General features: G+C 48.9%; 54 protein-coding genes (2 of these 54 cut by a window edge). 42 read left to right on the top strand and 12 right to left on the bottom strand.

Annotated features, from left to right (window positions below):
- The 3 genes in view from EIH22_RS06890 to EIH22_RS06880 are tightly spaced (at most 4 nt apart) and all read left to right on the top strand, a layout consistent with a single transcriptional unit that may run on beyond the window.
- Positions 1 to 163: the final stretch of a YifB family Mg chelatase-like AAA ATPase gene (locus EIH22_RS06890; RefSeq protein ID WP_124055057.1), read on the top strand. Its footprint begins 1379 nt before the window's first position; only the last 163 of its 1542 coding nucleotides appear in the window; the start codon falls outside the window, past its left edge; its stop codon occupies positions 161 to 163.
- Positions 157 to 1341: a DNA-processing protein DprA gene (dprA, locus tag EIH22_RS06885; protein WP_124055056.1), complete on the top strand. Its 1185-nt coding sequence runs from the start codon at positions 157 to 159 to the stop codon at positions 1339 to 1341. Before EIH22_RS06890 ends, dprA begins: the two co-directional genes overlap by 7 nt.
- 4 nt (positions 1342 to 1345) lie before the next feature.
- A complete protein-coding gene (locus EIH22_RS06880) occupies positions 1346 to 2311 on the top strand; it encodes a tyrosine recombinase XerC (protein ID WP_235001807.1) in 966 nt (321 codons plus the stop codon).
- 42 nt (positions 2312 to 2353) lie between these two features.
- Here the strand turns inward: EIH22_RS06880 and EIH22_RS06875 are convergent, their stop codons facing one another.
- Positions 2354 to 2935 (bottom strand): M23 family metallopeptidase, encoded by a 582-nt coding sequence (locus tag EIH22_RS06875; protein WP_124055055.1) that lies wholly within the window; start codon positions 2933 to 2935, stop codon positions 2354 to 2356.
- A 372-nt stretch (positions 2936 to 3307) separates the two neighbouring features.
- On the opposite strand from EIH22_RS06875, the gene rpsB reads away from it, so the two are divergent.
- Positions 3308 to 4138 carry a 30S ribosomal protein S2 gene (gene rpsB, locus EIH22_RS06870; RefSeq protein WP_124055054.1) on the top strand — a complete coding sequence of 277 codons (831 nt, stop codon included), beginning with the start codon at positions 3308 to 3310 and terminating at the stop codon, positions 4136 to 4138.
- Between the two features lie 26 nt (positions 4139 to 4164).
- Complete coding sequence (gene tsf / locus EIH22_RS06865; protein WP_124055053.1) at positions 4165 to 5016, top strand: translation elongation factor Ts; 852 nt, start codon at positions 4165 to 4167, stop codon at positions 5014 to 5016.
- 420 nt (positions 5017 to 5436) lie between these two features.
- On the opposite strand, the gene EIH22_RS06860 is transcribed toward tsf, so the two are convergent.
- The 5 genes from EIH22_RS06860 to EIH22_RS06840 all read right to left on the bottom strand — a co-directional run bounded on the left by EIH22_RS06860 (position 5437) and on the right by EIH22_RS06840 (position 11166).
- Positions 5437 to 7062: an ABC transporter ATP-binding protein gene (locus EIH22_RS06860; RefSeq protein WP_124055052.1), complete on the bottom strand. Its 1626-nt coding sequence runs from the start codon at positions 7060 to 7062 to the stop codon at positions 5437 to 5439.
- Positions 7063 to 7755: an energy-coupling factor transporter transmembrane component T gene (locus tag EIH22_RS06855; RefSeq protein WP_160149042.1), complete on the bottom strand. Its 693-nt coding sequence runs from the start codon at positions 7753 to 7755 to the stop codon at positions 7063 to 7065.
- 70 nt (positions 7756 to 7825) lie between these two features.
- A complete protein-coding gene (locus tag EIH22_RS06850; RefSeq protein ID WP_160149041.1) occupies positions 7826 to 8401 on the bottom strand; it encodes an MptD family putative ECF transporter S component in 576 nt (191 codons plus the stop codon).
- A gap of 153 nt (positions 8402 to 8554) precedes the next feature.
- Entirely contained in the window at positions 8555 to 10150 is a 1596-nt protein-coding gene (locus EIH22_RS06845; RefSeq protein WP_124055049.1) for an MFS transporter, read from the bottom strand.
- A 221-nt stretch (positions 10151 to 10371) separates the two neighbouring features.
- Positions 10372 to 11166 carry a YwiC-like family protein gene (locus tag EIH22_RS06840; RefSeq protein WP_160149040.1) on the bottom strand — a complete coding sequence of 265 codons (795 nt, stop codon included), beginning with the start codon at positions 11164 to 11166 and terminating at the stop codon, positions 10372 to 10374.
- 103 nt (positions 11167 to 11269) lie between these two features.
- Between EIH22_RS06840 and pyrH the strand changes: the two genes are divergently transcribed.
- The 10 genes from pyrH to EIH22_RS06790 all read left to right on the top strand — a co-directional run bounded on the left by pyrH (position 11270) and on the right by EIH22_RS06790 (position 21982).
- Entirely contained in the window at positions 11270 to 12034 is a 765-nt protein-coding gene (pyrH, locus tag EIH22_RS06835) for a UMP kinase (protein WP_235001806.1), read from the top strand.
- A 9-nt stretch (positions 12035 to 12043) separates the two neighbouring features.
- Positions 12044 to 12601: a ribosome recycling factor gene (gene frr, locus EIH22_RS06830; RefSeq protein ID WP_124055046.1), complete on the top strand. Its 558-nt coding sequence runs from the start codon at positions 12044 to 12046 to the stop codon at positions 12599 to 12601.
- A gap of 27 nt (positions 12602 to 12628) precedes the next feature.
- On the top strand, positions 12629 to 13531 hold the full coding sequence (locus EIH22_RS06825) for a phosphatidate cytidylyltransferase (RefSeq protein ID WP_235001805.1): 903 nt from the start codon (positions 12629 to 12631) through the stop codon (positions 13529 to 13531).
- A 33-nt stretch (positions 13532 to 13564) separates the two neighbouring features.
- The gene (gene rlmN / locus EIH22_RS06820; protein WP_124055045.1) at positions 13565 to 14842 is read left to right on the top strand and encodes a 23S rRNA (adenine(2503)-C(2))-methyltransferase RlmN; all 1278 of its coding nucleotides are present in this window, start codon (positions 13565 to 13567) and stop codon (positions 14840 to 14842) included.
- On the top strand, positions 14839 to 15405 hold the full coding sequence (locus EIH22_RS06815) for a DivIVA domain-containing protein (protein ID WP_124055044.1): 567 nt from the start codon (positions 14839 to 14841) through the stop codon (positions 15403 to 15405). Before rlmN ends, EIH22_RS06815 begins: the two co-directional genes overlap by 4 nt.
- A gap of 5 nt (positions 15406 to 15410) precedes the next feature.
- Positions 15411 to 16616, top strand: a complete 1206-nt coding sequence (gene dxr / locus EIH22_RS06810) for a 1-deoxy-D-xylulose-5-phosphate reductoisomerase (RefSeq protein ID WP_124055043.1) — start codon at positions 15411 to 15413, stop codon at positions 16614 to 16616.
- 8 nt (positions 16617 to 16624) lie between these two features.
- A complete protein-coding gene (locus tag EIH22_RS06805) occupies positions 16625 to 17893 on the top strand; it encodes a M50 family metallopeptidase (RefSeq protein WP_124055042.1) in 1269 nt (422 codons plus the stop codon).
- A gap of 127 nt (positions 17894 to 18020) precedes the next feature.
- Complete coding sequence (gene ispG, locus EIH22_RS06800; protein WP_124055167.1) at positions 18021 to 19157, top strand: flavodoxin-dependent (E)-4-hydroxy-3-methylbut-2-enyl-diphosphate synthase; 1137 nt, start codon at positions 18021 to 18023, stop codon at positions 19155 to 19157.
- 8 nt (positions 19158 to 19165) lie between these two features.
- Positions 19166 to 20122, top strand: a complete 957-nt coding sequence (locus tag EIH22_RS06795) for a GNAT family N-acetyltransferase (RefSeq protein WP_235001804.1) — start codon at positions 19166 to 19168, stop codon at positions 20120 to 20122.
- A 78-nt stretch (positions 20123 to 20200) separates the two neighbouring features.
- Complete coding sequence (locus EIH22_RS06790; protein WP_124055041.1) at positions 20201 to 21982, top strand: proline--tRNA ligase; 1782 nt, start codon at positions 20201 to 20203, stop codon at positions 21980 to 21982.
- A gap of 108 nt (positions 21983 to 22090) precedes the next feature.
- Here EIH22_RS06790 and EIH22_RS06785 read toward each other — a convergent pair whose 3' ends face one another.
- A complete protein-coding gene (locus tag EIH22_RS06785; RefSeq protein ID WP_124055040.1) occupies positions 22091 to 22969 on the bottom strand; it encodes a hypothetical protein in 879 nt (292 codons plus the stop codon).
- 108 nt (positions 22970 to 23077) lie between these two features.
- On the opposite strand from EIH22_RS06785, the gene EIH22_RS06780 reads away from it, so the two are divergent.
- From EIH22_RS06780 to EIH22_RS06755, 6 genes are all read left to right on the top strand, one after another.
- Entirely contained in the window at positions 23078 to 23599 is a 522-nt protein-coding gene (locus EIH22_RS06780) for a ribosome maturation factor RimP (protein ID WP_124055039.1), read from the top strand.
- Complete coding sequence (gene nusA, locus EIH22_RS06775) at positions 23599 to 24585, top strand: transcription termination factor NusA (RefSeq protein ID WP_124055038.1); 987 nt, start codon at positions 23599 to 23601, stop codon at positions 24583 to 24585. Before EIH22_RS06780 ends, nusA begins: the two co-directional genes overlap by 1 nt.
- Before the next feature lie 133 nt (positions 24586 to 24718).
- A complete protein-coding gene (locus EIH22_RS06770; RefSeq protein WP_124055037.1) occupies positions 24719 to 25060 on the top strand; it encodes a YlxR family protein in 342 nt (113 codons plus the stop codon).
- A gap of 93 nt (positions 25061 to 25153) precedes the next feature.
- Positions 25154 to 28036 carry a translation initiation factor IF-2 gene (gene infB / locus EIH22_RS06765; RefSeq protein WP_124055036.1) on the top strand — a complete coding sequence of 961 codons (2883 nt, stop codon included), beginning with the start codon at positions 25154 to 25156 and terminating at the stop codon, positions 28034 to 28036.
- A 109-nt stretch (positions 28037 to 28145) separates the two neighbouring features.
- On the top strand, positions 28146 to 28610 hold the full coding sequence (gene rbfA / locus EIH22_RS06760; RefSeq protein WP_124055035.1) for a 30S ribosome-binding factor RbfA: 465 nt from the start codon (positions 28146 to 28148) through the stop codon (positions 28608 to 28610).
- Complete coding sequence (locus EIH22_RS06755; protein ID WP_124055034.1) at positions 28585 to 29661, top strand: tRNA pseudouridine synthase B; 1077 nt, start codon at positions 28585 to 28587, stop codon at positions 29659 to 29661. The genes rbfA and EIH22_RS06755 overlap by 26 nt, the downstream gene beginning before the upstream one ends.
- A 77-nt stretch (positions 29662 to 29738) precedes the next feature.
- Here EIH22_RS06755 and EIH22_RS06750 read toward each other — a convergent pair whose 3' ends face one another.
- Entirely contained in the window at positions 29739 to 30323 is a 585-nt protein-coding gene (locus EIH22_RS06750; RefSeq protein WP_124055033.1) for a DUF421 domain-containing protein, read from the bottom strand.
- A gap of 173 nt (positions 30324 to 30496) precedes the next feature.
- On the opposite strand from EIH22_RS06750, the gene EIH22_RS08970 reads away from it, so the two are divergent.
- The 6 genes from EIH22_RS08970 to dapB all read left to right on the top strand — a co-directional run bounded on the left by EIH22_RS08970 (position 30497) and on the right by dapB (position 36982).
- Positions 30497 to 30718 (top strand): hypothetical protein, encoded by a 222-nt coding sequence (locus EIH22_RS08970; RefSeq protein ID WP_200829203.1) that lies wholly within the window; start codon positions 30497 to 30499, stop codon positions 30716 to 30718.
- Entirely contained in the window at positions 30719 to 31732 is a 1014-nt protein-coding gene (locus EIH22_RS06740; RefSeq protein ID WP_124055032.1) for a bifunctional riboflavin kinase/FAD synthetase, read from the top strand.
- Positions 31733 to 31870: 138 nt separating this feature from the next.
- Positions 31871 to 32140 (top strand): 30S ribosomal protein S15, encoded by a 270-nt coding sequence (gene rpsO / locus EIH22_RS06735; protein ID WP_124055031.1) that lies wholly within the window; start codon positions 31871 to 31873, stop codon positions 32138 to 32140.
- A 177-nt stretch (positions 32141 to 32317) separates the two neighbouring features.
- A complete protein-coding gene (locus EIH22_RS06730) occupies positions 32318 to 34702 on the top strand; it encodes a polyribonucleotide nucleotidyltransferase (RefSeq protein ID WP_124055030.1) in 2385 nt (794 codons plus the stop codon).
- Between the two features lie 206 nt (positions 34703 to 34908).
- Positions 34909 to 36225, top strand: a complete 1317-nt coding sequence (locus tag EIH22_RS06725) for a M16 family metallopeptidase (RefSeq protein WP_235001803.1) — start codon at positions 34909 to 34911, stop codon at positions 36223 to 36225.
- Positions 36226 to 36241: 16 nt separating this feature from the next.
- Positions 36242 to 36982 carry a 4-hydroxy-tetrahydrodipicolinate reductase gene (dapB, locus tag EIH22_RS06720; protein ID WP_124055029.1) on the top strand — a complete coding sequence of 247 codons (741 nt, stop codon included), beginning with the start codon at positions 36242 to 36244 and terminating at the stop codon, positions 36980 to 36982.
- 99 nt (positions 36983 to 37081) lie between these two features.
- Here dapB and EIH22_RS06715 read toward each other — a convergent pair whose 3' ends face one another.
- Positions 37082 to 37666, bottom strand: coding sequence for a GNAT family N-acetyltransferase (locus EIH22_RS06715; protein WP_124055028.1), 585 nt, complete (start codon positions 37664 to 37666; stop codon positions 37082 to 37084).
- A 77-nt stretch (positions 37667 to 37743) separates the two neighbouring features.
- Between EIH22_RS06715 and dapA the strand changes: the two genes are divergently transcribed.
- From dapA to miaA, 11 genes are all read left to right on the top strand, one after another.
- The gene (gene dapA, locus EIH22_RS06710; RefSeq protein ID WP_124055027.1) at positions 37744 to 38646 is read left to right on the top strand and encodes a 4-hydroxy-tetrahydrodipicolinate synthase; all 903 of its coding nucleotides are present in this window, start codon (positions 37744 to 37746) and stop codon (positions 38644 to 38646) included.
- Positions 38647 to 38755: 109 nt separating this feature from the next.
- Positions 38756 to 40402, top strand: a complete 1647-nt coding sequence (locus EIH22_RS06705) for a ribonuclease J (RefSeq protein ID WP_124055164.1) — start codon at positions 38756 to 38758, stop codon at positions 40400 to 40402.
- A gap of 274 nt (positions 40403 to 40676) precedes the next feature.
- Entirely contained in the window at positions 40677 to 43388 is a 2712-nt protein-coding gene (locus tag EIH22_RS06700) for an FtsK/SpoIIIE family DNA translocase (RefSeq protein WP_407640830.1), read from the top strand.
- Between the two features lie 143 nt (positions 43389 to 43531).
- Positions 43532 to 44101: a CDP-diacylglycerol--glycerol-3-phosphate 3-phosphatidyltransferase gene (pgsA, locus tag EIH22_RS06695; RefSeq protein WP_124055026.1), complete on the top strand. Its 570-nt coding sequence runs from the start codon at positions 43532 to 43534 to the stop codon at positions 44099 to 44101.
- On the top strand, positions 44091 to 44651 hold the full coding sequence (locus EIH22_RS06690) for a CinA family protein (RefSeq protein WP_200829202.1): 561 nt from the start codon (positions 44091 to 44093) through the stop codon (positions 44649 to 44651). The genes pgsA and EIH22_RS06690 overlap by 11 nt, the downstream gene beginning before the upstream one ends.
- Before the next feature lie 125 nt (positions 44652 to 44776).
- Entirely contained in the window at positions 44777 to 45145 is a 369-nt protein-coding gene (locus EIH22_RS06685) for a helix-turn-helix domain-containing protein (RefSeq protein ID WP_124055024.1), read from the top strand.
- A 35-nt stretch (positions 45146 to 45180) separates the two neighbouring features.
- On the top strand, positions 45181 to 45423 hold the full coding sequence (locus EIH22_RS06680; protein WP_124055023.1) for a DUF3046 domain-containing protein: 243 nt from the start codon (positions 45181 to 45183) through the stop codon (positions 45421 to 45423).
- 260 nt (positions 45424 to 45683) lie between these two features.
- Positions 45684 to 46718, top strand: coding sequence for a recombinase RecA (gene recA / locus EIH22_RS06675; protein ID WP_124055022.1), 1035 nt, complete (start codon positions 45684 to 45686; stop codon positions 46716 to 46718).
- A gap of 2 nt (positions 46719 to 46720) precedes the next feature.
- Positions 46721 to 47320 (top strand): regulatory protein RecX, encoded by a 600-nt coding sequence (locus tag EIH22_RS06670; RefSeq protein WP_124055021.1) that lies wholly within the window; start codon positions 46721 to 46723, stop codon positions 47318 to 47320.
- A 104-nt stretch (positions 47321 to 47424) separates the two neighbouring features.
- Positions 47425 to 48975 (top strand): tRNA (N6-isopentenyl adenosine(37)-C2)-methylthiotransferase MiaB, encoded by a 1551-nt coding sequence (gene miaB / locus EIH22_RS06665; protein ID WP_124055020.1) that lies wholly within the window; start codon positions 47425 to 47427, stop codon positions 48973 to 48975.
- Between the two features lie 11 nt (positions 48976 to 48986).
- Positions 48987 to 49958, top strand: coding sequence for a tRNA (adenosine(37)-N6)-dimethylallyltransferase MiaA (miaA, locus tag EIH22_RS06660; protein WP_124055019.1), 972 nt, complete (start codon positions 48987 to 48989; stop codon positions 49956 to 49958).
- A 53-nt stretch (positions 49959 to 50011) separates the two neighbouring features.
- Here the strand turns inward: miaA and EIH22_RS06655 are convergent, their stop codons facing one another.
- The gene (locus tag EIH22_RS06655) at positions 50012 to 50626 is read right to left on the bottom strand and encodes a class I SAM-dependent methyltransferase (protein ID WP_235001802.1); all 615 of its coding nucleotides are present in this window, start codon (positions 50624 to 50626) and stop codon (positions 50012 to 50014) included.
- Between the two features lie 116 nt (positions 50627 to 50742).
- Here EIH22_RS06655 and hflX point away from each other — a divergent pair, with 116 nt between their 5' ends.
- Entirely contained in the window at positions 50743 to 52221 is a 1479-nt protein-coding gene (hflX, locus tag EIH22_RS06650) for a GTPase HflX (protein ID WP_407640833.1), read from the top strand.
- An 11-nt stretch (positions 52222 to 52232) separates the two neighbouring features.
- Positions 52233 to 54218, top strand: a complete 1986-nt coding sequence (locus EIH22_RS06645) for an ATP-dependent DNA helicase (RefSeq protein WP_124055016.1) — start codon at positions 52233 to 52235, stop codon at positions 54216 to 54218.
- A 36-nt stretch (positions 54219 to 54254) separates the two neighbouring features.
- Here the strand turns inward: EIH22_RS06645 and lexA are convergent, their stop codons facing one another.
- A complete protein-coding gene (gene lexA, locus EIH22_RS06640; protein ID WP_124055015.1) occupies positions 54255 to 54995 on the bottom strand; it encodes a transcriptional repressor LexA in 741 nt (246 codons plus the stop codon).
- A gap of 247 nt (positions 54996 to 55242) precedes the next feature.
- Here lexA and EIH22_RS06635 point away from each other — a divergent pair, with 247 nt between their 5' ends.
- Together EIH22_RS06635 and nrdR are read left to right on the top strand one after the other, a co-directional pair.
- Complete coding sequence (locus tag EIH22_RS06635) at positions 55243 to 55953, top strand: hypothetical protein (RefSeq protein WP_124055014.1); 711 nt, start codon at positions 55243 to 55245, stop codon at positions 55951 to 55953.
- 46 nt (positions 55954 to 55999) lie between these two features.
- Positions 56000 to 56488, top strand: a complete 489-nt coding sequence (gene nrdR, locus EIH22_RS06630) for a transcriptional regulator NrdR (RefSeq protein WP_124055013.1) — start codon at positions 56000 to 56002, stop codon at positions 56486 to 56488.
- A 118-nt stretch (positions 56489 to 56606) separates the two neighbouring features.
- Here nrdR and EIH22_RS06625 read toward each other — a convergent pair whose 3' ends face one another.
- Positions 56607 to 57671, bottom strand: partial view of an AMP-binding protein gene (locus tag EIH22_RS06625; RefSeq protein ID WP_200829201.1) — the 3' portion only. It continues 1038 nt past the right edge of the window; the window shows 1065 of its 2103 coding nt (coding positions 1039–2103); its start codon lies beyond the right edge, outside the window; it ends in the stop codon at positions 56607 to 56609.

Here is a 57671-nt window from a genome sequence, read left to right as displayed (position 1 = left end):
GTTAGAAAACCAAATTTTTGACGGGAAACTTTCGATGCGGGCTTTTGACCGAATACTTCGATTGTCTTGGAGTTTGGCTGACTTACGCGGTCGAGACCATCCCAATGATGATGACTTGAGCCAGGCATATTTACTGCGTGGGGAAGGAAGTGAGGAATGGTGAATACAGGAAGTCACTTGGCTGCCACTCTTGATGAAGAACATATGGCTGCTGTCACGTGGTCGCGGATTACGGAAGCCGAAGATATTGCTGCATTTCGATGGATTAATCATTTTGGGTACAGGGGTGGGATTGACGTACTTAAAGAAGAAATAAATCAGTTTAATGCATCGACGTTTGACGATGGACTAGCTGGGTCGAATTTCTCAGAAGCATTTAATCGAAGCATCCAACGTTGGGCTAGCCGTTTGCAAAATCTCTCTGCATTCAATTATGACGTTTTACCAAAGCTCGGGATCACAATCCTCATTCCTCAAGACTGTGATTGGCCGAGGCAACTGAACGATTTAGGAGAAAGGCGTCCTCTGTGTTTGTGGGTTCGAGGAAATGTTGAGGCATTGCAGTTGCCGATGGTATCGATTGTTGGCTCGCGTGATGCTAGCTCGGTGGGCAAGCGATTTACTCTAGATATTTCGCACGACATATCTGATAAGTATGTGGTGGTTTCAGGTGGGGCTTTTGGCATCGATGCTTTTGCACATGAGGGCGCCTTGGCAGCGGCTGGAAAAACCATCATAGTTTCAGCCGGTGGTGTAGATAGGGCGTATCCGAAGGCAAATGAACAACTCTTTAATGATGCGCTCAATCAAGGTGGTGCTGTAGTTTCGGAGTCTCCGCTTGCTGCATCTCCTCAGCGTCATCGTTTTCTTGCACGTAATCGAATAATCGCTGCGTTGGGTAGTGGAACGTTGGTTGTTGAAGCATCCTTTAGATCTGGAGCTCTTAACACTGCGCGACATGCTCTTGAACTGGGAAGGGAAGTAGGTGCAGTACCTGGTTCAATCGAATCCCATTTTTCTTCTGGATGCCACGAGCTAATACGAAATGGTGGAATTTTGGTTTCAAGTTCTCAGCATCTTCGAGAAATGCTTGGTTCTATAGGGGAGGTAAACAACGGACAGGGAGTCCAAGTAGATGATGCATTCGCAGGGGCTTTCAAAAACGGTTACGATCCGATCCTTGAAAGGGTTTTTGATGCCGTTCCGCAAGTTCGTGGAGCAGCGGTACAAAACATCGCGCGGCTATCGGGTTTGAATGAGGACGATGTACAGTCAGCACTAGGTAAACTACTCATAATGAATAGAGTAATTTTTAGAAATGGCCGATGGGTGAAGGGTTAATAATGTGACTGATGATGGTGCGCAGATCTCGGGCTCGTTCGTTCACGAAATTGACGAAGTGATCAACAAATATGTTACGTACCTCGATATACGACGGGGTTTTTCTCCCCATACCGTTCGTGCATACTCAACAGAGGCGACGTCGTTTCTTACGTTCTTGGCAAGCGATGTCTGGAAGCTTGAAGCGAAAGATCATCCGAAATTCTATACGCTCCTAAAAGAACTCGATGTAACGGATATTAGAACTTGGTTGGCGTGGAAATCAGAATCTGGTCATAGTAGAGCCTCATTAGCACGCCACAGTGCCTCGATTCGAAGTTTCAGCCGGTGGTTATTTAAGGAAGGTTATGCGGAGGTTGATGCTGGCTTGCGAATTCAATCGCCGAAACCGGCAAATGAGCTTCCTACTGTTCTTTCGCAGGCACAAGCGTCAACTTTTCTTGATTTTTTAGCTGACCGCGCTTCTTCTCAAAATCCAACAGATGTTCGAGATTGGGCAGTCTTTGAATTAATCTATGCCACGGGAATCCGAATCAGTGAATGCGTTGGTCTTAATCTCAACGATATTTCGGATTCAAATACGATTTGCGTCCTCGGAAAGGGAAACAAAGAAAGAATTGTCCCTTTCGGTCAGCCTGCTGCTCAAGCACTCTCACGGTGGTTAGATGTAAGAACGTCACTTCAAAATCAGGATCGAAAAGCGTTGTTTCTTGGAGAACAAGGACGTCGAATTAATCAGCGAGTGGTGAGAGATCTTTTGCATCGTCTCACCGCACAAGCTGGAGTTCCAGATATATCCCCACATGATTTGCGGCACTCGGCTGCAACGCACCTTTTGGATGGGGGTTCCGACCTTCGGGTAGTTCAAGAAATATTAGGGCACTCATCCTTAGGCACCACGCAGCGCTACACTCACGTTAGTACTGAAAGGCTCCGTGAAGCTTTTGGTTTGGCCCACCCACGCGCCTGAATATTTCCGGCCTTCTTGGGTACGCATCCGTTATAGACGTAGTTACTCAAGCAATGCCACTACACGCGGTTCCAACAACCAGGTAGGATTCAGATAAGAATCTGCATCCGTTTTTGCTCCCCAATGTAAGCAAAGTGCGCGAGCGCAGTGTCCTAATGACACGGTTCCGATCACCTCACCACGCCGTATTTTGGCTCCTTTGGTTAGATTACTAACCAAAGGCTCATAGGTTGTTCGAATACCGTCGTCGTGAGTGATGGACAGAACTGGACGAGAATCTATCACTCCCACATATGAGACGGTTCCGTCAGCTGGTGCAATGATCTCAATTGTGCTTGAAACAGCTAGATCGATGCCACGATGCCCCGAATTCCAATTATTTTCACCTACGTTAAACGAACGGATAATGCGGCATCCAGTCGTTATCGGGCAACGATATTTTTGTTTGATAACCGATTGAAGAATTGTTACCGGACCACCCCACGGGGGTGGGGGATCTTTGATCACAGTATTGCTAACGGCGCTTTGATTGTGCGAAACAAAGTAATGGTCCGCAAACGAGTCTGCCGAAATTGCCGGTGGCATGGCTACGAAAAATAGGGACTGAATCATGATGGATAACATGACTGTTAGTATGGATGTTTTTGAGCTTGAGAATTGTGCCCCATGCGAGCATGTGGAAAAGGAGAGCGTGAGCGCTCGGTGTGGAAAGGCTGTTGAAATAAGCGATTCACAAACACGTTGATTGTGTTGGCAAAACCACCTTTCTTCGTACTTTCAAATTGGTAATTACCGGCTTGGATCTAGTAAAATAAAAAGGCTATTGAGTGTAAGTAACTCGCTTATACTCCAGACTTCGCGCATGTCTTGCCTTCGGGGTCGAACGCTCTCGGTGCGTTTACGCTTGAGTGTTCGGATACATGCCAGGGCTTAGGAATACTCCGTTTCTAAGCATCAACCGATAATCGCGGTACGCCGCTCTAAGAAAGGACGACCATGGCAGTCGTTACAATGCGCCAGCTGCTTGAAGCTGGTGTCCACTTCGGTCACCAAACCCGTCGTTGGAACCCAAAGATGAAGCGTTTCATTCTTAATGATCGCAATGGCATCTACATCATTGATCTTCAGAAGACGGTTGAAGACATCAACCGCACCTATGACTTTGTTAAGGAAACTGTTGCACACGGTGGCAACATCCTTTTCGTTGGCACCAAGCGTCAAGCTCAGCAGCCAATTCGTGAGCAGGCTGAGCGCGTTGGCATGCCATACGTAAACGAACGCTGGCTCGGTGGTATGCTCACCAACTTCCAAACCGTTCACGCACGTATTCAGCGCCTAAAGGAGCTCGAACTCATCGATTTTGATGATGTTGCAGGTTCCGGTCGCACCAAGAAGGAACTCCTCATGATGCGTCGCGAGAAGGACAAGCTTGATCGTACCCTTGGCGGTATCCGTGATATGGTCAAGACCCCTTCAGCAATCTGGATTGTTGACACTAATAAGGAGCACTTGGCTGTTGCTGAAGCTAAGAAGCTTAACATCCCAGTTGTTGCAGTTCTTGACACCAACTGTGATCCAGACGAAGTGGATTACGCAATTCCAGGAAACGACGATGCAATCCGCTCGATCGAAATCCTTACACGCGTTGTAGCTGATGCAGTTGCCGAGGGCCTTCTTGCTCGCGGTGGTGCAAAGGGTAACTCTGAGCAGGCTGAAGAAGAGCCTATGCCAGAGTGGGAACGTGAAGTTCTTGCTGGTGAAGCAGAGTCAGCTCCGGCTGAGAAAGCTTCCGCAGAGAAGACCGAAACCGAAGAACCACAGGCCTGAAAACCTAAATTTCCGGAGGGAAAATAATGGCAAATTACACCGCCGCAGACATCAAGTCGCTTCGTGATAAGACCGGCGCAGGAATGCTTGACGTTAAAAACGCTCTTCAGGAAGCTGAAGGAGACGTTGCTAAGGCTGAAGAAATTCTTCGCCTGAAGGGTCTCAAGACTGCTGCTAAGCGTGAAGGTCGTACCGCTTCTGACGGACTTGTTCTTTCCAAGATCGTTGATGGCGAAGATGGACAGATCGGCTACATCGTCGAAGTTAACTCTGAAACCGACTTCGTTGCTAAGAACGAGAAGTTTATTGCTTTCGCAGAAGAAATTCTTGAAGCCGCAGTTTCGGTTGGCGCTACTTCAGTAGAAGAAGTACTCGCTGCACCACACGCAGACGGAACTATTGCAGACCGCGTTAACAACTTCATCGGTGTTATTGGCGAGAAGCTTGCTGTTGGCCGCGTTGAAGTTATCAAGGGTGCTCACCTTGAATCCTACATGCACCGCACCGCAACTGATCTTCCGCCGCAGGTTGCTGTTATTGTTGCAACCGATGACGCCGCAGCTCCAGTTGCACACGACGTCGCCGTTCACATTGCAGCTCTCAGCCCAGAGTACCTCACCAGCGAAGACGTTCCAGCAGAAGTTGTTGAGAACGAGCGTCGTATCGCAACCGAGCTTACTCTTGCCGAAGGAAAGCCAGAAAAGGCTGTTCCAATGATCGTTGAAGGTCGTCTCAAGGGCTTCTTCAAGCAGATCGTATTGGTTGAGCAGGCTTTCGCTCGCGATCCTAAGAAGACCGTTGGACAGGTTATCGCTGAAACTGGTGGAAACGTAACCGGTTTTGTACGCGTACGCGTTGGCGAGTCCGCCGCTGAGTGATTTAGCTAGAAAGATAGGCTTTCTAACTATTAGATGTGTGGGTGAGAAGCAGGAAACTGTTTCTCACCCACACACTTTTTCATCGGCAGAATAACACGTATCGTCTACATTACAGATCGAAGATTACAGAGTATTCTTTTAATCAAATTTACCCAATCGAAATTTTTAACTGAGAGGACACTAAATCATGTGCCAAAAAGTTACTTGTGCACAATGTGGAAAATCGACCTGGTCTGGATGCGGTCAACACATTGAAATTGCTCTGGCTGGAGTTCCTGAGTCGGAGCGTTGTAGTTGTAAGTAAACTAATACCTTCATTAATTAATCCTAGTAGCTACTGGACAACCAGTAGCTACTTTTGCCTTGATCCTACTCACTCCGATCTTTGTCCTATTCAAAAATAGAGTGGAATGATCAATCTTATACGAGTTCATAGATGATGTCCGCGCAAAGGTTTGTGAGTTCGTCGTCATGGGTGACTACAATGACGATTTTTCCATTGGATGCAAGTTCCGTCAGTGCATCAGCAACGGATTGTAAATGTTTTCCATCCAAGCCCGATGTTGGCTCATCGAAAATATAGATTTCACGTTCCAACACCATAGAAGCGGCAATGACGAGGCGTTGTTTCTGTCCACCTGACAGTGCGAGTGGGTGATGATTTCGAACCGCACTTAGGTTGAATCTATCAAGTGCGTATTCGGCTTTAGAATCAACACTTTGCGATTTATTAGAGCCAAGAATCAGTTCTGAGAAAACCGAGTTCGTGAACAGTTGACGATTAACGTCCTGCATAACTAAGTGCGTAGAGCGTAGGAGCTCACGGCGTGTAATATGCTGGGAATCGAGTAAGATCTCTCCACTGAATTTCTTACGAAGCCCACACATTGTTCGAATCAACGTGGTTTTTCCGATTCCGTTTCTGCCACGAATAACCGTGACTTTTCCACGATTAAACGCTAGCCTAGGTATTTTTACCCGAGACTTTTTCGTTGGAAGAAGGAAGCTAAAATCTTTGAGGATTAGACCTCCAGGTGCGCAATCTACCAGTAGGTTTGTGCTAGGTGCTCCTTCTAGAGAAGTTAGTACGTTTGCTTCGGCTGGCATATCTTTACCAGCGGATATTAGGCTCTCTTTCGACTGTATGTCTGTGCCCGAGGTGTCAGTAACCGCCAGTACGCCCACATCCGAGGAAGATAAGAAAGTCCCTGTGGAAGTCGAAATCTGAAATGTTGGAATTTTCCTTGAAACTGTTTGCTCACAGAGCTGACGCAGTCCGAAACCTAGGCGTGCGTCGTCGTCCATCGTGAAAAAATCGCGGCTGTCCATATCTGCCGCAATCGTCTGGTCTACGATCAATACTCGATCAACCAGGTCCTTTAAAAAATAGAAACGATGTTCGGCAATAACGATGGTCGCTCCTTGCGCTTTGATTTTCTCGAGGAGTTGGCGAAAAATCTCGATCGATTGAGAGTCAAGGTTGGATGTAGGTTCGTCGAACAGGTAAACAGTAGGATTTTGAATATAGGCACCGGTTGTTGCAACCGCTTGGCGCTCACCACCAGAGAGTTTGAATAATGAGCGACCTAGCAAAGATTGTACGCCAAGTTCGTGGGTGGCTCCTACGATGCGGTTACGAATTATGGCAGGTGGTTGCGCTTGATTCTCCAATGGAAAAGCCAGCTCAGAAGTTACGTTGGTAGTAAAGAACTGAGTATTCGGGTTTTGAAAGACGTTCGAAATATACTGTCCTGTTTCCCAAAGCGGTGCAGTTGTTGGTGAAAATGTTTTGTCAGATGCGTGAATGGAGATTTCACCTTCCACAATTCCCTCGTTGTAGTGGGGGATAAGTCCGTTGATGAGCCGCAAAAGAGTTGATTTTCCACCACCCGATGGACCTGTAACAAGGACGCATTCGCCACGCATGATCCTAGTAGAGAACTCGAGCGTATTAGGTTCTTTTCTCTCATCATCGAAACCATATCGAAAACGAATCCCTTGCATTTCGATGATTGAGCTTCGGATGCACTGTGTTTTTTCGTCCATTTATACCACCCCGAGTAGCGCTGCGATGAAGACGCCGATCAGTCCAACAATCGCGCCCACCACAACACCATCGCGCCAAGAGAATCCCAGTTTGACAACCGAGGTTGGCGTTAGTGGGGATCCGAGGCCACGGGTCATAGCGGAGACAGCGATATCATCGGCTATTTGAAGCGTTGATCCAAGGAGAGGAACGATCAGGTATTCCATTAATAAAATCGGATGTTTAACGGCAGTCCACCAAGTTGGAAACAGACCGCGAATTTGCATCGCGTCCCAGATAGCACGCGCCTCTACAATGACGGCTGGGAAAAATCGGAACATGACGGTGATTGGGATGATGAATGAAGACGGTAGATGTAGTCGTCTTAGTGCTGCAAAAAGGGCAGCTGGTTGGGTACTGAGAATTAACCAAGCGCTAACGGCAACGACGATGCTTAGCCTTGTTCCGTATTCTCCTAAGACCAACAAAAACCCTGAAAGAAGCGAATTTGTATGCGAGCCAATAAGGTAGGAACTTTGGAAACTTACAGCGAGCGTCGAAAAGGTCATAAGCAATTTCCATTGTTTGGAAGCCGTGATTAAAAATATTGCGAGCACCAAGCTAAATAGTGTGACGGGCGTCTTCACTACCGTAATAATGCAGAGGTTGATGGCGGTGACCCCAAGGATTTTCGTCCGCGGATCTAGGGGCATGGATTCCGAAAATGCAGGGTCTAGATGCGCGGAATTGTTAGGGTAAGGGACGATTGTAGAGGGGATACTGTTAGGCAATTCCGGCCTTTTCAAAATGCTTGACGAGTATCCGTTGCCCAACATAAGACCCAAAGATCGAAAGCAGGAAAATACCGAGGGCAATCATGGCAATGAATACCGGATTTAACGAAAGTTCGATGACTTGTTGGGCATATTGTGCCGACTTTTCACGAGAGTGAATTAGCATGGTGCGGTATTGCTCGGCACTCAACCAAATCGGCACAATTGGACCGAGTGCCCAGAGTTGAAATACTGGATATGCCCAGAAATTTGCTCGCTTTGATTTGTATTGACCAACGGCAATGATTCCTTCGGTGAAGAGCGCAAAGATAATGACCAATATGAGTGAAGGCCAGCCATGAATCATGGAAATGAAAATCCCGAAAAGGACACCGAAGGTAAGGATCATGCCCGCATGTTTTACGCGAGTAAGGAAAAGCTGGAAAACAATTCCACCAAACGGTGCAGAAATAACCAACGCAAGGTAAATCCAGACAGGACCCGCTGCTGCCAAGGCATTTAAGGACATCGAAAAGAAATATAGAACTAAGAAAATTCCGATGTTGATAAGGTCTTTGGGCGACATTCTAGATGGTTGGGTACTCATTTTTATCTAGGTTCTTTCCTAGGTGCTCCTTATAGGCTGATTGTGGGCTAATCAATGGGTGGGGATGTTTTCTAAGACGAAATTATAGGTGAAAGCAAAGATTAATGACGAGTTTTCCTCAAACCATTTGTTCTAATTCTTGCGGCGGCGAGTGCTCTTTCGGTCTTTCAGATAATTGACTCGTGCGGTGCGAGTATTTCGATGACGTGAATGATAACCATCGCGCCAGAAAACTAGGGCAACAATAAGTCCGATTACAAAGATAATAGCGATCACGGAATAGGCCGTTGCAATGCCTAGATACCAAGTTGCGTCAGTAGGTGTTCCTCGCGTTGCGAAGAAGACTGCGGTGACGAGTGCAGTTCCGATGGCGGTTGCCATACGCTGACCAGTTTGGATTACACCGCCGGCCGTACCACCATGTTCGGTTGGAACATCGAGCATTGCTTGAGTTTGGTTAGCAGACCCCATAGCACCTCCGCCGAAGCCTGAAAGGATGAGCGGAAGAGAAAAGAGCCAATAGGAGAAGCCTGCATGGACCGCGATAGAAACGATGATCATGCTCAGGGCTCCAAGGAGTGTGAGAGAGAGCGCGATTGCTTGGATTCCACGTCCGTGATCGTAAGCGCGCTTTCCAGCCCACATAGCAGCGTAGGCAGAGACGAGTGCGTTAGGAAGGGTAACTAAGCCAGATTCTAAGGCCGAGACGCCTAAACCTTCTTGAAGAAAGATAGCCAAGATTACGAACATCGATGGTCCGCCGAGGAATTGGAGAGACGCGATCCCCATTGAATATGAAAATGTTTTGATTTTGAAAAGGCTCAAATCGACCATAGGGAAGTGCCCGTGTTTTTGATAGGAATGCTCCCAGAGTATCCATAGGGCTAAGAGAATAAAGCCCGCGAGCATAATGAACCATTTCCAAGCAGTGACGTGGAGCATGAATGGCAGCATGATTGCGACGACGGCGGAGCCCAGTAGCAACATGCCAAATGGATCGAGGTCGATTTTTTCCGAGGATTCTTTCCTAACACGCGGTTCGACCATGCCTTCGATAGCTTTATTCTGGTTGGCGAAGTGACGACGTTCTTTTCCGAACGGGAGCCAAAAAATCGCAAGGAGCACTCCAATTAATCCAATTGGAGCATTAACTGCGAAGGCAAGACGCCATCCGAGGTTATCTCCAAGCACAGAAATGAAAAGCCCTGAAAGTACCGGACCAGCCGCTACCGACATTGATACAACCAAGCCAAAATACGCAAATGCCTTAGCACGAGCTCGACCGTTGAAATATTGCATAATGAGTCCCGTGATCTGTGGTGAGAAGACACCGGAACCGAATCCTTGAATGAGGCGTAGAACGTTGAGGGTAGTAGTAGAGTTAGCGAACCCTAGCGCGAAGGAGGAAAGCGTGAAGACGATTAGCCCGATTGTGAAAATCAAGGATCTTCCGAAAATGTCACCAAGTCTACCTGCAGGTACCAAGGTAATTCCGATGGCCAGGGTATAACCGGAAAGCACCCATTGAAGTGCGGTGTCTGAGGCGTGCAACGATGTTTGCATTACCGAAAGTGCAGTGTTAACTGACGATACCTGTAGTAGTGACATCATTAAAGTTACAAGCAAAACAACTAGGATTTTATTACGATCATAGACACGGTCAGTGCCGGGAATCCGGATCCTGCGTGGATCGCTGGTTGGTACAAAATCGTGGCTGTTTTTAATCATGTAGTGGTGTCTCATTTCTTCGGGTTTCGAGGCTTCGAATCTATCGAACGTGGTAAGAAAATATTGTGGAGGATCGGTCAAATACGTTTCCGATCCATAGAAAACTTAGGAAATAATTATCCCGGGCAAAGAAAAAACGCCGCGAACGGCGTTGTACTCACCAGTCTAATTGATCCGGTGATGAGTGTTAATACCAGAAAGTGTGAGCTTCGATTAGGAAGTTAAATTAGTGCCAGAGTCATCCATATTGATAAAAAGATTTCTGGAATTCCTATAGCTTTTGCGCTCATCCATCCATTTCGCGATCCATAGATTGGTACCGCGATAGATCGAACAGTTGCCACCAGCCATGCCAAAACCAGAGATAGAGAGGATAAACCAGCATAAAAGAGTGCAAAGGAAATGATTGTAAAAAGAATATGGAAGGTTGCCGAAGCAATTAACCAGGATCTTCGATTGCGCTCGCGAATGTTTGTTTTGACGTAAAAAACTGTTCCTAAGAAATAGGCAGTTAAGATTCCTGTTGCGATCCAAACGTGCTGCCACGAGGACGTTCCGTTGGGAACGACGTCGTAAGCTACGGCGAGCATAAGGGATGCGGCGATTACTGTGACGGCATTGTTGAGGAAGCTGCGGTCCCGTCGTCGCCACGAACACCAAAGGGTGGTTACTACCAGTGGTAAGAAGACTGGAAGCCATCGCAAGAGATGAGGGATAAAGATAAGCACTAATACGCCGAGTACGCCGGCACATGAGCCATAAACTAAGGTCGGAGTTTTATAGCGCTCATTAAACTTGGAGCGTAACCACAAACCTGTGGCAAAGAATGCGAAATAACCGACCCACCAAAATGCTAGGAGTATCAGGTGTTTCGAGCCGAATCCGGCTAGGTAAATTCCCAACAGAATTGGAAAAGTAACCATTGCCCAGGCTCCGTGGTAGTTAGGGACCCACCCCTTAGCTTGGCGCCGCGCTTTCTTACGTGGGCCAATTCTCGATTCGCAGATCTTCTTCATTCCTCGAGTATATGTGATGGAATTCTTGTTAATTCTTGCCGTAAGTCTCATCGATAGCACTGATGCTAGGGTAGACTTTTGACGAGTCATTTTGCTGAAAGGAATGCGAATGCAGTCGGAGCATTTTGCTGGTGATTGGAACAAAGATAACCAGCGTCGAGTTTTATTGAAACTTTCTGGAGAGCTATTTGGCGGTGGTGCAGTTGGACTCGATACCGATGTACTCACCCGAATCAGCCAAGAAATCGCAGCTGCTGTGAATGATGGCGTTCAAGTTGGAGTAGTTGTGGGAGGCGGAAACTTTTTCCGTGGAGTAGAGCTTCAAGAAAACGGTATGGATCGTGCTCGCGCGGACTATATGGGAATGCTCGGAACCGTGATCAACGCTGTTGCCCTTCAAGATTTCCTTGAGAAAGCTGGCGTTCCAACTCGCGTTCAAACTGCAATTACCATGGCGCAAGTTGCGGAAGCCTACATTCCACTGCGTGCAATTCGCCACCTCGAAAAGGGGCGAGTAGTGATCTTCGGCGCCGGTGCGGGTATGCCATTCTTCTCTACAGACACTGTTTCGGCGCAGCGCGCACTTGAGTTGCGCTGTGATGAACTTCTAGTGGGAAAGAACGGGGTGGACGGGGTCTACACCGCAGATCCACGTACGAATCCTGACGCTGTTAAACTTGATACAGTTACCTACGATGAAGCGCTGCGCGAAGGACTGCGAGTAGTTGACGCAGCAGCATTCTCGCTCTGCCAAGATAACGGATTAACAATGAGGGTATTCGGCATGGGAACCGCTGGCAACGTTACGCGTGCGCTTCGTGGTGAAAAAATCGGTACTCTTGTAACTAACCAGGACCTTCAGAATTAAGGAATTTTCATGATTGATGACGCAATGCTTGAAGCAGAAGAGAAAATGGAAAAGGTAGTCGAAGTCGCTCAAAACGATTTTTCGAAGATCCGTTCCGGCCGTGCAAACCCAGAGCTTTTTACGTCTCTCATGGTTGATTACTATGGAGCTCCAACGCCGCTACAGCAACTTGCAACCGTTTCTATTCCAGAGGCACGTACCGTAATTATTTCCCCTTATGACCGTTCTTCGATGCGCGATATTGAGCGTGCTATTAACGAGTCAGATCTAGGTTTAAACCCAACTGATGACGGTCAGGTCCTTCGTATCAACATGCCGGTTCTTACCGAAGAACGTCGCCGTGACTATGTGAAGCTCGCTAAAACCAAGGCTGAAGAAGCTCGAGTTTCCGCTCGTGCGGTTCGTCGCAAGGCAAAGGATGCTCTAGACCGCATCAAGAAAGACGGCGAAGCCGGAGAAGACGAAGTTGAGCGGGCAGAAAAAGAGCTCGAGGTTTTGACCAAGAAATACGTCGATCGTATCGACTCAATGCTTGAAGGAAAAGAAAAAGAACTCATGGAGATGTGAGTCTTTTTCGAGTATTAAGGTATTGAGATGAGTAGTTTTCAGGATGCGGGGCAAGCTTCGACTATGTGGTCGAAGCTTGCCCCGCATCCTCCAAAACCACCAATTGAATCTAAGTCGCGTGCTGGTCGGAACTTGCCAGCAGCGGTAGCTACAGCCGTAGTGCTGTTGAGTTTGGTGGCTTTTTCCCTAGTGTTCCGCCTTGAGTTCTTCCTAGTACTCGTGATTGTGTTCTTAACGATAGGGATGTGGGAAATTACCGGAGCTTTTCTTGCGAGAAACATCAGGATTCCGCTGATTGCACTTTCAATTGGGCAGTTAGCAACTCTGCTCACCACGTGGTTCTTTGGAATCGAGATCGGTCTATTAGTTTTTTTGTTCGCTACTTCAATTGCAATGCTTTGGGGTTTGGGGCAAAGTACCGGTGAAGAAAACCACCTTAAAGATGCAATCGTAGGAAGCTTCGCTTTGGCATGGATCGGTCTGTCGGGTAGTTTCGCGATTGCACTAGCTGATTTTCCGTATGCCCAAGCAACGATAGTTTCGCTTATTTTGCTTCCAGTGGCAAATGACACAGGTGGCTGGCTAGCAGGTATTTTGCTAGGAAAACACCCAATCGCACCCAAGATCTCCCCAAAGAAATCTTGGGAGGGATTCGGTGGCTCTTTGGCTCTTGCCATGGTGATCTCTTGGTTGACCGTAGGCCTTGCGGTTGGCTTATCGTGGGGATGGGTTATCGCTTTCGGATGTCTAACTCCGGTTATCGCCACTGCAGGTGATTTTGCAGAATCAATGCTTAAGCGTGACTTAGGAATCAAAGACATGGGCTCGATTTTCCCAGGTCACGGTGGCATGCTTGACCGCCTAGACTCATTGTTGTTCTGCGCACCAACATTTTACTTTCTTTTTGCGGTTGGACTCGGAGTCCTGTAGCTTTCATGAATCGTCTAAATTTAGTGGTGTAGTGTGAAAAAACAAGTTCTTCCCAAGGTTGAAAAAGGTCCGCGTCCGTCTCTTAGTTTTTCTGAAAAACGCTTCGGTAAAGCTCCTCAGCATCTTGCCGATTTAGATCGTGAATCGCGTCGAGCGGTAGTCGAAGATTTTGGATTCCCAGCTTTCCGTGCGGATCAACTTTCGAAGCATTACTTTGAAAGGCGCACCGTTGAGCCAGATGATATGACTGATCTTCCTGCTCAACAGCGAGTTGAACTCTGTGAGAAGATGTTTCCACCGCTGATCACCAAGGTTCAGGATCAAATTGCGGACCGTGGCCGTACGATTAAATCCCTGTGGAAACTATTTGACGGCGCGGTGGTGGAGTCGGTGCTCATGAAGTACCCCGATCGTGCTACACTGTGCATATCTTCCCAAGCGGGATGCGGAATGGCGTGTCCGTTTTGTGCTACGGGACAGGCCGGTTTACAAAGAAATCTCTCTACCGCAGAAATTATTGAGCAGCTTAGAATGAATATCGTGGCTGCGGAGTCGGGTGCACTCGGTGAGCCTGTACGCATCTCGAACGTTGTATTTATGGGTATGGGCGAACCATTAGCAAATTACAAGGCAGTTGTTGGCGCCTTGCATAGAATGATTGAACCTACGCCACGTGGATTCGGAATGTCTGCGCGAAATATTACAGTGTCAACGGTGGGAATGGTTCCGGCTATTGATCGACTTGCCAGCGAAGGATTCCCAGTTACGCTTGCTGTTTCGCTCCACGCTCCCGATGATTCTTTGCGCGATGACCTTATCCCGATCAACTCACGATTTAAAGTTAAAGAGCTACTCGATTCTGCTCGTAGGTACTTCGTCAAAACGGGCAGGCGAGTGTCGATTGAGTACGCCTTGATCAAAGATATGAACGATCACCAGTGGCGTGCGGAATTACTTGCACACGAGTTGAATTCGCGCGGAAAAGGATGGGTTCATGTCAATCCAATTCCACTCAACCCGACTCCAGGAAGTATCTGGACTGCGGCAACGAAGTCCGCGGAAAAAGCTTTCGTTGATACACTTTTAGAAGCAGGAATTGTGACGACGGTTCGAGACACTCGTGGTTCAGATATCGACGGCGCATGCGGTCAGCTTGCAGCTGAAGTGGTGGACCGTGAGCATGTAGCTAAGCGCGCTGCGAAAGCTCAGGAGGCGGTCGAAGCGAGGATCGCAGAGCACCGCAAAGCGCCGAAAAACTTACAAGAAATTCTTAATGAGCAAACGTTGAGCGATGAAGGAGACGAGTCATGAGCAATACTTTTGAGCGAGTTGGACGCCTGCACTCAGGTTACGACTGTAAGCAAGTTGACGATTTTCTTCGAGCTGCAAAAGAGGCCTACGCAAATTTCTCGGCTCAAACTCAGATTAAAGATAACGAAGTAATCGACGAATCAACTGTAAGAGGAGTCTCTTTCGCATGGAATCGGAACGGATATAAGCCTTTCCAAGTTGATGCTGCACTTGACCGTCTCGAAGCTGCTTTCATTCAAAGGCGCCGAGCTAGTGTGATGTATTCCAAAGGTGAGCAAGCCTGGCTAGAACAGACGTATACTGCGGCAACCAGCCTTTATCCCCGTATGCAGCGTCGAGCTGGGCAACGGTTTGCAGATGCAGAAAAGCGTGGCTATTTGAAAGAAGACGTCGATGCATTCCTTGAGCAAGTAGCACGGTATTTTGACGGACAAGCAAATCTCAGTTCGAAAGAAGTGCGTCGGCAATACTTTAGGTCGGCTCGAGGCGAAAAAGCTTACGATGAATCTGTAGTGGATGTATATCTTGACCGCGTGGTCTCAGTTTTGATGGCAGTTGAATAATCACGATGAAGAACGTTATTATTTTGGGGTCAACAGGTTCTATTGGCACCCAAGCCCTAGAAGTCATTAGAGAGCATCCTGGCTCTTACCGAGTAACTGGTCTTGGTGCCGGTGGTCGGCAACTAGAACTGTTGGCGCAGCAAGCTTACGAATTTGATGTTCCTACCGTTGCACTCGCAAAATCTGGTATTAAACAGGCATTTCTTACTGCTTTTGAATCCTTGACACCTCGTAAAAGTCCACCGGAAGTTGTCGAGGGGACGGAGGCGATGGCTGAGCTATCTTCGCGTGGCGAACGCGGCGGCGTCGTCCTTAACGGAATTACGGGATCAGTTGGACTCAAACCTACGCTCGCTGCCCTGAGAACTGGTGCAACACTTGCATTGGCAAATAAAGAATCTTTGGTTGCTGGTGGTGGGCTGATTTCCCAAGCGATGCAGCGTCCGGGGCAGATTGTTCCAGTTGACTCTGAGCATTCAGCACTAGCTCAGGCTCTGCGATCGGGTGTGCACAATAAGGGGCTGACCTCTGAGAATATCGATGGAACGTCTAACGTTCACCGATTGATTCTTACTGCGTCAGGTGGTCCATTTCGCGGAAAGAATCGCTCTGACCTTGGAAATGTGACTCCTGAACAAGCGTTAAACCACCCCACGTGGTCGATGGGTCCTGTGGTCACAGTTAACTCATCTACCTTGATGAATAAGGCTTTGGAACTGATTGAGGCGGCTTATCTATTTGACGTTGACCCGCACGATATTATTCCCGTGGTTCATCCTCAGTCGATCGTTCACTCTATGGTGGAATTCCATGATGGATCAACAATTGCGCAGGCATCACCGCCAGATATGAAGCTTCCGATAGCGTTGGGTTTGTCTTGGCCCGAGCGTCTACCGGTAGTTTCAACTCCATGTTCATGGGATCAACCAACTGCATGGACCTTTGAGCCGCTTGATCATGAAACCTTCCCAGCAATTGGTCTTGCCCGCAATGCGGTGGCTCAGTCCGCTCTACACCCAGCTGTGTTGAACGCTGCGAATGAAGAATGCGTAGCTGCTTTTCTTGATGGCAGGTTACCGTACCTAGGCATTATCGACGTCGTAGCAAACGTTCTCGATCAGTGTGTGTCACGCGAAGACATCGATCTTAGCGTAGTGGAAGCAACTGAACTGTGGGCTCGCGAAAAAGCCCGCGAAATTATTAATCGCTGAGGTAATACGTGCTTTTAGGTATTTTAATTTTTATCTTTGGACTGCTGGTAACTGTTGGCTTGCACGAGCTTGGTCACCTTATTCCCGCTAAGAAATTCGGGGTCAAAGTTCCGCAGTACTTCATCGGTTTCGGACCAACGCTATGGTCACGCACCGTGAACGGCACCGAGTACGGCATCAAAGCAATTCTTTTGGGTGGCTACGTTGCTTTAGCTGGGATGCTCGCACCCGCAAAGCCTGGTACGAAGACGACGAAAAAAGACGGTTCGTTGACAAGCGCCGAAGAAGCAAGGCAACAGTCCGCTTTAGAGCTTGAACTTGGGGAAGAGGATCACGCATTTTGGAAGCTTCCAGCTCGAAAAAAGTTGGTGGTGATGTTCGGTGGACCGTTTGTTAACTTTGTTCTGTCCATGATCTGTTTAACGATTGTGTTTGTTGGAATTGGTACGCCAGTTTCGAGTAATACCCTCGCACATGTGGCTACCTGCATTGACGGAAGTTCAAGTTGCCCTGAATCTCAACAAAGTCCAGCGTTGCGAGCTGGTTTAAAGTCCGGAGATCGGGTGATGAAATGGAATAACAAACCAATCGAAAATTGGGATGAACTCTATAAAGTTATCGGCACCAGCGGCACCAAATCCTACCCGGTAGTGGTAGACCGCGACGGTCAAATGCTTACACTTTCAATTAAGCCAATCTTCAAATCAGCTACACATGCTCAGGCGGATAAAACAGATTCTGTCAAGACGGAGCGGCCTTTCGTTGGTATATCTCCAACAATGGTTAAAGAACGACGTTCAATTACCGAAGTCCCGTCGCAAACTCTGAACCTTGCTTGGCAGACCACAAAGATCATTGTTGCTTTACCGGTACATCTTTGGAACACTCTCCAAGGTTTATTTAATGGTGCGGAAAGAAACCCAAACGGCGTCGTCGGAATTGTAGGAATTGCTGATATTGCCGGTTCGATCACTTCGACTGAATCTTCTAACTACAGTTTCATTGACCGGGCCGGGGATATGCTATTGCTGATGGGCTCGCTGAATATGTCGCTCTTCATCTTTAACCTCATCCCACTGCTTCCACTTGATGGCGGTCATATTCTGGGTGCATTGATTGAGGGGATTCGCCGCAGTCGGGCACGACGAACTGGCAAACCTGACCCGGGTGCATTTGATACTGCTCGGCTTTTACCTTTGAGCAATGCCGTAATCGTGTTTTTTATCGGTATGACCTTGTTACTAGTCGTTGCCGATATTGTTAACCCGATTTTGTGATCGCAAAATTTTATAAACGATGATTGAAACTTCAAACCAGATGATCGACACGGCAGATCGCATTGGGCTGAGGAATATCTAAAGAGGTGGAATAATAGTGTCTGTGAATAATCCGATTTCTTTGGGGATGCCCTCTGTGGCGGAAGAACCCATGCTCATTGCTCCGCGCAAACAGACTCGCCAAATTAAAGTGGGAGATGTCTTAGTTGGTGGGGGAGCACCTGTGAGCGTCCAATCTATGACGACGACGAAGACGCACGATATCGGGGCTACATTGCAGCAGATCGCGGAGCTGACAGCAGCAGGCTGCGATATCGTTCGCGTTGCTTGCCCGACTGATAAAGATGCAGACGCGCTTCCAATCATTACCCAGCAGTCTAATATTCCTGTAATAGCCGATATTCACTTCCAGCCACGCTACGTTTTTGCAGCGATTGATGCAGGTTGTGGTGTTCGAGTCAATCCCGGAAATATCAAGAAGTTCGACGACAAGATTCCAGAGATCGCAGCTGCCGCCCGCGCAAATGGCACCGCGATGCGAATTGGTATCAATGCTGGATCACTCGATCCGCGACTCTTGAAAAAGTATGGGAAAGCTACGCCGGAAGCTCTAGTTGAATCAGCAATTTCGGAAGCTCGGCTTTTCGAAGACGCAGGTTTTTATGACTTTGCCATCTCGGTGAAGCATCACGATCCTGTTGTGATGGTCCGTGCTTACCAACTTCTTTCCGAAGCTGGAGATTGGCCACTTCACCTTGGCGTTACCGAGGCTGGACCAGAATTCCAAGGAACGATTAAGTCCTCGGTAGCATTTGGTGCGCTCTTGGCACAGGGAATCGGCGATACTATCCGAGTTTCGCTTTCTGCACCTCCTGTTGAGGAAGTAAAGGTTGGTGAACAGATTTTACGTTCGCTTAACCTTCGCCCCAAGCAACTTGAAATCGTGTCATGCCCGTCGTGTGGCCGTGCCCAAGTCAACGTTTACGAGCTGGCAAACAAGGTGACTGAAGGTCTGAAGGATGTTAAATTCCCTCTGCGTGTAGCCGTGATGGGATGCGTTGTGAATGGTCCGGGCGAAGCTCGCGAGGCAGACCTAGGCGTAGCATCCGGTAACGGTAAGGGACAGATTTTCGTTCGAGGTAAAGTTGTTGACACCGTCGCTGAAGAAGATATTGTGCCCACGCTTATTGCCCGTGCGCGTGCGGTTGCCGAAGAACTTGGGTTGGAATCCGATGCCGATTCGCACCCGGAAGTGATTGTTTAGCAGAGCTGATGCGATTTATTCGCGGTTCGAAACAAGCTCGGATTGGCCGCCTGCCGCGACACCTTGTCAGGCCGGCGGCTTATCTGCTTGAGCGTGACGTCGTCGGATCAGTTTTTCTTCGTGCGGCACTGGTAGATAAACAATCATTTCGTGGCTCACACTTCCTCGCATTGTTTGACGACGACGGTGAGATCCGTGCGCTATGTTTCCACGGGGCAAACCTAGCGCCTTGGGGTTTCGACGACGACGGGCTTGAGTTGCTCGGAGATTATCTAGGGCATGAAACTATATTTGCAAGCTCTTTGGTTGGTCCAGCAGACCAGGTGATGGGTTTGTGGAGTCGTATTAACTGGCGTTTTCCTCACCCTCGCGATATTCGCCCGCATCAGTTGTCGATGGTTTTTGAACCATATAGGAATTCTCGGTTTGCGGCGGATATTAAGCCGGGTAGATCAACACTAGTTGGCGCGCCGCACAAAACTGAGATGAACTTGCATGGTGATGGTGAAGAAAGACTAGGAGCCGTCGTCGGCGTTAGACGAGGGACCCTCAACGATTTTGATATTGTGTTTCCTGCTTCTGTGGCGATGTTTGTCGAGGAAGTAGGGTATGACCCAACAATTTACGGTGATGGCTATGCCAAACGTGTTCGACAGCTCCTTGCCGAGGGGCGAACGTTCATCCAAACGGGGAAAGACCCATACGGCGTTGAGCGCGTTGAGTTCAAAGCGGATATCGGAGTGCTGGTTAATGGGCATGCTCAAATCCAAGGGGTGTGGACGGCTCCAGATCTTCGTGGACAAGGAATTGCATCTGGTTTAATCTACGACGTTTCAAAATTCATCGTAAAAAATATTGCTCCTACAGTGTCGCTTTATGTTAATGATTTCAACCATGCTGCGGTTCGTGTCTATGACAAAGCTGGTTTTGTTCAAGTAGGAGAGTTTGCAACCGTTTTGCTTTAAACACGGTACCGAGGTGCCGGTTTGACCGTGAACTTCACTTGTTTAGGTCAAGGACTGTAAACTGTTACTGTGTTAAAAATGTCTGAACTCTTTGTCCGCACCCTGCGTGAAGATCCTGCAGATGCGGAAGTTGATTCCCATAAGTTATTAGTTCGCGCCGGCTATGTCCGCCGTGTTTCTCCAGGTATTTACACGTGGCTCCCCCTTGGGTTGAAGGTTCTTCGTAAAGTCGAAGAAGTAGTTCGTCAAGAAATGGACGCTGCTGGTGCACAAGAGGTGCTTCTACCTGCGTTGTTGCCACGTGAACCATACGAAGCAACCAATCGATGGGAAGAGTACGGACCAAACTTATTCCGTTTGCGCGACCGTCGCGACAACGACTATCTCCTTGCTCCAACCCATGAAGAGATGTTTACGCTTACGGTCAAAGACATGTACTCGTCATATAAAGACCTGCCGGTAACTCTTTACCAGATTCAAACCAAGTACCGTGATGAAGCGCGACCACGTGCGGGAATTATTCGTACGCGCGAATTTTTGATGAAGGATGCTTACTCCTTTGACCTCAATGATGAAGGTTTGAACCGTTCATATGAGTCGATGCGTGTTGCTTATCAAAAGGTTTTTAACCGACTTGGTCTTCCCTTCGTGATCTGTTCGGCGACTTCCGGTGCCATGGGTGGTTCACGTTCTGAAGAATTCCTTTTCCCATGTGGTATCGGTGAAGATACCTTCGTCTCGTCGCCGGGTGGCTACGCAGCCAACACCGAAGCGGTCACCACGCCACCACTTGAAGATGTTGACTTCTCTGCTACGCCAGAACAGGTATTGCACCCGACTCCAGTTGCGACGACGATCGAGGCACTCGTTGACGTAGCCAATAGCCTCGTTCCACGTACGGATCGTTCTTGGGATGCGTCCGATACGCTGAAGAACGTTGTCTTGGTTGCAACTCATCCAGACGGAACTCGCGAAGTTTTCGTCGTTGGTGTTCCTGGAGATCGCGAAGTTGACCTCAAACGCGTCGAAGCAAATATGGCACCGGCTGAAATTGAGATCGCTACTCCGGAGGATCTGAAGAAGCATCCTGAACTCGTTCCAGGTTATATTGGACCAGCCGTCATGGGCCCAAATTCGACTGAACGTGTTGTGCTCGACGACGGTACGCTTAGCGGTTCAGTGCGCTACCTGCTCGATCCTCACGTCGCACGTGGCTCAGCTTGGATTACAGGTGGAAACGAAGTAGAGAAGCACGTTTTCTATTCGGTCTATGGGCGCGATTTCGAAGCTGATGGATTTATTGAAGCAGTTGAAGTACGCACAGGTGACTTGGCTCCAGATGGTTCGGGTGAACTGTCGATCGAGCGTGGCATCGAAATTGGTCATATTTTCCAACTGGGACGCAAGTACGCACAAGCACTTGATCTCAAGGTGCTGGACCAAAACGGAAAGACGGAAGTAGTGACCATGGGATCCTACGGAATTGGAGTTTCACGTGTGTTAGCTTCCCTAGTAGAAATCAACCACGATGAACGCGGTATGATGTGGCCAGCAAACTTGGCTCCTGCGCAGGTGCAGGTCATCGCGACAGGTAAAGGTGATGACCTTTTTAACGCAGCGCAGACGATTGCACAAACTTTGAGTGATGACGGTCTAGAAGTTATCTACGACGATCGCCCGAAGGTGTCCGCTGGCGTCAAATTCGCTGATTATGAGCTAATCGGTATTCCTTATGCCGTTGTCATTGGGCGTGGATTCAAAGACGGACGAGTCGAAATCCGTGATCGCCGTAGTGGTGAATCAAAGGAAGTTGAATTGGCAGAGGTGTATTCCGAGCTCAAGAATGTTATGGCTAGCTAAGAATTTAGCGAATCACACGTAAAGTGTGCGGTCTTAGCCTTGTAAAACTGATCTGTGGGGATGGTTGAAAAACTCAGCCATCCCCACAGGCATATTTTCGATTGTTTATTAAGGTTGATACCCGGGGGTGGCCGGTGTATCCGGTGAGAGAGTCAGATAAACAAAAGCAACCGTCTGTGCAAGAGCAGCCCGTTGCTCCTCATCGGCTTTCCCTGAAACGCTAATGAGTTCACGGGAAATCAAATCAGCGAGTTTGACGTCTGTTGAAGGAAGTTTGGCAAGTGGAGCGCTGGTGAGTGGCGTTCCAGCATGAATTGAATCCGAAATAACGCGATCTAAAAAGGCAATTATTTCAAGATCTTTTCCGCGCTGATCACGTGGCTTTTGGCTAGTTGCCATCTCAAGCCACTGGCGGAATTCCTCAAGGCGTTTGAGCACGTCTTGGGTCATCAAGGAAGTAATCTTTGAAGACTGTGGAAGAGCAATGCTAACCGACTGTGGGGAGATTTTTGCACCAATAATGAGTGCGCTTGCGCTTATTGAAGTTGAGAGTTGCGATTGTTCAGGAGATTCGCTGATCTTTCGAATAGAGGAAGAATATTTCTCTAACTCTTTCCCCAGTGATGCAGGATCGGCAGGAAATGCAGAAACATCGATTTTAGGGTTGCTCTGGTCCGCTGGTGCCTTAGCTGGCCACGGGATCCAAATTCCACCTAGTTGTTTTTCCCATTCTTCCCCGACCTTGCCAAGAGATACAAGATTTGGATCTGCTTGGGATGTATTAATCAGACGCTGAGTGAGAATCGCTAAATCTTGGCGGTTAGATTCTGAATGCGAGGGGGAGGGGAGTGAAGGTGTGGCATTCTCCATTCGCGTCTCCATAGCAATCATTCCCAGAGCGAAAAGCGCGAGTGCAACGAGCAAACTCGCGCCAAATTTTAGTCTCGAAATAAATACTGATTTCCTAGATGTATTGCTGGAGTTCATATATTTCTTTCGTTATTGGCTTCGCTGGTTTGTGAATATATTAATCATATCCGCGATTTTCAGTCCTCCAGCTGTGACACTTGGGCAATACAACGGTAATCTAAGACTATGGCAGAAAAAAATAGCACCTTGACGGCAGCGCTCGTTCAACTACTTGAACCCGTGGTGGCTAGCTTCGATCTTTTCTTGGAAGATGTGAAGGTAGTGCATGCGGGTAAGCACACTGTGGTTCGCGTCGTCGTCGATCTAGAGTCGGGACCCGGAGGAATCGATTCTGCCCTGTTGACGGATGTATCTCGCGAAATCTCAAGCAAGCTCGATGAAACCGACCCTATTTCAACTGAATACAGCTTGGAAGTTTCCACCCCTGGTGCGGATAGGGCTTTGGTTGAGCCTCGCCACTATTCACGTGCTGTGGGGCGATTGATCCACATGGTGAAGGCTGACGGCAAAGAAATGACTGGACGTCTGGTCGAATTTAATGGTGTGGACCTGCATGTTGTTCCTCAGATAAAGAAGAACAAACAATTAGTGGATGGTGATGAATGTACACTGTCCCTCAACGACGTTGCCAAGGCTCGCGTTGTGGTAGAACTTAAGAAATTTGAAGCTGAGGAAGAGGACCGATAATGGATATTTCAATGAATGAGCTTCGGATTGTTGAATCCGAACTCGGCATCGACTTGGGTGTATTGATCGAAGCCATTGAGGATGCGCTTCTTCATGCTTACCAGCGTGTTCCGGGTGCAGTGCGTGGATCACGTGTTGAACTCAATCGCACCACCGGCAAGGTTTCTGTTTTCGCCCCTGAAGTTGACGAAAACAATCAAGTGATCGGTGAGTTTGACGATACTCCTAATGACTTTGGACGCATCGCCACCGCTACGGCTCGTTCAATCATCGCTCAGCGTCTTCGTGATGCGGAAAGCGCCCGTGTACTTGGTAGCTTCCAAGGAAAGCAAGGTCAAATCATTTCGGGTGTTGTCGAAGGAAACGCAGGCAGTGGTGAATCTCGAGACCTTTTCGTGGAGCTTGGCGAGAACCGCGGAATTCTTCGTGCTGAAGAGCAGGTACCATCAGAGCATTATCGTCACGGCGATCTAATTCGCGCCTTGATCTTGGATATTTCTGTGGGTCCGCGCGGTGCATCGATTCGCCTTTCGAGGTCCCACCCTGACTTCGTTCGTCAACTGTTCGAAACTGAAGTACCTGAAATCGCCAAGGGTACGGTCGAAATCGTTGCGCTTGCTCGTGAAGCTGGGCATCGCTCAAAGGTTGCGGTATGGTCTTCTGATCCAAACGTTGCCGCCAAGGGCGCCGCGATTGGGCACAACGCTCAACGAGTGCGCGCCGTCACTCAGGAATTGAACGGTGAGAAGATCGACGTTGTAGAATACGATGACGACCCGGCAGCCTTCATTGCGGCTGCACTTTCGCCAGCGAAGGTGCTACGCGTGGATATTCTCAACAAAGATATGCGCCAAGCATTAGCAATTGTTCCCGACGATCAAGCGTCATTGGCAATTGGAAAAGAAGCACAGAACGTTCGCCTCGCTGCGAAATTAACCGCGTGGTCCATCGATATCCGGAAGGAATCTGAAGACCCACGCGCATAGGCACGGTGTTTCGCATCTTTGCCGGTGGTAACTGCCCAGTGTTGGTTTTCTGTAGGTAGTGAGCGTATTCACCCTTTGTGATGACTCGTTGTGTGCAGGAAATGACCCACTTATCAGGTAGTCTTATATATGTATGTCTAAAAACTTGTCCTCTATGCCGGTTCTGGGAACGCAAGCCTCGGCAGTAGCCCAGGAGCCCTCACGAACATGTATCGGGTGCAAGAATAAAGATGTACGTTCCCAAATGCTTCGTTTGAAAGCGGTCGAAACTGATTTACGTATGAGGATCAGAATTGAACCGCATTCGGCAACGTTAGGGCGAGGTGCGTGGATCCATAAAAATCCACGTTGCTTTGCACAAGCAAGAAAGCGTCGAGCTTTTTCGGTGGCTTTCCGAACTTCGTTACCTTTCGACATCTCCGAATTAACGGATGCATTTGACAGTCAGATTTCAACTAACAATGAAAGCGGGTAGAAAGCCGATGGGCACCCGATGAGTACCCAGCGATGAGCTGCCAACTAACAATGGTCTGACGCCACTGAGCGCGGACCAAACCGAAGGAGAACTGTGGCCAAGGTCCGCGTCCATGAACTCGCCAAAGAGTTAGGGATTCCAAGTAAGAAGCTTTTGGAAACCCTTAAAGAGAACGGCGAATTCGTAAAATCCGCGTCTTCAACAATTGAAGCGCCTGTCGTGCGTCGTGCACGTGAATATTTCGAAAAGCATCCTGAGGAGCTTCCTTCGACTGCAAAAGAGCAGTCAGCTCCCAAAACCGATGCTACAAAAAAGCCTGCTGCAAAACCGAGTGCAGCTAAGAACTCTACCCCTGCTCCCACGGAAGCTAAGTCCGCTGATAAAGAGCAGCAGGACATCCAAAAGGAAGCCGCGCCTAAGAAGGTTACTTCCGCTAAACCGGGCGTGAAGCCAGCAGCTCGCACTTCAGCTCCGTCCGCTGAGCACTCGCAAAAACCAAGTGCAAAGCCTGCCGCAAAGTCAGCTTCAGCGTCGCCTAAGCCACCACGCCCACAGCGTTCGATGGCAACGCCCGGTGAAGCTCATCGCAGTGCTGAAGCTGCTCGCGAATCCGCGCCACCACGCCCACAGGCTCGCGGTGCTCGAAAGGGGATGCCTCGTCCAGGTAACTCGCCTTTCTCTTCTCGCCAAGGAATGGGCCGTAACGGTCAAGGGCAGGGTCAGGGCCGTGGTCCTCGTCCAGGCAATTCACCATTCTCGAACCAGCAGGGCATGAACCGTCGCGGTGAAGGCGCTGGCGAGGCTCGTCCAAACAACCGCGATAACCGCGGTGGTAATACCGGTGGTCCACGTAAGAACGATTCGGCTCGTCCATCACGTTCGGGGCCACGTCCATCGCCAAATATGATGCCGGATCAGATCCAGCCACCAACCGAAAACCGTGGTGGTCGTGGTGGTCGCGGTGGCCAGGGCGGCTTCCGTGGTGGTCAAAATGGTCCAGCTCGTGGTGGCGGTTTTACCCGTTCAGGTGGAAAAGCCCGTGGTGGCTCAACCGCTGGTGCATTCGGACGTCAAGGTGGCGGAAACCGTAAGTCGCGTCGCTCGAAGCGTAATGAATTCGAAGAGCAGCAGTCTCCGATGCTCGCAGGTGTGCAGGTGCCACGTGGTGACGGCTCTACCGTCGTCCGTGTACGTGCCGGTGCATCGCTTGCTGACTTCGCTGAAAAGATTGGTGCAGACCCAGCTGCGCTGGTAACTGTTTTGTTCCGTATGGGAGAAATGGCTACTGCGAACCAGTCGTTGGACGAAGATACTTTCCAGCTTCTTGGCTCCGAACTCGGCTATGACATCAAGATTATGAGCGCCGAGGACGAAGATCGTGAGATTCTTGAAGCCTTTGACATCGATATCGATGCTGAGCGTGCTGGAGAGTCCGAGGAAGATCGCACTCCTCGTCCACCAGTTGTTACTGTTATGGGTCACGTTGATCACGGTAAAACCAAGTTGCTGGACGCTATCCGTAACGCGGATGTTGTAGAAGGCGAAGCCGGCGGAATCACCCAGAATATTGGCGCTTACCAGACGCGTGTGGAGATCGACGGCGTCGAACGTCGTATCACGTTCATCGATACGCCAGGCCACGAAGCATTCACCCAAATGCGTGCCCGTGGTGCAGACGTCACCGACGTTGCTGTTTTGGTTGTTGCTGCTAACGACGGCGTCATGCCACAGACGGTTGAAGCAATCAACCACGTAAAGGCTGCTAATGTGCCTATCGTGGTTGCGGTCAACAAGATCGACGTTGACGGAGCAAACCCTGCAAAGGTTCGTGCTCAGCTTACCGAATATGGCTTGGTTGCGGAAGAATATGGTGGAGATGTTGCCTTCGTTGATATCTCAGCTAAGCAGCGTACTAATATCGGTGAATTACTTGAGACGATCGTTGCGACTTCTGATATCTTGGTTGCTCCTTCGGCAAATGCTGAAAAGCCAGCACGTGGTGTAGCCATTGAAGCAAAGCTCGATCAGGGTCGTGGATCCGTCATTACCGCGCTTATCCAGGATGGAACTCTCCGAATCGGAGATTCCATCGTGGTTGGCACTGCCTATGGTCGTGTTCGTGCAATGATTGATGAACATGGTGCGCGTGTAGAAGCAGCCGGACCGTCACGTCCGGTTCAGGTTCTCGGACTAACTTCGGTTCCAGGAGCTGGTGACCAGCTTATCGTTGCCGACGACGACAGAACCGCACGTCAAATCGCCGAACGCCGTGAAGCTGCGAAGCGAGCTGCTACCTTGGCTAAGCGTCGCAAGCGTATTTCGCTTGAAGATCTCACAGCTGCTATTGAAGAAGGCAAGGTTGAAAACCTCAACCTCATCATCAAGGGTGACTCTTCTGGCTCGGTTGAAGCACTTGAATCTTCATTGCTTGACATCGAAGTTGGTGGGGATGAAGTCCAGCTCAACGTGATCCACCGTGGTGTAGGTGCAATTACACAATCGGACGTCGATCTTGCAACGGTTGATAACGCTGTCATCATCGGATACAACGTTCGCCCAGCCGAACGCGTGTCGGATCTTGCTGACCGTGAAGGTGTAGAGATGAAATTCTACTCCGTCATCTACGACGCGATTAACGATGTTGAAGATGCACTCAAAGGCAAACTTAAGCCGATTTACGAAGAAGTTGAACTTGGAACTGCTGAGATCCGTCAGGTATTTAAGTCGGGCAAGTTTGGAAACATTGCTGGTTCTATCGTCAGAAGCGGTACCATCAAACGTCACACCAAGGCACGCTTGGTTCGTGACGGTGCAGTTATCGCTCCAGATCTTGAAATTATTTCTTTGCGTCGTGAAAAGGATGACGTAACTGAAGTTCGTGAAGGCTACGAGTGTGGTATCACCCTCGGTCACAAGGATATCCGCGAAGGTGACAAGATCGAGACTTGGGAGATGCGCGAAAAGCCTCGCGACTAAATCCATCTCGTGATTTAGTGGGGTGTCCAAAATTGAATGCTGGGCACCCCACTGTTCATAAATATGAACACATAAAAGTGAATAGATCAGAAAATAAGGGGAGTTAGCAATGGCTAATCCACGTGCAGCTCGAGTAGCTGATCAAATTAAGCAGATCGTGGCTCGCATGATCGACTCAAAACTCAAAGATCCTCGTTTGGGCATGGTTACCATTACCGACGTACGCGTGAGCGGAGATCTCCAGCATGCAACGGTTTTTTACACAGTCTACGGATCTGAAGAAGATAGGCGTCAATCTGCGTCGGCTTTGGAATCGGCAAAGGGAATGATTCGCTCAACCGTTGGTGGACAACTCGGGTTACGGTTGACTCCGAGCATTGAATTTGTTCTTGACGCGCTTCCAGAAACCGCTCGCTCAATTGAAGATGCTCTAGTAGCTGCGAAGTTCCATGACGAGCAAGTTCGCAAGCTTGCCGAGTCAGCTACGCCGGTTGCTGGCGAAGACCCGTACCGCAAGCCTCGCGTTCTTGATGAAGAAGTGGAAGAGGATGTCGAAGAAACAGACGAAGTCTGAGGGTGGTCGTCCCCGTCGGCACATGCCGTGGGGAGATCTGCCACGTGCCGAGCACACCGCCCCGGATGGAATTATCGTGATTGACAAAGATCAAGGTGTAACCTCTCACGATGTGGTTGGCGCAGTGCGTCGTCTTGCTGGAACTCGAAAGGTGGGACACGCAGGTACCTTAGACCCTATGGCAACTGGCCTCTTGACAATCGGGGTTGGCAAAGCTACTAGGCTTCTTAACTACCTGATGGGTTGTAACAAGACATATCGGACGACGATTTGTCTAGGTGTTTCTACCACTACGGAAGACGCCGAAGGAGAACCTATCTTTCCCGCTAAGGAAGATGTCTGCCCTGATTTCTTTAAGGTCATCCAACGTTTCCGGGTTGGTGAATCCCAAGCCGATACAGGAGATAATGCGGAGATCTACAGCCGTCTGCGCCAGGCGCGTGAATCGCTTCTTGGAGAAATCGATCAAGTGCCGTCACTAGTTTCGGCGATTAAAATCGACGGTAAACGTGCTTATGAACGGGTGCGTGATGGAGAAGAGTTTATAATTCCCGCTCGTCGCATTTGTATCGACCGCTTTGACTTCCTTTCAGAGCTCAGAGCCGGTCCAGTCATTTCAGTTGGTGGCAATGATTTTCCAACCATCGAAATTGATGCAGAAGTGACTTGTTCAGCGGGAACATATATTCGAGCGTTAGCTAGGGATTTTGGTGCAACGCTCGGTATGCCGGCCCATATACGAATGCTTCGGCGAATTAAGGTCGGAGATTTTGATGTGGCTAATGCTTATAGCGTTGCACAACTCAACGATATCTTGAACGATAAAGGTGAAATACCAGTTATTCCACTTGCACAAGCTGCTGGATTGGTAATGGCGACTGCAAGTATCTCAAAAGACCAAAAAACTGCAATTAGTTTTGGCCAATTTATCGAAATACCTGAACAGTCATATCCAGTTGCCCTTGTTTGTGATGACGAGCTAGTTGCGATCGGGGAAAAACGTGGAAAGAAAACGCGTCCCGTCGTCGTCTTTTCTTCGCGAGACGGCTGATCTACTCACTAAGCTCATCGGCTCGATCTTGCTATAGGTATTTCGTAGGCAAACGGCTAGGGCGGACTCTGTTATTTTTAGCGTGGTTTTGTGGCATCGACTTGCCGGATAAATGTATACGGAATTTGTTCTGCATCACGTACATTAACCAGTAGGTCCGAATCAATTAGATGTTCACGGGTGAGAATAGACAGGCGTCCCGAAGGTTCGAGGATAACGGCGGCAACTAGACTTGATGAATGAACCCCTCGTTCGCGCAACTGGGAGAAAAGCTCCGAATGTGTGGTGTGGGTTTTCTTCATATTTTGTTCAAGGATTCGCTCGCCTGCCATGAGGACGACGGCGGGGCTGTTGATAAAGTGATCACCACGTTGATAGTTCGCCAGGCTTCCCACGGTGTGATGAAGGAACAAGAGGGTAAAGAAAGCGATAATTCCGCTGGCTAACGTCGGTATTGGGCCGAGGGCTGTTCGGGCAATAATCGCGCCGAATAGGAGCACCATAAGGGTATCGAATGTGGTCAGACCTGCGAGTAATCGTTGCCCCAAAATTCTAGTAACGACTAGGAATATAAGATAGATGCACATCGTGGAGAGGGCCACGGCGAGCACGCCTTCCCAGGTAATTCCAAGCCATGAGGCTAATCCATGTGGATAGGTCATCGCATTTTCCTCTCGATTTGTTTCACCTTGTGTGCCATGGGGATTGATTTTTCATCAATATCTTGCCAGCGAAATTATTCTACCAGTGCTCGAAAACTGTATTCTGGCACTAAAACTAAGGCACTGGGACGTTCAGCAAGAATTAGTCTGGTTCGCGCTTTAAGATAGAAGCTATGGAAAATACTCAAGAAGTCAAGAATGGTTGCGGGTGTGGTAGTCATGGTCACGGAGGCCACGGACACGGGCATTCACGTGGACACGGTGGTTGTGGTGGCGGAAACTGTGGTTGCGGTGGCCGTGGCAAACGTCCTGGCGTAGTGACCGAAGCAACTCCTAAAAATGCTCCCCAAGATATTTCTGGGGGTCGTACTCAGCTAGGACTTCGTGGTAAGTAAATGGAGATTTGGAAACATCCCAGTGATGTGCCAAGTGACCTAGCCAATACGGTAGTAACAATTGGGATCTTTGATGGTGTTCATCGAGGTCATCACGCGATTCTTGCCAAAACGGTAGCTGTTGCTCAAGAAAAACACAGTTACGCGATTGCGCTTACGTTCGATCCTCATCCGCGTCTCGTCCATAATCCCGACGAAAAGCTGAACCTGGTTTCTTCGTTAGAAGATCGTATCCAACGTTTGGAATCTGCTGGTATTGACGCTGTCTATGTCCAACACTACGATCTAAGCTACGCTGAGCTTTCGCCTAACGATTTCATTCAACACCAGTTGATTGATGAGCTCCATGCGGGCAGCGTCGTCGTGGGTGAAGACGTTCGGTTTGGTCAGCACAACAGTGGCGACGGCGTCTTCCTTCTTCACGAGGGAACGCGCCTAGGCTTAGACGTTTACTTGATAGATGATCTGTGTGACGATGACGGTCGTCGCTGGTCTTCAACATGGGTTAGGGAATTACTCTCTAAAGGTGACGTTGGTGGGGCAGCACATGTTCTCGGACGGCCGCATCGCATCCGAGGGATCGTTCAGCATGGTTTCAAACGAGGCAGAGAACTTGGGTTCCCAACTGCAAATCTGACGGGTAATAACCTTGGTGAGGTGCCTGTTGAAGGTGTTTACGCTGGATGGCTGGTGCAGAAGGTTCCTGGAACTGACGCTAATGTTTACCTTCCGGCAGCAATTTCGGTGGGGGATAATCCGCAATTTGATGGAAAACAGCGAACAGTTGAGGCTCACGTCTTGGGTCGAAGTGACCTAGACTTGTACGGAGAAGAAATCGCTGTTGATTTCATTGAATGGTTGCGTCCGATGGTGAAGTTCGATTCCGTCGACTCGCTTCTTCACCAGATGGATGAAGATTTGCGCCGGAGCGCAGAGATCTTGGGTGTTCCAGTTGCGAAGCGAGTTGACCCTAAATCAGTAACAGCTGGAATTAACTTGCATTTGCCGCGGTGAGCGCGAAGTCACGACGGTAAATGCTGCTTTGGCTTGAACGGCATGATAGGCTTACAGAGCCGTTAGATCGGCCATGGAGTGTCATCGCTCAGGAGAATATGCCCTGGGCTCCGTGCAACGAGAAAGAAGGAGAATCGTATGGCTCTCTCTAAAGAGATCAAAGATGAAATCATCAAGGAATACGCAACACATGAGGGCGACACTGGTTCCCCTGAAGTTCAGGTTGCGCTTCTGTCCGCTCGCATCAAGGAGCTAACGGAACACTTCCGTACGCACAAGCATGATCACCACTCACGTCGTGGTTTGATGCTTCTCATTGGTAAGCGTAAGCGTCTTCTCGCTTATCTTGCTGCTGAAGATATCGAGCGTTACCGCTCCCTAATCTCACGTCTTGGCCTTCGCCGCTGACGTTACATCGGCCCGGGCTGTGAGGTCCGGGCCGATAGTCTAAAAACTGAATAATACAAACAAGAAGAAGTCCTTCGCCTTCGGATCCGGTCTTCGGTTGTGGTGGGCGGTTCAAAGTTGAACCGAGCATGATAATCGACGGCCGTATCAGGCAAGGCAAATCAAAGAGGAGGTCCCATGGAGGGTCCTGACGTCAAATTCGCCGAAGCAACCATCGATAATGGCAAGTTCGGCACCCGTAAAATCCGTTTCGAAACCGGTCTGCTTGCTCGCCAAGCTGCTGGTTGTGCTTTGGCATACCTCGACGACGAAACCGTTGTTCTTTCTGCAACTGCAGTTTCATCCCAGCCTAAGGAACACTTCGATTTCTTCCCGCTGACGGTTGATGTTGAAGAGCGTTCTTACGCAGCGGGTCGTATCCCAGGATCGTTCTTCCGCCGTGAAGGACGCCCAGGAACAGAAGCAATTTTGGCAGCTCGTCTTATCGACCGTCCGCTACGCCCAGCCTTCGTGAAGGGATTGCGTAACGAGGTTCAGGTTGTTGCTACGGTTCTCGCTATTCATCCAGACGATGCTTATGACGTTGTAGCAATTAACGCCGCATCGATGTCTACCCAGCTCTCTGGCTTGCCGTTCTCTGGTCCTATTGGTGGTGTACGTATCTCGCTCATTGATGGGCAGTGGGTTGCATTCCCACGCTACTCGGAGGAGCCAAAGGCAACATTTACCATGGTCGTTGCAGGTCGAATTGTTGAAGATGACATTGCAATCATGATGGTTGAAGCTGAAGGCGGAGAAAACGCTGTTGCTAACATTGCCAAGGGCGGAACCGTTCCAACTGAAGAAGTTGTTGCTGAAGGTCTTGAAGCTGCTAAGAAATTCATTCGTGTTCTTTGTGAAGCACAGAGCGAACTTGCTGAGCAGGCAGCGAAGGAAACCCAAGAGTACCCGCTTTTCCCAGCTTACGAAGATGAAGAATTCGAGGCAGTTGGTGCACAGATCGGTGACCGTTTCGCTCCTTTACACGGCATCGTCGACAAACACGAGCGTGACGATAAGCTCAACGATGTGACTGAAGCTATCGTTGAAGAGCTCATTGAGCGATTCCCAGAGCGTGAACAGCCGTTGGCTTTGGCAGTTAACGCACATTGGAAGAAGGAAATGCGTAACCGCGTCCTTACCGAAGGCATCCGTATGGACGGACGTACCCCAGTTGAGATCCGTACCATCACTGCTGAAGCAAGTGTGCTTCCGCGCGTTCACGGCTCGGCACTTTTCCAGCGTGGTGAAACCCAGATTATGGGTGTCACCACCTTGAATATGCTCAAGATGGAACAGCAGCTCGATAACCTTTCACCGGTCACCACCAAGCGCTACATCCATCACTACAACTTCCCACCATACTCAACTGGTGAAGTTGGTCGAGTTGGTTCACCTAAGCGTCGCGAAATTGGACACGGCATGCTCGCTGAGCGTGCTTTGGTTCCAGTTCTCCCAGCACGTGATGAATTCCCGTACGCAATCCGTCAAGTGTCCGAAGCACTCGGTTCAAACGGTTCAACTTCGATGGGCTCCGTCTGTGCATCGACGATCTCTTTGCTTAACGCAGGTGTTCCTCTTAAGGCTCCAGTTGCAGGTATTGCAATGGGTCTGATTTCAGGTGAAATCGAGGGTGAACAGCGTTATGTAGCTTTGACCGATATCCTCGGCGCAGAAGATGCACTCGGCGATATGGACTTTAAGGTTGCAGGCACCCGCGAATTTGTTACCGCTCTTCAGCTCGATACCAAGCTCGATGGAATTCCTGCTCAGGTTCTTGCTGCGGCGCTTTCCCAAGCACGTGATGCCCGCTTCGCAATCCTCGATCTCATCGAGGAAGCAATTCCTGAAGTTGAAGAAATGGCTGAAACTGCACCACGTATCATCACTGTGAAAATCCCAGTAGATAAGATCGGTGAAGTTATTGGACCTAAAGGTAAAATGATCAACCAGATCCAAGAAGACACCGGTGCTGACATCACCATCGAGGACGACGGCACAGTCTTTATCGGAGCTACCAACGGGACGGCAGCCGAAGCTGCCCGCCAGACGATCAACTCGATCGCAAACCCACAGATGCCTGAGGTTGGCGAACGCTTCGTTGGAACCGTCGTTAAGACCGCAACTTTCGGTGCATTCATTTCCTTGTCTCCAGGCAAGGATGGCTTGCTCCATATTTCGCAGATTCGTCGCCTTATCGGTGGAAAGCGTGTAGAGAACGTTGAAGATGTTCTTAACGTTGGAGACAAGGTTGAAGTTGAGCTCGCAGAGATCGATCAGCGCGGAAAGCTTTCGCTTCACGCAGTCTTGACAGAAGAGCAGCTCGCTGCTGAAAAGGCTGCCGAAGAGGAGAACAAGGAGCGTCGCGGAAACCGTGAACGTTCTGATCGTGGTGGAGACCGCGCAGATCGTGGAGAGCGCCGTGAGCGCCGCCCACGTGAACGCCGTCGCACCCGTTCTTCGGAGAAGCCGGAGGGTCAAGAAAACCAGTCCAACGAATCTTCTGAAAATTCAGAGGACTGAATCTCGAAACTTTAAATGGTTAAGCTCGAGCATGTCGATGCTCGTGAGAACCTGAATCGGAGTGTTCCCTTGTGGGCTACAATCGCGTAGCCCACAAGGGAACACTTTTTGCTTGCTATAGTTATCGCTTGTAGTTCAAATTATGTTCAAAACTGTTTTGACCGTTGTGAAAGCAAACAACGCCAGCACACTGACAAGGATTATTGATGACGTATTCGCAGATATCGTTACCGCTTGATGATTTTTCAACTATCTCATTCGAAGAAGATGGAATTGTTGGAAATCGTTCGATTCTACCTGGTGGTATACGCGTACTAACTGAAAAAATACCTGGTCAGCGTTCAGTATCTTTGTCATTTTGGATTGGTGCTGGTTCACGCGATGAGCTCGGTGGAGCCGAAGGATCAACTCATTTTCTTGAGCATATGCTTTTTAAAGGAACTAATACTCGTAGTTCACTCGAAATTTCTCAAATTTCTGACTTCTTAGGCGGTGCCATGAATGCGGCAACCGCTCGTCAATATACCTGCTATTACGGTCGGGTATTTGCATCCGATATGCCACAGTTATTGGAACTGCTGGTAGATATGGTTACCGACTCGAAACTTGACTCGCAACAAATGGAAATTGAGCGCGGCGTTATCCTCGAAGAACTAGCCGCCTCGGCGGACGACGTCAGTGAAGTAGCGGAGACTGCAATTCTTCCCTTAATTCTTGGGGAGCACCCACTCGCTCGGCCAGTGGGCGGAACTCGCAAAACCGTGCTTGCTCTCGATCACTCGCATATGCTTGAGCACTACCACGAGTACTACAACTCGCGAGAGCTGGTTGTTACCGCCGCTGGCGATGTTGACCACTCAGAGCTGTGTTCCTTAGTCCAATCTTTGTTGTCTTCGCGTGGGTGGGATCTGTGTGCCGGTACTACTCCATCATCACGACGACGTGCGACCGACGTTTCGTATAGCACCCAAGGAAACGAGTTATACATTCCGCATCCTAGTAATCAGAGTGCAGTTGTGGTGGGAATGCCTGGACTTCAGATTGGGCATCGCGACGAAATCACCATGCTGGCTTTGGATTCGATCCTTGGTGGAGGAACATCGTCGCGGCTCTTCCAAGAAGTACGCGAAAAACGTGGTTTAGCTTATTCCACTTATTCTTGGTTCCTGAACTGGGTTGAAGGAGGAGTCTTTGCCCTCGAAGCAGCGTGTGCAGCTGAAAATACTCGCGAAGTTGCTTCGATCATGCAAGAATCCTTGGAGAAAATTGCTACAGATGGTGTTACCCAGCAAGAAGTCGATACCGCTTATAACCAGCGCCGCGCGCAACTAGTTTTCTCCTCGGAGACGAATGGCTTTAGAAAGAATCGACTTGGCCAAGCTGAAATCATTCGTGGGAACATATGTTCTATTGAAGAGGCCTTACGTCTCTCCAGAGCAGTGACACCGGAAAATATTCAAACGTTGGCAATGAAGCTGGCAGAAAGTCCACGATCCGTCGTAATCTGTGGAGCAGAAGGATAGGAATTAAGGTCGAACTATGAAAGTTGCGGTTGTTGGAGCGCGAGGGCGGATGGGATCTTCCGTCGTCGAAGCAGTTAATAATGCGGCGGATCTGGAGCTAGTCGCTGCTCTGGATGCTGACTCAGAGCTCAACGAAGAGAATCTGCACGGCGCAGAGGTAGCGGTTGAGTTCACCGTTCCTTCGGTGACCGATGGAAACGTCCATCGACTTTTGGACGCGGGTGTTAACGTCGTCGTCGGTACTACTGGGTGGACACCGGAACGTCTTGGCGAAGTTGAGCGCCACGCAAAAGAAGTTGGAAAGAGCGTTTTTATTGCCCCTAACTTCTCGATTTCAGCCGTACTTGTTATGCATTTTTCAAAGCAGGCAGCGGCTTGTTTTGAGTCGGTTGAAGTAATTGAACTTCATCACCCGAATAAAGTAGATGCGCCCTCTGGAACTGCATTAACGACGGCGCAAGGGATTGCCGAAGTACGTAAAGCCGCCGGAATGACTCCGTGCCCTGATGCAACTGAAAATGACCCGATGGGTGCGCGTGGTGCTGATGTTGAGGGAGTCCGGGTGCATGCCGTGCGATTACGCGGTCTAAACGCCCACGAAGAAGTCGTATTCGGGAACCCCGGGGAACAACTGATTTTGCGCCAAGATTCTTTTGATCGTGCTTCGTTTATGCCAGGTGTTTTGCTAGCGGTACGAAAGGTGGCTCAGCACCCAGGGTTAACCTTTGGGCTCGATTCTTTGCTTGAGTTGTCTTAGTAATTCTAGATTTCCTAACAGTGGACTATGCCCTACTAAGCGATGTTTGGTGCCAGAAGCCAGGAACTTGATGCTAATAAGCTGAAAAATGGCGACGATTTAGAAAGTCGTCCACCACAGATGTTGCGTAACTTCTTCGCTATCGATTTCAAAGGATCGTCGTAAACCGCGTGGTGCGAAACCGGCTGCGTCAAGCATCCGAGTGGCATCGTCGTCGGTTGGGAACACCCAAATATAGGTCTCGTTGCCTTGATCATTGGCGATGATGTCGGTGATGGCGGCAAGCATTCGAGCGGCATGATCTGGATCTTTGGCTCCTGAATCGACGTCGAAATTTAAAATTTCATATGCGTTTCGTTCTCGTTCAAAGAATTCTGAATCAGGAGCGAAGCGTTGGTCATCTGCTAAGTTGATTGCCTCAGTGGGAGCGATTGCCGCAAAGCCACAAATCTTATCGCTATCGACTGCAACTAGAATATGGTGTCGTGCAGAGGGCATATTGCTGAGCGTTTGCGCCCACGTCGCGGCGAATGCATTAGCGTCAATCTGAGCTACGCTTTCGGCAGATAACGGTGCCTCGATTGCGCGGACAAGCGACTCGTGCATCGATCGCGCTTGAATTCGACCGATTGCATCGGCGTCTTTGGGTTGAGCTGGACGTACAGATTTCAACGTTTCATTCACACGACTATTCTTGCAGAATGCGTCCCATATATCGAAAGATCCGTGAACTTGTGGAATTGACCCGCTAGGGTAATGACATGACACACAGTTTAACGCCTCAGCGTCCATTTGGTTCGGTCTCAGTTGCGATGGTAACACCGTTTTTCGACGATGGTTCCATCGATTTAGTTTCTGCCCAGAACCTGGCACGAAAACTCGTTGATGACGGATGTGATGCACTGGTGTTGTCCGGAACCACGGGGGAGTCTCCAACGACTCACCAGCCGGAGAAGGACGATCTAGTTGCTGCCGTTAAAGAGGCTGTTGGCGAATGTGCGATGATCATTTGTGGAGCGGGATCGAACGATACTGCCCACGCCATCAGGATCGCCGAAGGAGCTGCACGCTCTGGCGCGGATGGTCTTCTTGTGGTTGCACCATATTATAATCGCCCTTCCCAAGAGGGCGTCTACCGGCATGTGTGTGCGGTAACCGAAGCAACTGATTTGCCTGTTATGCTTTACGATATCCCTGGTCGAACAGGTGTGAAGATAGAGATGGATACGTTGCAGCGCCTGGCGCAGCACGAACAGATTTTGGCTGTTAAAGACGCAACTGGAGATGTTGCAGCTGGCTTCAAGAAAATGACTGAGACTGGGCTTGCATACTACTCTGGCGATGACTCACTGAACTTTGCTTGGCTTGCTCACGGAGCAGTTGGCGTGGTTTCTGTTGCTGGTCATATTATTGCTAGGAGTCTCCGTAAGCTCGTTTCTGAAGTTGATTCAGGAGATCTCCCAGCTGCACGTGAAGAATTTGCAAAGCAGATCCCGCTTATCGATGCGATCATGGGCGCGGGGCAAGGAGCTGTTATGGCAAAGGAAGCCTTGGCAATGCTCGGTGATATTACGATGCCGACCGTGCGCCTTCCTTTGGTGCCTGCGGCTACTGACCAGAGAAAATCTCTCCGCGAAGCATTGGTTCAAGAAGGTCTTCTTTAATTCGACGTATGTTTGGGGTGCAAAGGCTGAGGGTTTACTCGAAGCTGTGACTGATCGAGGAATATGCGATAATAAAGGTGTGAGTAAACAAAATACGCCCCCAGAAGTCATGCCGGATACCGTACGAATTGTCCCACTAGGTGGTCTTGGCGATATCGGGCGTAACATGACTGTTTTCGAATGTAACGGACGCTTGCTCATAGTCGACTGTGGTGTGCTTTTTCCAGAGGAGAACCAACCGGGTGTTGATTTAATTCTTCCTGACTTCGAGTACATTGAAGATCGGTTGGACGACGTCGACGGCATCATTTTAACCCATGGGCACGAGGACCATATTGGGGCAGTGCCTTACCTGCTTCGACTTCGTAAAGACATCCCAATTATTGGTTCTCAGTTAACTATTGCGCTTGTAGAGGCCAAGTTGGCGGAACACAAGATCCAGCCTTTTTCGCTTGTTGTTAAAGAAGGCGATATTGAACAGGTTGGTGAATTTGAGTGTGAATTCATTGCTGTTAACCATTCTATTCCTGACGCACTAGCGGTATTCATGCGTAGCGCGGGTGGAAATATCCTTGTCACTGGCGATTTCAAGATGGATCAACTTCCACTCGATGGAAGGATTACTGACCTTCGGGCTTTCGCACGCGCAGGTGAAGAAGGTGTGGACCTCTTCATGGTTGATTCAACCAATGCCGAAGTCCCTGGTTTTGTTCGATCTGAAGGAGAAATTGGCCCGGTTCTCGAATCTGTCTTTGCCCAAGCACATGGACAAATTGTGGTAGCCTCTTTCGCTTCCCACGTACATCGCGTACAGCAGGTCCTCGACGCGGCCGCTAAGTTCGGGCGTAAAGTTTGCTTTGTGGGGCGCTCGATGGTGCGAAATATGGGAATTGCCGCTGAACTTGGTTACCTTACCGTGCCGCCACAGACCTTAATCGATATGAAAGATATTGAGTCGGTTCCGGACCATGATCGAGTTTTCATGTCTACCGGATCGCAAGGTGAGCCGATGGCAGTTCTTGCACGTATTGCTTCGGGGACGCATAAGCGCATAGGCATCGGTCCTGGTGATACCGTAATCTTTGCGTCTTCCCTTATCCCTGGCAATGAAAACTCCGTGTTTAGGTTAATTAATGGATTGACGAAACTTGGCGCCAAGGTGGTTCACCAAGGTAATGCTGCTGTTCATGTTTCTGGTCATTCTGCTCAAGGAGAGTTGTTTTACGCATACAACATCGTTGAACCTGAAAACGTCATGCCTATCCATGGCGAAGCTCGACACCTCGTAGCAAACGGATCGCTGGCTGTTAAAACCGGTGTTCCAGCAGATAACGTGCTTCTTTGTGAGGACGGAAATGTAGTTGACCTTCATGACGGCGTCGCTAAGGTTGTAGGTAAGATTCCATGCGGATACGTATTTGTAGATGGATCTTCGGTGGGTGAAATTGGTGAAGCAGAACTCACCGACCGTAGGACGCTTGGTCAAGAAGGCTTTATCGCCATCTTTGCAGTAGTTGATGCACAAGAGAGAGTGATCATAACAGGACCACATATCCAGGCACGTGGAATGGCTGAAGATGATTCAGTATTCGATGAAATCTTGCCAGATGTAACCATAGCGCTTGAAAAAGCGGTTCAAAATGAAAGCACTGATGCCTACCAGATGCAACAGGCTATGCGACGAGTCATTGGGCGTTGGGCAGCTCGTAAACTACGGCGTTCACCGATGATCATCCCGACTGTGATAGAGGCTTAATTCTTCTACACTTAGTTCTGCGTCGTTGGGTTTCACGAAAAATTTCGTGAAACCCAACGATCTTTTTCATGAACTCTCTATTTATCTGGGTATGAACTGGTAACGAGAGAAGTCCGAAGTCCTCACGCCCAACAAAATAGTGTGAGCTCCTGTGACCTTTGGTTTATCGGCGTGGTGAACACGCATCGGTTTTTAGTAGGACCTAGGCTATAAAATGATTATGCCTACACGGAAATGGACATGAAGTGGAGGTGATAAAGAATAGTGATGAGGAGTGAATTTGGTTCGGCAAAGTAAAAAACGCGAAACCATAGCTGGCGAAAGCGGTCGTAAGCCTGCAAACGCGAAAGCGTCGTTGGCGTCTTCACGTGTGCCACACCAAGAGGAGCTGGACTTAGATACCCCTCGTTCCCACGATGGTTTCGCGATAGTGCTGATAGGGCTTGCGATTGTCATTGCACTGCGTGAGTGGTTCTCAATGGACGGTCTGCTTCTCAACGTCTTGCATCACTTAGTGGCAGGTGTCCTTGGCGTCCTCGCCATTTTTATTCCGATTGTTTTAGTTGGAATGGCGATCAAACTATTCCGTCGTGCCACTGCGCGAAACAATCGACGCTTTACCTTGGCGCTCGCATTAATCATCGTAGCAATTTCAGGTATTTTGCATGTAGCCCTTGGTCAGCCAGATCCAACGATGAACTTCACCGCAGTTGAAAGTGCCGGTGGCATTTTAGGTTGGGTTATCGGAGGGGGATTAACCATGCTGGTATCGGTATGGGGTGCAATTCCTGTACTTGTTCTCCTTGCACTTTATTCACTCCTTTACGCGACCGAAACCTCGGTACGTGACCTTATCGACTGGGCAAAAGCAAAATCTCCTGATTCAAATTCAAAGGAAGATTCCGGTACCTCTGCCACGGCTGAAAACGAAGTGCCGGATGTTGAAGAAGACCCATCAGTTCGTCGGCCACGTCGCGGTAGACGAGGGCGAAGTGGTAGTGAGAATGCGAATGAACAGGAGGGGCAACCTACTGTTGTAGAATCACAAGATCCTACCATCGTTGCAACCGCTCCTACTAAAGTTAGTGGACTAACCGAGCCGAAGCCACGTACTAAGGCAGTCCAAAAGAAAGAACTGCGTGCTCCGAAACCTGAACCGATCCCTGATCGTACCGAGCAAATGGAGCTCTCTTCTAATGTAACTTATACCTTGCCATCGTTAGATATGCTGGTTGATGGTCCGCCGCACCTTGAAAGATCGCAGGCGAATGATGACGTCGTGGAAGCACTGACGCGGGTATTTTCAGAATTTAATGTTGATGCGCAAGTTGTTGGATTCTCGCGTGGCCCGACGGTTACCCAATATGAAGTTGAACTTGGTCCAGGTGTAAAGGTAGATCGAATAACTCAGCTTTCGAAAAATATCGCTTATTCTGTTGCTTCTGCTGATGTTCGAATTCTTTCGCCGATTCCAGGTAAATCAGCGATTGGAATTGAAATCCCGAATTCAGATCGTGAAACAGTGATGATCGGCGATGTTTTACGTTCGCCTGCAGCGCGCAAACAAACGCATCCACTCGTCGTCGGAATCGGAAAGAATGTTGGCGGGCAGTACGTTATCGCGAATTTGGCGAAAATGCCCCATCTTTTGGTTGCAGGTGCTACCGGTGCAGGTAAATCGTCGTTCATTAACTCGATGATCACATCTATTATGATGCGTTCTACGCCTGACCAAGTGCGGATGATTTTGGTTGATCCTAAGCGAGTCGAGCTGACTATATACGCAGGGATTCCTCACCTGATTACCCCGATTATCACGAATCCTAAAAAAGCTGCTGAAGCTCTTGAGTGGGTTGTACGTGAAATGGATTCACGCTACGACGATCTTGCGTCCTATGGCTACAAAAACGTTAGTGATTTCAACCAAGCGATTCGGGAAGGGAAGGTTACTTCTAAGGAAGGCTCGGAGCGCAAGCTAACCCCGTATCCATATCTTCTTGTAGTTATTGACGAACTTGCAGATCTCATGATGGTTGCGCCGCGAGATGTTGAAGCATCCATTCAGCGACTCACGCAGTTAGCACGAGCAGCAGGTATTCACCTGGTCATCGCTACGCAGCGCCCTTCGGTGGATGTTGTTACCGGTTTGATTAAGGCAAATATTCCATCCCGACTCGCCTTTATGACGTCCTCACTTGCTGATTCTCGCGTCATCCTGGATTCCTCGGGTGCGGAGAAACTCATCGGAATGGGTGATGCATTGTTTATGCCGATGGGAACTTCAAAACCGCTACGCGTTCAAGGTGCATGGGTTAATGAGGACGAAATCGAAGCCGTCGTAAACCACGTTAAGGCACAGATGCAGCCGGTTTATCGAGATGACGTCATCCCTAAGGTTGAAAAGAAAAAGATTGATGAAGAAATCGGTGATGATCTAGACACATTGCTACAAGCAGCAGAAATTGTGGTTAATACTCAGTTCGGATCAACATCCATGCTTCAACGTAAGTTGCGTATCGGTTTTGCGAAGGCCGGGCGCATGATGGACCTGTTGGAATCACGCGAAATTGTAGGACCTTCTGAAGGTTCGAAGGCTCGTGATGTTTTAGTAAGTCCAGAACAGCTTCCTGATGTTTTGGCCCTGATCAAGGGTGAAGATGTCCAGCTTCATAGCGAAGAAGAAGTGGAGGAGTCTGAGGATCGGTACGCAGATGCTGATTTCGGTGATGTCGATGTGGCTCGGGAAGCTGATGCAGATGTGAAGCCATTCAGTGCTGGTCATGCTGGGATCGATATGGACTCTTCAGCCGATGAAAATGAGTGGGATTCTGATGGATCACGCACCGTTGTTTATCAGCAGGATGACCGTTATGCCGACGATCCTCTAGCAACTGACAAGAAAACGATCGTCACTAATTACTACGACGACGAAAACCCAGAAGGGGAGTCTGGAGAGGATGCCTGGCAATTAACAGGTAGGCGCTAATCTAACGGATATACGCCGTTTGCTTGGTTTTGGATATGTTTTCTGAGTAAAGTGCGGCTAACTGGTTCCTCCTGTGTGACGGATTAACGCAATTGGACTAACCTTAGAGTGTGGTGAAAAAGCAAAGCGACAGCGTACCTGTAATGAACATTGCCAACGCCCTAACCATCTTGCGGTTGGTGTTGGTTCCTGTCTTTATTGTTGTGTTTCTAAACGACACGACTTTTTACAGATGGATCGCTTATATTGTTTTTGCAATTGCCGCAATTACTGACAAACTTGACGGTTACTATGCACGGTCGCGAAACCTGGTAACCGACTTTGGCAAACTTGCAGATTCCATTGCAGATAAAGCATTGATTATTAGCGCTCTGGTACTCTTGTCTATCCACGGATATCTGTGGTGGTGGGTGACGATTGTTTTCATCGTTAGGGAACTAGGAATAACGCTGATGCGTATGAAGATGCGCAAGATCAAGGTGATGGCTGCAGGGCAAGCTGGAAAAATTAAAATGGTTGCCCAATCATTCGGTATTGCCGGATTGCTCATTCCGTGGCAAAGTATTGCGCCAATCGAAGGCATGATCGCTCAAGGACTCATTTATTTTAGTTATGCTTTGATCGCGATCGCACTCTACTTTGCAATCTCTTCGGCAGTCGAATATATCAAAGAAGCGGTCCGATTAAGTCGAGCCAATGCGCATGAAGAATGAAGCACTGCCTGATATAGACATCTCATCGCTGGTGGAGCTGCCAAATAGCGAAGGATGTGTAGAGCGTGCGTTGGTAATCGCCCGAGAAATCCTAAAGCTCCTAGAAGAGCAACAAAGCACCCTAGCAGTAGCCGAATCGTTGACGGGAGGAAAACTCGCAAATGCATTTGTGACGGTTCCTGGAGCATCGTCGGTATTTCGGGGTGGTGCCGTTACATACGCTACGGATACAAAAGCATCTTTACTATCTGTGGATATCGACGTGCTTGGATCACGAGGGGCGGTAGATCCGCTGGTTGCGATGGAAATGGCTGAAGGTGTTAGTTCGCTATTTGGGGCTGATTATGCTCTTACAACGACTGGTGTTGCGGGTCCGGGGCCATCCGAAGGTAAGCCGGCAGGAACAGTATTTATTGGGGTAAAGACACCGGACTCTACGCATTTCTGGGGAGGAAGAATTTCCGGATCTCGTGAAGATGTAAGGAACGTCACAGTTGAAGTGGGACTAATGGCTTTATTGGCGGAAATTCGCGGAATTATTAAACCTTGAGCTTGCGTAATTTGCCCCTCCCAGGCTTTTTACAGCTATGGATGGGAATATAGAGAATGTCACCGCGTTATAGAAGGTGTGGAGCGAGAACTTCTCGCTAAGCAAACCTAGGAAGAGTGAACGAAATGACAATGAATTCGGAAGTTCGACACGAATCGACCCTTCTTCGTCGGGAGTTGGGTGATGTGTTGCGTGAATACCGTCAACGCCAAGGCCGTACCCTTCGTGAGGTTTCGTCGGATGCGCGAGTATCCCTCGGATATCTATCTGAAGTAGAACGAGGCCAGAAAGAGGCTTCCTCTGAATTGCTAGATTCTATCTGCAGGGCTCTCAATGTTCCATTGAGTCATGTTCTTCGTTTGGTGGCAGACCGTGTTGATCGTTCTGAAGGTCGCATTCCTCCGATGATGCGTCGTTCACAGATGCCGGTTCGTATTCCGGATTCGGTTCCAGAGTCATTGGTTGCGGCAGAGCTTGCTGCGATGCATCGTTGATCTGGCCGTAGCCTGTAAAAGAATTGATCGGCTGAATGAAGCATACTGAGTTCTGGGTCGTATTAGATCGTGCTTTTCCTGATGGGCGAGGACGTGCCCTTTCTCAAGATCTTTCCCTAGTGGAACTTGGTAACATTACGGCTCAAGAGGCGCTGAATCAAGGTTTAGATCCTCGTAAAATTTGGGAAGCAATTGTTGTTGAAATGGATCTTCCTCCTCAGTATGTGTATTTACATAGGATTGATCCTAAAGATTTTACGGTCTTGGTGCATCAATAAAGCTAAACATAAACGGTGGGGAAGTGTGAAAGTGCTTCCCCACCGTTTATGTTTGTGCGTGTCAAGTTTTATTCGAACGCATGTTCGGGTACGCTTTTCCTGTGCTTCGGAAATCGTGATCATTTTCCACAAGTGAAAGTGGCAACGGTTTTTGGCAGGAGGTCGAGCCTAACGTTGTACATGGAAAGTCGTTCGGAGAGAGCGAGCTCCATCAAAGACCTGTTCTATCCGTCGGCAATGCTTAAAAACAAAGGAAAACCATGGCAGCAAAGAAATCTGAAGATCGATCGAAAGCACTCGAAGTAGCGCTTGGGCAAATTGATCGTCAATTCGGAAAAGGCTCAGCAATGCGACTTGGTGATACTCCACCACAGCAAGTCAAAGTTATCCCCACTGGATCGCTCGCACTTGATATTGCCCTCGGAATTGGAGGTCTTCCTCGTGGTCGCGTCATTGAAATTTATGGTCCTGAATCCTCAGGAAAGACGACGGTTGCACTTCACGCTGTTGCCAGCGCCCAGCGAGAAGGTGGTATCGCTGCGTTTATCGATGCAGAACATGCTTTAGATCCCGAATATGCAAAGAAGCTCGGTGTTGATACTGACGCATTGGTAGTCGCGCAGCCGGATACTGGTGAACAAGCATTAGAAATTGCGGATATGTTAATTCGTTCGGGGGCTTTGGATATTATCGTTATCGATTCGGTCGCAGCACTAGTACCTAAGGCTGAAATCGAAGGTGAGATGGGTGATTCCCATGTTGGTCTACAAGCTCGTCTGATGTCGCAAGCATTGCGGAAGATTACCGGTGCATTGTCGGCTTCTGGTACAACGGCAATCTTCATCAACCAGCTCCGTGAGAAGATCGGTGTTTTCTATGGAAACCCAGAAACGACTACGGGCGGTAAAGCTCTAAAATTTTATTCTTCGGTTCGCCTTGATGTTCGACGTATTGAAACCTTAAAAGAAGGATCCAATCCAGTTGGAAACCGTACTCGTGTAAAGGTTGTGAAGAACAAGATGGCTCCACCTTTTAAACAAGCAGAATTCGATATTCTCTATGGTCAGGGAATCTCTACTGAAGGCGGAATCATTGATATGGCTGTTGAAGCGGGTATTGTACGTCGCTCAGGTGCTTGGTACACCTATGAAGGTGATCAGCTCGGACAGGGCAAAGAAAAAGCTCGGCAGTTCCTTCGCGATAATCCAGAGATTGCTGAAGAAATCGAGACTAAGGTTAAGACCCAACTAGGAATTGGACTAACTGCTGCAGAAGCTGAGGTTGAGCTAGATTAACGATGGTTAACTATGCTGAAGAAGCAGACTTTGTGGGGCGGGGTCGACGTAAAAAGCGAATCTCGCCCCAAGAAGCTATTGAAAAACGTCGTCTTCGTGATGAAAAGCGAACTGAACCTGAATGGCGAGCTATAGCAAGAGATATCGTCTATCGACAGCTCGCCATATCTGATCGCTCGGAAAAGCAACTCCGCGACGCACTCGAACGCAGAGAGGTGCCCGATGCAATTATCGAGGAAACTATTTCCAAGTTCTATGAAGCTGAATTAATTGACGATGGAAAATTTGCAAAGACGTTTGTGAAGATGCGGTTTGCAGATAAAACTACTTCTCGCAGGCAGCTGCGGGAGGATCTTCGTAAGAAGGGCGTGGATGGAGTAATAGCTGAGGAAGCACTAGCTCAAATTTCTGAAGAGGACGAATATCAAAAAGCAGCTAATTTCGTGGCGAAGAAAGCACGAGGATCTGCGAATTTGGATAAAGAAGTGTTACGTAGGCGGATCTATGGAGGATTGATGCGCCGAGGATTCTCTTCTCCAGTCATTAGTCGCGCTCTTGGCATTCTCGAAGAAGAATCAAAAGAATCCAATTTCTTCTATTAATGATGACGTGAATGGGTATTCGCGGCAGTCTAAGGTGTGCTCTACGCCTATATCCACTTTATCGAATCGCGGAAAATAGCGTAACTGGATTAGAATTTACGGCGATGAACGAACAGATGACTGAACAAACACTTCCAAAAACCTATGCACTTCGTACTCTGGGATGCCAGATGAATGTGCATGACTCAGAGCGGTTAGCGGGCTTACTTGATGAAGCTGGCTATGTCCCGGTTGAATTAGTCCCTCAAAAAATGGCTCGAGCTACTGAAGCTGGTGACCAAGGCGCTGACGTACTCGTTATTAATACCTGTTCGGTTCGCGAAAACGCCGCAACAAAGTTGTTTGGAAATCTTGGTCAGCTCGCAACAGTTAAACGCGAGCGTCCAGACATGCAGATAGCGGTTGGTGGATGCTTAGCTCAGCAGCTACGTGAAGGAATCGTCGAAAAGGCACCATGGGTGGACGTTGTTTTAGGTACGCACAACCTCGATGTTCTTCCAGTTTTGCTCGAGCGTGCTCGTCACAACAAGGAAGCTGCTGTTGAAATTGAAGAGTCTTTGAAGGTGTTTCCGTCAACTCTTCCAACCCATCGCGAGTCAGCATCTGCTGCTTGGGTTTCAATTTCGGTTGGGTGTAATAACACCTGTACTTTCTGCATCGTTCCTCATCTGCGTGGCAAGGAGAACGATCGACGGCCAGGAGAAATTCTCTCTGAGATTGATGCCGTTGTTTCTGAAGGTGCCATTGAAGTAACGTTGCTAGGTCAGAACGTAAATTCCTATGGAGTCAGCTTTGGTGATCGTGGTGCTTTCGCTAAGTTGCTTCGTGCCACAGGGAATATCGAGGGGCTCGAACGCGTTCGTTTTACTTCTCCGCACCCAGCCGCATTTACTGATGACGTAATTGATGCAATGGCTGAAACTCATAACGTAATGCCGTCCCTTCATATGCCTCTTCAATCAGGGTCTGATCGGATTCTGCGCCTCATGCGGCGCTCGTACCGCTCCACCAAGTTCCTCGGGATTCTTGATCGTGTGCGCGAACAGATTCCACAAGCGGCCATTACAACGGACATCATCGTCGGTTTCCCAGGTGAAACCGAAGAAGACTTCCAACAGACCCTTGATGTTGTAGAGGCATCGAGATTTAGTTCGGCATTTACATTCCTTTATTCGCCACGTCCAGGAACTCCAGCTGCTGATATGGAAGACCAAGTCCCAGTAGAAGTAGCAAATGACCGTTTTCAGCGGCTCATTGACCTACAGAAACGGATTTCCACAGAGGAAAATCAGAAACTTGAAGGAACGACGGTTAATGTTCTTGTTTCTGCCCAGGAGGGAAGAAAAGACGAGCATACCGCTCGAATCACTGGTCGTGCAGAGGACAACCGTCTAGTGCATGTTGCCCTACCAAACGAACTTTCGATACTGCCTCGTCCTGGTGACGTCGTCACAGCGACTGTTACACATGGTGCGCCATTCCACCTAGTTGCAGATTCCGCGCTCCACGGTGGCGAGTTTTCAATACGTGCTACTCGTGCTGGAGATGCATGGGAATATGGCGAACGTAGGAAAGACGAACTAATGCGCGAAGCCACTGGGCAAGCCCCTGTATCTTTGGGATTGCCTACTATTGGCTTGCGTCCGCAGAACTGAGAGAACCGCAGATGGATCCGTCCCGTGGAGCTCCACAAGAAGCTCCCATCATTTGTATTGCAGGAGCTACTGCGAGCGGTAAAACACGTCTGTCCATTGATCTCGCCTATGCATTAGGCGGACCAGATCGAGTTGAGATTATCTCTGCTGATGCGATGCAGCTATATCGAGGGATGAATATAGGCACTGCGAAAATTACAGATGAGGAGCGCCGTGGTGTTAAGCATCATCAAATAGACGTCTTAAATATTTCCGAAGAAGCTTCGGTTGCCGCATATCAGAAGTATGCGCGTCGAGATCTTCACTCGATTCACGAGCGAGGAAAAATCCCGATCGTGGTTGGAGGTTCAGGACTCTACATATCCGGGCTATTGGATGAATTGAATTTTCCAGGAACGGACCTTGATGTTCGTAAAGAGTTAGAACAGCGCTTCGCTACCGAGGGTCTATCTCCTCTAGTGGCCGAACTCAAGGTTAAGGATCCTACGTCGGCGAAGATTATCGATACTGCTAATCCTAGGCGTGTTATTCGTGCTTTAGAGGTAGTAACTATCACTGGTAAGTCCTTTACCCCCATATTTCCACGGCACACGCGTCATTTTCGAAATACTTTCTTTTTTGGCCTTGAGGTTGATAAACAGGTATTGAACGAAAGAATTGAGACGCGAGTTGTGCAGATGTACAAAGACGGCCTTGTTGAGGAAACCGAAGGTCTTATTGCTAATGGTTTGATTGAGAGCCCTACCGCTGGCAAGGCAACAGGGTATGCCCAAACAGTTGAATATCTGCACGGAAATATCACACTTGCTGAGGCGATTGAACAGGTATCTCTCAGCACTCGCAGGCTCGCAAAGAAACAGCGAACTTGGTTCGGAGCTGATCCTCGAATTAATTGGTGCCGTGTATCCGATGACACCTCGATAGATCGCCATGAAGAGCTTCGAGGAATAGCGGATAGAATCGTTAAAGAACTAAATTTTTAAGCTGACCATGCGAAGGCGGTAGTTAGAGATTGTTAGTTCGAAGGAGGCGGACGTTAGCGAGAAATCTCAAAAACGCGGAAGCCTTTTGATGAACCAATTTTTTCAACCGTGTATCCATTTTTGGTAATCCAGCGAGCGAGCGAATCTGCGCCTAAATTCTTCTGAACAACGATAAATGCTTTTCCCTGAGGACTCAACAGGTCAAACCATTGCGAAAGTAGTTCATGGAGTTCGGTTTTACCGATCCTGATTGGCGGGTTCGACCACATCAAGTCAATTGTTTGTCCCGAATCTTTAAGGCGTTGATAAGCGTTTTTAGAGTTATCGATGCTAGCGTTTTTAACGTGGTTGGTGGCGATATTTTCAGCGGCGAGCGCCATCGCGCGTTCATTTATATCTACACCAAGAACGACGGCGTTGGGAGCTTCGGTAGCTAAGGCAAGGGTGATTGGCCCCCAGCCGCATCCAAGATCAACGGCAAGCGCTCCTGATGGAACTTGAGGTGATGGAACTTTCGAGAGCAGAACTGCAGTTCCTTTATCTAATCCGTGAGTGGAAAAAACCCCATTTTGAGTATGAATCGAAAATTCGTTACCGCGGATTTCAAGATTAAACCGATGCTCTTTTACATCTGAATCAGGCTGGGAAGAAAAATAATGATCACTCACGACTCTAGAATACCGTGTCTTGGAGCCGTTGTTTTGCTCGCATGGAGTCGGTGTTTTCACAGTGTCGAAATAATTCATAACATGAGAGAATAGAACCAGAAGATTGGAGTCCGATTATTAATACTCAACCTAGTGAACGCAACAACAAATCAATTGAACTTGACCCGCATATCGGTACAGCTCTGCAGCAAGATCCTGCTTATAACGGCTCGTGGGCAGGAGATGATTTTGAACGTGGTGTAAGAAGTTCGCTAAAGCGAGTAGTTGATGTTGCTTCTGAGCGAGAAGAACTCGTTGATATCGAATACCGGCAGCTTCGCCTTGAAAAGGTTGTTCTAGCAGGTTTATGGCTTGATGGTACCTTGGAATCGGCTGAGGATTCTTTACGTGAATTAGCTGCTCTTGCGGAAACAGCGGGCTCTGAAGTGATGGACGGTCTTATTCAACACCGCCAATTACCCGATCCAGCAACATTTCTTGGATCCGGAAAAGCTAAAGAACTTGGCGAAATTGTTGCTCAAACCGGTGCCGATACAGTAATTGTTGATTCGGAATTGGCACCTTCTCAACGCCGAGCTCTCGAAGATATCGTCAAAGTAAAAGTCATTGATCGAACAGCTTTGATTCTCGATATTTTTGCGCAGCACGCTAAGTCGCGAGAGGGCAAAGCTCAAGTGGAGCTTGCGCAGCTGGAGTATCTGTTGCCTCGCCTACGTGGTTGGGGAGATTCGATGTCTCGCCAGGCTGGTGGTCGCGTCGCAGGTGGTGCGGGGATTGGTTCGCGCGGTCCAGGCGAAACGAAAATCGAGCTAGACCGTCGTCGTATTCGAACGCGTATGGCGAAGCTTCGTAAAGATATTGCGAATATGAAACCTGGGCGCGAAACTAGACGTAGTACGCGTCGTCGGAATAAGATTCCTTCGGTCGTAGTGGTTGGATATACGAATGCTGGGAAGTCTTCCCTGATGAATGTGCTAACAGATGCTGGAGTCTTGGTTGAAAACGCACTGTTTGCAACCTTGGATCCAACTGTGCGTCGTACTGAAACAGCTGACGGACGTGAATACACGTTAACAGACACAGTCGGCTTTGTACGTTCCCTTCCTACTCAACTGGTGGAGGCATTTAGATCTACACTGGAGGAAGTTGCAGAATCAGACCTTATTTTGCACGTTGTTGACTCTGCACATTCAGATCCGATCGGGCAAGTCCAAGCTGTCCACGATGTCCTTCGTGATGTAGAAGGAACCCTAGATATTCCTGAGCTCATTATTCTGTCTAAGAGTGATTTAGCGAATCCAGTTGATATAGCTGCTCTGCGCTCGCGTTTTCCGCAATCAATAGCGATTAGTTCGGTCACTGGGGAAGGAATCGAAGATCTTAAAGTACAGATTGAGAAGATGCTTCCTCGACCGTCAATTCATATCGATACGGTTATTCCATATACACGTGGCGATTTGGTATCCCAGATCCATGCCGATGGTGAGATCCTCACTGAAGAATTTACTGATGCAGGTACTCGCGTAATTGCACGTATTACGAATGAGATAGCCGCTCACATTGAATCAGCGGGAATCCCTCTTAAACAGGCCTAGGAATCGACGCGATGAGTAATGGTCGGCTCGGGGACGTGACCGCTGAACAAGTGAGCGCAGGGGCCGTTCTGCATGAGGTAGTAAAACGAATTGGTGGTCTACCACGCGCAGGTCAGATCCAGATGGTTGAAGAAGTAACTGAGGCTCTCAGTAACGATGATCATCTTATGGTTCAGGCGGGAACTGGCACCGGAAAATCATTTGGGTATCTTGTTCCCGCGTTGTTGAACGCAGTTCAACGTCAGCAAAAGTCAATTATTTCTACCGCTACCTTGGCACTACAACGGCAGATCATTCGTCACGATGCGCCGTTAGTTTCCGACGTCGTCTACGAGCTTACCGGGACACGACCACAAGTTGCGTTGTTGAAAGGTTGGAACAATTACGTTTGCCTGCGCAAGGCAAATGGTGGTTATCCCGAGGAAGGTACCTTGCTTTCGCGCGCAGAGGGAGAATTTGGGGCCAGTGCAACGGGTGAAGAAGTCGTTCGTGCCCGCGAGTGGTCAATGGTTACAGATACCGGCGATCGTGATGACTTGGTTCCGGGCGTGAGTGACAAGGTCTGGTCACAGGTTTCCGTTCCCAAGCGTGAGTGCATCGGAGATACATGTCCTTTACGAGGCTCCTGTTTTGCGCAGTTGGCTAGGCAAGAAGCTGAAGATGCCGACGTCGTCGTAACTAATCACGCTATGCTGGGAGTTCAAGCTAACCAGACGCCGGTACTGCCGCCCAAGGACGCGTATATTATCGACGAAGCACATGATCTGGTGGAGCGAGTGACCTCGCAGCTGACAAGTTCACTTTCGCGCTACGATGTGACGTCAGTTGCGCGCATGATGCGTCATAGTGGGTTGGATGATTCGGATCTCGATCTTAGTGCTGATGAGCTTAATGAAGCGCTTAAAATGATTCCGGAAGGTCGAATCCTTGAGTTCGACGAAGACTTTACTGATGCTATTGCACGGTTGCTCGGGAGAATACAAGCAGCGGGTGAGAACGTTGCTGGGCTGAGCTCTAAAGACGAGGCTCAGGCTACCGCGAAGCAAATTCTTCGCTCACGACTTCAAGAGCTTTCAGAGTTTGCGCACAACGTCCTAGGTGACGCAATTGAAAATGAACAGCTTGTGGCGTGGAAAACCCAGTCTCTGGACGGTTATCAGTCGTGCCATCTAGCGCCGTTGGATGTTTCTGTATCGATTGCGCATCATCTTTTTGAAGAAAACCCAGTTGTCTTGACTTCGGCGACCTTGAAACTGGGCGATTCATTCGACGCGATGGCGAACCGAGTTGGGTTTTCTCTCGGAGGTAAAGAATCCTGGCGTGGGGTCGACGTCGGATCTCCATTTTCGCCTCATACCCAGGGTGTTCTCTATGTAGCTTCCGATCTTCCAATACCGGGTAAGCAAGGCTACGGCGAAGAACATTTAAATGAAATTCGGCTTTTAATTGAAGCCTCGGGTGGGGGAGCGCTGGGCTTATTTACATCTAAGTCAGCAGCTGTTCGCGCCGCTGAATTTATGCGGGAAAATTCGAGAATGAGGGTTTTATGCCAAGGGGAAGATCAGCTTTCGACGCTGGTGGAAGAGTTTGCACAAGATGATGCAGCCTCTCTTTTTGGCACGCTATCGCTCTGGCAGGGAGTGGATATTCCTGGGCATACCAATCGCTTGGTGATCATAGATCGCATTCCCTTCCCGCGCCCTGATGAGCCTTTGGCTCAAGCGCGTTCGCAGTCAATTTCAAAGCACGGTGGGAACGGCTTTATGTCGGTTGCGGCTACGAATGCTGCCCTCCTGCTGGCTCAAGGAGCAGGGCGATTGCTTCGACGGATTGATGATCGTGGCGTAGTCGCCGTACTTGATCCGCGGTTACGAAACGCTCGTTATGCTGGCTTCTTGCTTAATTCAATGCCGGGTATGTGGAGAACGACCGATCGGGCAGTAGTGACAGGAGTCCTACAACGGAATGCGCAATGCCAAGCTGGAGAAAGTAAGTGATTAAGAGCCAGTGCGTTATGTAAAGCTTGCGATTGCTTAGAGTGACCGTAAAACAGTAACTACTTTTCCAACGATCTGAGCATTGTCTCCTGGAATTGGATCGTAGTCAGGGTTTTGAGGCATTAACCAAATATGGCCATCTCGTTTTTGGAATACCTTTACCGTTGCTTCGCCATCGATAACGGCGGCCACAATTTCGCCATATTCAGCAACGGGTTGCCTACGAACAACTACCCAATCTCCATCGCAGATAGCGGCGTCAATCATCGAATCTCCACTAACAAGCAACATGAAAAGGTCGCCAGTTCCGGTGAGTTGTTTGGGTAAAGGGAAAACATCTTCGACTTCTTGTTCGGCAAGAATCGGTGTTCCTGCTGCGATTCTTCCAACCAGCGGAACGTTGACAGGCTCAGATACCTGGTAGCGATGATCGTCTACTGTTACGCCCGACTGGACACTCTTGGCTTGAGAAATATTAGCTACAGAAGTAGGTGCGGAACTGGTCAAACTTCCTGGCGTTAGACCACGAGTAGACCGAATAAAATCCTCGCCGATTTCAGTTACTTCAATGGTGCGCGATCTGCGTGCATCACGTGAGATAAGACCTAGCTTCTCAATTAGATCAAGTTGGTACTTGGCCGAGGAAGTAGAAGCGAGTCCAACGGCCTCGCAGATTTCACGAACGGTTGGGGGGTAGCCGTGCTTATCAATCGAATCCCAAATATGTTCGAAGATTAACCGTTGACGGTCCGTTAAAGAAATGTTGGGACTAGTCATGATTACTCCTCGGTTTGAAAATTCCGTAGAAATATACGGTCAAAACAACAATGAAACTCTAATAAGTCAATCGGCAACCGTTTTTGACAGGAGACGATTGTTAACTTTCTAGTACAAGCTTAAAGGCTAAGAAACAAGAATTCAAACATTTGTTCGAGGTTATCGAACGTGTGTTCTGGACAAGTTTACAAATTTAGACTATTGTTTAGAACAGATGTTCGACGAACGTTTGTTCGAGGAGGAAAATATGTCTGCTATTAAAGTTCGTACCGAGCAAGCTCGAAATATTCAAGCTACCCGCTCGCTTCGCGCTGTGAAGACTGTTACCAAGCAGAATCCGGTGGGGTGCGGTAACGCAGTTTGTAACAGTCCAGCAGGGCAAAATTTCCCCGAGCTATCGATCGTTCGAACGGCTCCTAATTCGGTAACGCTGGATCGTCCTGTTGGAACCCGCCATAGTGTAGTTCGTCCAGACCGACCACGCTCGCGTGGGGCTGCTTCTGTTTACGCTGTTCCATCTGCTTACTCAGCATCTGGACTGAGTGTTGAGTCGGGAGAATGGATCGAGGTATCGCCACAGGAGGCAAATCAGCGAGTTGCTAGGGAAGTAACGGAAAGTAAACTCTATGAGTTTCGTAAGTACAATGTAGCGCGAAAAATCGTTCGACCCGGATTGCGTCAAACTGGCGCGGGGCACAATACTCGACTATCTCAAGTTGCGCCTTTGCCTATGAATTCCCAAATAGCATCATCGGCAACTGCTGTTGATTCATATGTTTACGGACGTGGTTTCTTTAAGATTCTTGCTGTATTACTCGTTCTTTTTGCAGTTTTCACGGTAGGTATCCTTGGTGTAGGAGTTGTGAATGGTAGTTTATTTGCTCAGTCTGCACACACAGTTTCTGAAGGAAACGCGATTTCTCATGTGTTAAATGTTTCGTCTGTTTTCTTGAATTAATTGCTTCAACTTGCCATATGAGTGGCTTGGCAATTAGTTTGAGCGTATGCATTGCCCTTTTTGCCGACATCCTGATTCTCGTGTTATTGATACTCGTACGAGTGACGATGGTTTTACAATTCGTCGTCGCCGTGAGTGTCTAGAGTGTAAACGCCGTTTTTCCACGACAGAAACGGCATCGTTGACCGTAATTAAGCGGTCTGGTGCTAGTGAACCATTCAGTCGCGAAAAAATCATTTCGGGTGTGGGAAAGGCATGCCAAGGCCGTCCGGTAACTGAAGACCAGCTAGCTGTATTAGCCCAGCAAGTGGAAGAAGCGGTCCGAGCTCACGGGGCTTCGCAGATAGAAGCACACGATATCGGTTTGGCGATCCTCGAACCGCTACGCAATCTTGACCAAATAGCGTATTTGCGTTTCGCCTCGGTATATTCGAGCTTCGATACTCTTGAGGACTTCGAACAAGCGATCCAAGACCTTCGTCAAGATTCCAACCTTCAAGTGCAAGCTGATCCCAACGGCAGTGATGCATATTAGCGAAAACTGTGAACTCAAGGCTGTCATCTGGTAAACCCCTGAAGAGCACAAGGGACTTGCCCAGTGAACTTCAGGGGTTTACTTCAAATTCGTTTCTGACGTTACAAAGTACGTAGAATCAATTCCTATTTTCTTGATTTTCCTCAGAAGTTGGAGCACTTGAATCTGGACTGGTTTTAGTTTCGGTTTCAGCAATATTGCCAGAGGAAACTGCGGCACCATCGAAGTTAACAGTTTCCTCACCGTCTCCTTGGGTAGACTTACCGGCGGAGAACTGAGCTAACCATGACTTGAAATTTTCGACCGTAATTCCGTTGCTTTCTGCAAAGGTTTTGATTTCCTCTGAAGAAGGCGTATGCTCATTCACCCAAGTCTTAACGCGTTCAAATTGAGCGCCGTTCGCTTCAGTCCAGTCACGGATTTGCTCTTGAGTGGCACCTGTAATTGTGTGCATCGACTGCAAGTATGAATCTAATCGTGAGCTTGCCGCAGAAGAAGCATCAGAAAGTTTTTGTTTCCATTGACCTGAATTTAGTTCAAAGTGCTGGAGCTGCTCTTTGACGCTCTTCCTCATGACTTTACCAAGTTGAGAACGCGGGAGGTCGTCGAAGATTGCAATGGATTTTGGCATTGCATAATGTGACAGTTTTCCTTCGGTCCAGCGTCGTACTGATTCCAGATCTACCTTAGCGCCCGGCTCAAGAACCAAGGCTGCAACTACAGATTCTCCAAAGGAATCTGCGGGCATACCCACAACCGCGACATCTACCACGCCTGGCATATCACGCACCGCAGATTCAACTTCCGATGGGTATACATTAAATCCACCATTAATGATCATTTCTTTGCGACGATCAGCCATGATGAGGAATCCATCGTCCCAACGAGCTAAATCGCCGGTGCGGAGCCAACCATTCCAGAAGACTGCCTCGGTTTCCTCAGGATTATTATGGTAGCCGACGAAGATCTGCGGTCCGCGTACCAGAATTTCTCCCACTTCGCCAATAGGCATCTCTTTACTTGGGTCCTCTGGGTCTGTAATCAATACCTCTGTTGCTGGGAAAGGGAGCCCGAGAGTGGAAGGCCGGCGCTGGTCGGAATAGGGTGAACCAGCAATCACTGGGCTAGCTTCGCTCATTCCGTAACCTTCGATCATAAAACCGCCGGTTGTATTTTCCCATTT

The organism is Arcanobacterium ihumii, from assembly GCF_900604515.1.
Taxonomy (GTDB): domain Bacteria; phylum Actinomycetota; class Actinomycetes; order Actinomycetales; family Actinomycetaceae; genus Arcanobacterium_A; species Arcanobacterium_A ihumii.
This window is presented reverse-complemented; position numbering and strand designations above follow the sequence as displayed.

What these genes read in the sequence shown, in the direction of transcription:
- dapB (WP_124055029.1), top strand. Translation starts at nt 36,242, where the DNA reads ATGAAAGTTGCGGTTGTTGGAGCGCGAGGGCGGATGGGATCTTCCGTC.
- nrdR (WP_124055013.1), top strand. Translation starts at nt 56,000, where the DNA reads ATGCATTGCCCTTTTTGCCGACATCCTGATTCTCGTGTTATTGATACT.
- tsf (WP_124055053.1), top strand. Translation starts at nt 4,165, where the DNA reads ATGGCAAATTACACCGCCGCAGACATCAAGTCGCTTCGTGATAAGACC.
- EIH22_RS06770 (WP_124055037.1), top strand. Translation starts at nt 24,719, where the DNA reads ATGTCTAAAAACTTGTCCTCTATGCCGGTTCTGGGAACGCAAGCCTCG.
- pyrH (WP_235001806.1), top strand. Translation starts at nt 11,270, where the DNA reads ATGCGAATGCAGTCGGAGCATTTTGCTGGTGATTGGAACAAAGATAAC.
- EIH22_RS06855 (WP_160149042.1), bottom strand. Translation starts at nt 7,755, where the DNA reads ATGCCCCTAGATCCGCGGACGAAAATCCTTGGGGTCACCGCCATCAAC.
- EIH22_RS06875 (WP_124055055.1), bottom strand. Translation starts at nt 2,935, where the DNA reads ATGTTATCCATCATGATTCAGTCCCTATTTTTCGTAGCCATGCCACCG.
- EIH22_RS06815 (WP_124055044.1), top strand. Translation starts at nt 14,839, where the DNA reads ATGAGCAATACTTTTGAGCGAGTTGGACGCCTGCACTCAGGTTACGAC.
- EIH22_RS06705 (WP_124055164.1), top strand. Translation starts at nt 38,756, where the DNA reads ATGCCGGATACCGTACGAATTGTCCCACTAGGTGGTCTTGGCGATATC.
- EIH22_RS06685 (WP_124055024.1), top strand. Translation starts at nt 44,777, where the DNA reads ATGACAATGAATTCGGAAGTTCGACACGAATCGACCCTTCTTCGTCGG.
- EIH22_RS06845 (WP_124055049.1), bottom strand. Translation starts at nt 10,150, where the DNA reads ATGATTAAAAACAGCCACGATTTTGTACCAACCAGCGATCCACGCAGG.
- EIH22_RS06790 (WP_124055041.1), top strand. Translation starts at nt 20,201, where the DNA reads ATGTCTGAACTCTTTGTCCGCACCCTGCGTGAAGATCCTGCAGATGCG.
- frr (WP_124055046.1), top strand. Translation starts at nt 12,044, where the DNA reads ATGATTGATGACGCAATGCTTGAAGCAGAAGAGAAAATGGAAAAGGTA.
- EIH22_RS06670 (WP_124055021.1), top strand. Translation starts at nt 46,721, where the DNA reads ATGGTTAACTATGCTGAAGAAGCAGACTTTGTGGGGCGGGGTCGACGT.
- EIH22_RS06860 (WP_124055052.1), bottom strand. Translation starts at nt 7,062, where the DNA reads ATGGACGAAAAAACACAGTGCATCCGAAGCTCAATCATCGAAATGCAA.
- EIH22_RS06785 (WP_124055040.1), bottom strand. Translation starts at nt 22,969, where the DNA reads ATGAACTCCAGCAATACATCTAGGAAATCAGTATTTATTTCGAGACTA.
- rbfA (WP_124055035.1), top strand. Translation starts at nt 28,146, where the DNA reads ATGGCTAATCCACGTGCAGCTCGAGTAGCTGATCAAATTAAGCAGATC.
- EIH22_RS06840 (WP_160149040.1), bottom strand. Translation starts at nt 11,166, where the DNA reads ATGAAGAAGATCTGCGAATCGAGAATTGGCCCACGTAAGAAAGCGCGG.
- EIH22_RS06730 (WP_124055030.1), top strand. Translation starts at nt 32,318, where the DNA reads ATGGAGGGTCCTGACGTCAAATTCGCCGAAGCAACCATCGATAATGGC.
- pgsA (WP_124055026.1), top strand. Translation starts at nt 43,532, where the DNA reads ATGAACATTGCCAACGCCCTAACCATCTTGCGGTTGGTGTTGGTTCCT.
- nusA (WP_124055038.1), top strand. Translation starts at nt 23,599, where the DNA reads ATGGATATTTCAATGAATGAGCTTCGGATTGTTGAATCCGAACTCGGC.
- EIH22_RS06635 (WP_124055014.1), top strand. Translation starts at nt 55,243, where the DNA reads ATGTCTGCTATTAAAGTTCGTACCGAGCAAGCTCGAAATATTCAAGCT.
- miaA (WP_124055019.1), top strand. Translation starts at nt 48,987, where the DNA reads ATGGATCCGTCCCGTGGAGCTCCACAAGAAGCTCCCATCATTTGTATT.
- EIH22_RS06690 (WP_200829202.1), top strand. Translation starts at nt 44,091, where the DNA reads ATGAAGAATGAAGCACTGCCTGATATAGACATCTCATCGCTGGTGGAG.
- miaB (WP_124055020.1), top strand. Translation starts at nt 47,425, where the DNA reads ATGAACGAACAGATGACTGAACAAACACTTCCAAAAACCTATGCACTT.
- EIH22_RS06755 (WP_124055034.1), top strand. Translation starts at nt 28,585, where the DNA reads ATGTCGAAGAAACAGACGAAGTCTGAGGGTGGTCGTCCCCGTCGGCAC.
- dprA (WP_124055056.1), top strand. Translation starts at nt 157, where the DNA reads ATGGTGAATACAGGAAGTCACTTGGCTGCCACTCTTGATGAAGAACAT.
- EIH22_RS06750 (WP_124055033.1), bottom strand. Translation starts at nt 30,323, where the DNA reads ATGACCTATCCACATGGATTAGCCTCATGGCTTGGAATTACCTGGGAA.
- EIH22_RS06825 (WP_235001805.1), top strand. Translation starts at nt 12,629, where the DNA reads ATGAGTAGTTTTCAGGATGCGGGGCAAGCTTCGACTATGTGGTCGAAG.
- EIH22_RS06795 (WP_235001804.1), top strand. Translation starts at nt 19,166, where the DNA reads ATGCGATTTATTCGCGGTTCGAAACAAGCTCGGATTGGCCGCCTGCCG.
- EIH22_RS06740 (WP_124055032.1), top strand. Translation starts at nt 30,719, where the DNA reads ATGGAGATTTGGAAACATCCCAGTGATGTGCCAAGTGACCTAGCCAAT.
- EIH22_RS06850 (WP_160149041.1), bottom strand. Translation starts at nt 8,401, where the DNA reads ATGTCGCCCAAAGACCTTATCAACATCGGAATTTTCTTAGTTCTATAT.
- recA (WP_124055022.1), top strand. Translation starts at nt 45,684, where the DNA reads ATGGCAGCAAAGAAATCTGAAGATCGATCGAAAGCACTCGAAGTAGCG.
- rpsB (WP_124055054.1), top strand. Translation starts at nt 3,308, where the DNA reads ATGGCAGTCGTTACAATGCGCCAGCTGCTTGAAGCTGGTGTCCACTTC.
- EIH22_RS06725 (WP_235001803.1), top strand. Translation starts at nt 34,909, where the DNA reads ATGACGTATTCGCAGATATCGTTACCGCTTGATGATTTTTCAACTATC.
- EIH22_RS06680 (WP_124055023.1), top strand. Translation starts at nt 45,181, where the DNA reads ATGAAGCATACTGAGTTCTGGGTCGTATTAGATCGTGCTTTTCCTGAT.
- EIH22_RS08970 (WP_200829203.1), top strand. Translation starts at nt 30,497, where the DNA reads ATGGAAAATACTCAAGAAGTCAAGAATGGTTGCGGGTGTGGTAGTCAT.
- rpsO (WP_124055031.1), top strand. Translation starts at nt 31,871, where the DNA reads ATGGCTCTCTCTAAAGAGATCAAAGATGAAATCATCAAGGAATACGCA.
- EIH22_RS06645 (WP_124055016.1), top strand. Translation starts at nt 52,233, where the DNA reads ATGAGTAATGGTCGGCTCGGGGACGTGACCGCTGAACAAGTGAGCGCA.
- ispG (WP_124055167.1), top strand. Translation starts at nt 18,021, where the DNA reads ATGCCCTCTGTGGCGGAAGAACCCATGCTCATTGCTCCGCGCAAACAG.
- EIH22_RS06780 (WP_124055039.1), top strand. Translation starts at nt 23,078, where the DNA reads ATGGCAGAAAAAAATAGCACCTTGACGGCAGCGCTCGTTCAACTACTT.
- dxr (WP_124055043.1), top strand. Translation starts at nt 15,411, where the DNA reads ATGAAGAACGTTATTATTTTGGGGTCAACAGGTTCTATTGGCACCCAA.
- dapA (WP_124055027.1), top strand. Translation starts at nt 37,744, where the DNA reads ATGACACACAGTTTAACGCCTCAGCGTCCATTTGGTTCGGTCTCAGTT.
- lexA (WP_124055015.1), bottom strand. Translation starts at nt 54,995, where the DNA reads ATGACTAGTCCCAACATTTCTTTAACGGACCGTCAACGGTTAATCTTC.